The sequence below is a fragment of the Vibrio injensis genome, from assembly GCF_001895205.1.
GTDB lineage: Bacteria > Pseudomonadota > Gammaproteobacteria > Enterobacterales > Vibrionaceae > Vibrio > Vibrio injensis.
Window position 1 is genome coordinate 516232 of sequence record NZ_BDJF01000016.1, and the last position, 57671, is coordinate 573902.

The 57671-nt window shown below is 43.8% G+C and carries 50 protein-coding genes, 1 tRNA gene and 3 pseudogenes (2 of these 54 only partly in view); 22 read left to right on the forward strand and 32 right to left on the reverse strand.

Annotated features, from left to right (window positions below; translation table 11 throughout):
* The 4 genes from rlmA to BSR11_RS07620 all read left to right on the forward strand — a co-directional run.
* Positions 1-95, forward strand: the end of a protein-coding gene (rlmA, locus tag BSR11_RS07605) for a 23S rRNA (guanine(745)-N(1))-methyltransferase (RefSeq protein ID WP_072669819.1). It extends 724 nt beyond the left edge of the window; 95 of the gene's 819 nt are visible here — the last part of the coding sequence; its start codon lies off the left edge, out of view; its stop codon occupies positions 93-95.
* Positions 96-168: 73 nt separating this feature from the next.
* The gene (locus tag BSR11_RS07610; RefSeq protein WP_072669820.1) at positions 169-1092 is read left to right on the forward strand and encodes a ChaN family lipoprotein; all 924 of its coding nucleotides are present in this window, start codon (positions 169-171) and stop codon (positions 1090-1092) included.
* A gap of 262 nt (positions 1093-1354) precedes the next feature.
* A complete protein-coding gene (locus BSR11_RS07615; protein WP_072669821.1) occupies positions 1355-1723 on the forward strand; it encodes a hypothetical protein in 369 nt (122 codons plus the stop codon).
* A 193-nt stretch (positions 1724-1916) separates the two neighbouring features.
* Entirely contained in the window at positions 1917-2438 is a 522-nt protein-coding gene (locus BSR11_RS07620; RefSeq protein WP_072669822.1) for a DUF2058 domain-containing protein, read from the forward strand.
* Between the two features lie 610 nt (positions 2439-3048).
* On the opposite strand, the gene BSR11_RS07625 is transcribed toward BSR11_RS07620, so the two are convergent.
* Both BSR11_RS07625 and BSR11_RS07630 read right to left on the reverse strand, forming a co-directional pair.
* Positions 3049-3744 (reverse strand): response regulator, encoded by a 696-nt coding sequence (locus BSR11_RS07625; protein ID WP_072669823.1) that lies wholly within the window; start codon positions 3742-3744, stop codon positions 3049-3051.
* Positions 3734-5167: a sensor histidine kinase gene (locus BSR11_RS07630; protein WP_083544903.1), complete on the reverse strand. Its 1434-nt coding sequence runs from the start codon at positions 5165-5167 to the stop codon at positions 3734-3736. Before BSR11_RS07630 ends, BSR11_RS07625 begins: the two co-directional genes overlap by 11 nt.
* A 112-nt stretch (positions 5168-5279) precedes the next feature.
* Here BSR11_RS07630 and nifJ point away from each other — a divergent pair, with 112 nt between their 5' ends.
* Positions 5280-8561 carry a pyruvate:ferredoxin (flavodoxin) oxidoreductase gene (gene nifJ / locus BSR11_RS07635; protein ID WP_072669824.1) on the forward strand — a complete coding sequence of 1094 codons (3282 nt, stop codon included), beginning with the start codon at positions 5280-5282 and terminating at the stop codon, positions 8559-8561.
* 157 nt (positions 8562-8718) lie between these two features.
* Positions 8719-8809, forward strand: a tRNA-Ser gene (locus tag BSR11_RS07640).
* 286 nt (positions 8810-9095) lie between these two features.
* Here the strand turns inward: BSR11_RS07640 and BSR11_RS07645 are convergent.
* Complete coding sequence (locus BSR11_RS07645) at positions 9096-10055, reverse strand: transposase (RefSeq protein ID WP_240004053.1); 960 nt, start codon at positions 10053-10055, stop codon at positions 9096-9098.
* Positions 10056-10229: 174 nt separating this feature from the next.
* On the opposite strand from BSR11_RS07645, the gene BSR11_RS07650 reads away from it, so the two are divergent.
* The 6 genes from BSR11_RS07650 to BSR11_RS07675 all read left to right on the forward strand — a co-directional run bounded on the left by BSR11_RS07650 (position 10230) and on the right by BSR11_RS07675 (position 15756).
* Positions 10230-11198 (forward strand): endonuclease/exonuclease/phosphatase family protein, encoded by a 969-nt coding sequence (locus BSR11_RS07650; RefSeq protein WP_072669825.1) that lies wholly within the window; start codon positions 10230-10232, stop codon positions 11196-11198.
* Positions 11199-11334: 136 nt separating this feature from the next.
* Positions 11335-11679: a YajD family HNH nuclease gene (locus BSR11_RS07655; protein ID WP_072669826.1), complete on the forward strand. Its 345-nt coding sequence runs from the start codon at positions 11335-11337 to the stop codon at positions 11677-11679.
* A 36-nt stretch (positions 11680-11715) separates the two neighbouring features.
* The gene (locus BSR11_RS07660) at positions 11716-12312 is read left to right on the forward strand and encodes a TetR/AcrR family transcriptional regulator (RefSeq protein WP_072669827.1); all 597 of its coding nucleotides are present in this window, start codon (positions 11716-11718) and stop codon (positions 12310-12312) included.
* A gap of 102 nt (positions 12313-12414) precedes the next feature.
* A complete protein-coding gene (gene curA / locus BSR11_RS07665; protein ID WP_072669828.1) occupies positions 12415-13452 on the forward strand; it encodes an NADPH-dependent curcumin/dihydrocurcumin reductase in 1038 nt (345 codons plus the stop codon).
* Positions 13453-13464: 12 nt separating this feature from the next.
* Positions 13465-14079, forward strand: a complete 615-nt coding sequence (locus BSR11_RS07670; RefSeq protein WP_072669829.1) for a glutathione S-transferase family protein — start codon at positions 13465-13467, stop codon at positions 14077-14079.
* A 276-nt stretch (positions 14080-14355) separates the two neighbouring features.
* The gene (locus BSR11_RS07675) at positions 14356-15756 is read left to right on the forward strand and encodes an HD-GYP domain-containing protein (RefSeq protein WP_422636400.1); all 1401 of its coding nucleotides are present in this window, start codon (positions 14356-14358) and stop codon (positions 15754-15756) included.
* Between the two features lie 9 nt (positions 15757-15765).
* On the opposite strand, the gene BSR11_RS07680 is transcribed toward BSR11_RS07675, so the two are convergent.
* The 5 genes from BSR11_RS07680 to BSR11_RS07700 form a co-directional block, all read right to left on the reverse strand.
* Positions 15766-17370: an ABC-F family ATPase gene (locus tag BSR11_RS07680; protein ID WP_072669830.1), complete on the reverse strand. Its 1605-nt coding sequence runs from the start codon at positions 17368-17370 to the stop codon at positions 15766-15768.
* A gap of 219 nt (positions 17371-17589) precedes the next feature.
* Complete coding sequence (locus tag BSR11_RS07685) at positions 17590-19311, reverse strand: SulP family inorganic anion transporter (protein WP_072669831.1); 1722 nt, start codon at positions 19309-19311, stop codon at positions 17590-17592.
* 44 nt (positions 19312-19355) lie between these two features.
* Entirely contained in the window at positions 19356-19775 is a 420-nt protein-coding gene (locus tag BSR11_RS07690) for a protein tyrosine phosphatase family protein (RefSeq protein ID WP_072669832.1), read from the reverse strand.
* Positions 19776-19792: 17 nt separating this feature from the next.
* The gene (locus tag BSR11_RS07695; protein ID WP_072669833.1) at positions 19793-20656 is read right to left on the reverse strand and encodes an MBL fold metallo-hydrolase; all 864 of its coding nucleotides are present in this window, start codon (positions 20654-20656) and stop codon (positions 19793-19795) included.
* A 96-nt stretch (positions 20657-20752) separates the two neighbouring features.
* Positions 20753-21229 (reverse strand): YqhA family protein, encoded by a 477-nt coding sequence (locus BSR11_RS07700; protein ID WP_072669834.1) that lies wholly within the window; start codon positions 21227-21229, stop codon positions 20753-20755.
* Positions 21230-21535: 306 nt separating this feature from the next.
* Between BSR11_RS07700 and phnD the strand changes: the two genes are divergently transcribed.
* The 4 genes from phnD (at position 21536) to phnE (BSR11_RS07720) (ending at position 24972) form a co-directional block, all read left to right on the forward strand.
* Positions 21536-22483, forward strand: a complete 948-nt coding sequence (gene phnD / locus BSR11_RS07705) for a phosphate/phosphite/phosphonate ABC transporter substrate-binding protein (protein WP_072669835.1) — start codon at positions 21536-21538, stop codon at positions 22481-22483.
* Between the two features lie 61 nt (positions 22484-22544).
* Positions 22545-23363 (forward strand): phosphonate ABC transporter ATP-binding protein, encoded by an 819-nt coding sequence (gene phnC, locus BSR11_RS07710; protein WP_072669836.1) that lies wholly within the window; start codon positions 22545-22547, stop codon positions 23361-23363.
* The gene (phnE, locus tag BSR11_RS07715) at positions 23360-24166 is read left to right on the forward strand and encodes a phosphonate ABC transporter, permease protein PhnE (protein ID WP_072669837.1); all 807 of its coding nucleotides are present in this window, start codon (positions 23360-23362) and stop codon (positions 24164-24166) included. The genes phnC and phnE (BSR11_RS07715) overlap by 4 nt, the downstream gene beginning before the upstream one ends.
* Positions 24163-24972: a phosphonate ABC transporter, permease protein PhnE gene (gene phnE / locus BSR11_RS07720; protein ID WP_072669838.1), complete on the forward strand. Its 810-nt coding sequence runs from the start codon at positions 24163-24165 to the stop codon at positions 24970-24972. Before phnE (BSR11_RS07715) ends, phnE (BSR11_RS07720) begins: the two co-directional genes overlap by 4 nt.
* Positions 24973-25079: 107 nt before the next feature.
* Here the strand turns inward: phnE (BSR11_RS07720) and BSR11_RS07725 are convergent, their stop codons facing one another.
* The 3 genes from BSR11_RS07725 to BSR11_RS07735 form a co-directional block, all read right to left on the reverse strand.
* Complete coding sequence (locus BSR11_RS07725) at positions 25080-26702, reverse strand: methyl-accepting chemotaxis protein (RefSeq protein ID WP_072669839.1); 1623 nt, start codon at positions 26700-26702, stop codon at positions 25080-25082.
* Between the two features lie 237 nt (positions 26703-26939).
* A complete protein-coding gene (locus BSR11_RS07730; protein WP_072669840.1) occupies positions 26940-28886 on the reverse strand; it encodes a DNA topoisomerase III in 1947 nt (648 codons plus the stop codon).
* A gap of 83 nt (positions 28887-28969) precedes the next feature.
* Entirely contained in the window at positions 28970-29305 is a 336-nt protein-coding gene (locus tag BSR11_RS07735; RefSeq protein ID WP_072669841.1) for a Grx4 family monothiol glutaredoxin, read from the reverse strand.
* A gap of 321 nt (positions 29306-29626) precedes the next feature.
* Between BSR11_RS07735 and sodB the strand changes: the two genes are divergently transcribed.
* From sodB to BSR11_RS07750, 3 genes are all read left to right on the forward strand, one after another.
* The gene (gene sodB, locus BSR11_RS07740; RefSeq protein ID WP_072669842.1) at positions 29627-30211 is read left to right on the forward strand and encodes a superoxide dismutase [Fe]; all 585 of its coding nucleotides are present in this window, start codon (positions 29627-29629) and stop codon (positions 30209-30211) included.
* A gap of 127 nt (positions 30212-30338) precedes the next feature.
* Positions 30339-30842 carry a VC2046/SO_2500 family protein gene (locus BSR11_RS07745; RefSeq protein ID WP_072669843.1) on the forward strand — a complete coding sequence of 168 codons (504 nt, stop codon included), beginning with the start codon at positions 30339-30341 and terminating at the stop codon, positions 30840-30842.
* Positions 30843-31100: 258 nt separating this feature from the next.
* Complete coding sequence (locus BSR11_RS07750) at positions 31101-31766, forward strand: SDR family oxidoreductase (protein ID WP_072669844.1); 666 nt, start codon at positions 31101-31103, stop codon at positions 31764-31766.
* 98 nt (positions 31767-31864) lie between these two features.
* On the opposite strand, the gene BSR11_RS07755 is transcribed toward BSR11_RS07750, so the two are convergent.
* From BSR11_RS07755 to sixA, 16 genes and pseudogenes are all read right to left on the reverse strand, one after another.
* Entirely contained in the window at positions 31865-32617 is a 753-nt protein-coding gene (locus BSR11_RS07755; protein ID WP_072669845.1) for an MlaA family lipoprotein, read from the reverse strand.
* A gap of 409 nt (positions 32618-33026) precedes the next feature.
* Positions 33027-33536 (reverse strand): DUF2802 domain-containing protein, encoded by a 510-nt coding sequence (locus BSR11_RS07760; protein ID WP_072669846.1) that lies wholly within the window; start codon positions 33534-33536, stop codon positions 33027-33029.
* The gene (locus BSR11_RS07765; RefSeq protein WP_004394823.1) at positions 33536-34021 is read right to left on the reverse strand and encodes a chemotaxis protein CheW; all 486 of its coding nucleotides are present in this window, start codon (positions 34019-34021) and stop codon (positions 33536-33538) included. The genes BSR11_RS07760 and BSR11_RS07765 overlap by 1 nt, the downstream gene beginning before the upstream one ends.
* 38 nt (positions 34022-34059) lie before the next feature.
* Positions 34060-35016 (reverse strand): chemotaxis protein CheW, encoded by a 957-nt coding sequence (locus tag BSR11_RS07770; protein ID WP_072669847.1) that lies wholly within the window; start codon positions 35014-35016, stop codon positions 34060-34062.
* On the reverse strand, positions 35009-35785 hold the full coding sequence (locus BSR11_RS07775; protein WP_072669848.1) for a ParA family protein: 777 nt from the start codon (positions 35783-35785) through the stop codon (positions 35009-35011). The genes BSR11_RS07770 and BSR11_RS07775 overlap by 8 nt, the downstream gene beginning before the upstream one ends.
* A 10-nt stretch (positions 35786-35795) precedes the next feature.
* Complete coding sequence (locus BSR11_RS07780; RefSeq protein WP_072669849.1) at positions 35796-36917, reverse strand: protein-glutamate methylesterase/protein-glutamine glutaminase; 1122 nt, start codon at positions 36915-36917, stop codon at positions 35796-35798.
* Positions 36918-36951: 34 nt separating this feature from the next.
* Positions 36952-38421 (reverse strand): annotated as a pseudogene (locus BSR11_RS17625) (chemotaxis protein CheA); the annotation flags it as partial.
* An 89-nt stretch (positions 38422-38510) separates the two neighbouring features.
* A pseudogene (locus BSR11_RS17630) lies at positions 38511-39249 on the reverse strand (Hpt domain-containing protein); the annotation flags it as partial.
* A 9-nt stretch (positions 39250-39258) separates the two neighbouring features.
* Positions 39259-39975, reverse strand: a complete 717-nt coding sequence (locus BSR11_RS07790; RefSeq protein ID WP_072669851.1) for a protein phosphatase CheZ — start codon at positions 39973-39975, stop codon at positions 39259-39261.
* 120 nt (positions 39976-40095) lie between these two features.
* Positions 40096-40464, reverse strand: a complete 369-nt coding sequence (gene cheY, locus BSR11_RS07795; RefSeq protein ID WP_040904166.1) for a chemotaxis response regulator CheY — start codon at positions 40462-40464, stop codon at positions 40096-40098.
* 45 nt (positions 40465-40509) lie between these two features.
* Complete coding sequence (locus BSR11_RS07800; protein WP_072669852.1) at positions 40510-41244, reverse strand: RNA polymerase sigma factor FliA; 735 nt, start codon at positions 41242-41244, stop codon at positions 40510-40512.
* Positions 41237-42124, reverse strand: a complete 888-nt coding sequence (locus BSR11_RS07805) for a MinD/ParA family protein (RefSeq protein ID WP_072669853.1) — start codon at positions 42122-42124, stop codon at positions 41237-41239. The genes BSR11_RS07800 and BSR11_RS07805 overlap by 8 nt, the downstream gene beginning before the upstream one ends.
* Positions 42125-42137: 13 nt before the next feature.
* On the reverse strand, positions 42138-43217 hold the full coding sequence (gene flhF / locus BSR11_RS07810) for a flagellar biosynthesis GTPase FlhF (RefSeq protein ID WP_422636402.1): 1080 nt from the start codon (positions 43215-43217) through the stop codon (positions 42138-42140).
* A pseudogene (locus tag BSR11_RS17635) lies at positions 43215-43610 on the reverse strand (flagellar biosynthesis protein FlhF); the annotation flags it as partial. The pseudogene BSR11_RS17635 and the gene flhF, both read right to left, overlap by 3 nt.
* Positions 43611-43640: 30 nt before the next feature.
* The gene (gene flhA, locus BSR11_RS07815; RefSeq protein ID WP_072669855.1) at positions 43641-45734 is read right to left on the reverse strand and encodes a flagellar biosynthesis protein FlhA; all 2094 of its coding nucleotides are present in this window, start codon (positions 45732-45734) and stop codon (positions 43641-43643) included.
* Between the two features lie 261 nt (positions 45735-45995).
* Positions 45996-46463, reverse strand: coding sequence for a phosphohistidine phosphatase SixA (sixA, locus tag BSR11_RS07820; RefSeq protein WP_072669856.1), 468 nt, complete (start codon positions 46461-46463; stop codon positions 45996-45998).
* A gap of 229 nt (positions 46464-46692) precedes the next feature.
* Here sixA and BSR11_RS07825 point away from each other — a divergent pair, with 229 nt between their 5' ends.
* A complete protein-coding gene (locus tag BSR11_RS07825; protein ID WP_072669857.1) occupies positions 46693-49470 on the forward strand; it encodes an insulinase family protein in 2778 nt (925 codons plus the stop codon).
* Here the strand turns inward: BSR11_RS07825 and BSR11_RS07830 are convergent.
* Complete coding sequence (locus tag BSR11_RS07830) at positions 49462-50061, reverse strand: VOC family protein (protein WP_072669858.1); 600 nt, start codon at positions 50059-50061, stop codon at positions 49462-49464. The genes BSR11_RS07825 and BSR11_RS07830 overlap by 9 nt on opposite strands.
* 207 nt (positions 50062-50268) lie before the next feature.
* Between BSR11_RS07830 and argS the strand changes: the two genes are divergently transcribed.
* Entirely contained in the window at positions 50269-52002 is a 1734-nt protein-coding gene (gene argS / locus BSR11_RS07835; protein ID WP_072669859.1) for an arginine--tRNA ligase, read from the forward strand.
* 108 nt (positions 52003-52110) lie between these two features.
* A complete protein-coding gene (locus BSR11_RS07840) occupies positions 52111-52539 on the forward strand; it encodes an HIT family protein (protein ID WP_072669860.1) in 429 nt (142 codons plus the stop codon).
* Between the two features lie 76 nt (positions 52540-52615).
* Here BSR11_RS07840 and BSR11_RS07845 read toward each other — a convergent pair whose 3' ends face one another.
* From BSR11_RS07845 to BSR11_RS07860, 4 genes are all read right to left on the reverse strand, one after another.
* Entirely contained in the window at positions 52616-52846 is a 231-nt protein-coding gene (locus BSR11_RS07845; RefSeq protein ID WP_072669861.1) for a FeoC-like transcriptional regulator, read from the reverse strand.
* Complete coding sequence (gene feoB / locus BSR11_RS07850; RefSeq protein ID WP_072669862.1) at positions 52843-55113, reverse strand: Fe(2+) transporter permease subunit FeoB; 2271 nt, start codon at positions 55111-55113, stop codon at positions 52843-52845. The genes BSR11_RS07845 and feoB overlap by 4 nt, the downstream gene beginning before the upstream one ends.
* The gene (locus tag BSR11_RS07855) at positions 55113-55340 is read right to left on the reverse strand and encodes a FeoA family protein (RefSeq protein ID WP_072669863.1); all 228 of its coding nucleotides are present in this window, start codon (positions 55338-55340) and stop codon (positions 55113-55115) included. The genes feoB and BSR11_RS07855 overlap by 1 nt, the downstream gene beginning before the upstream one ends.
* Before the next feature lie 674 nt (positions 55341-56014).
* Positions 56015-57671: the 3' end of an AraC family transcriptional regulator gene (locus tag BSR11_RS07860; protein WP_240004054.1), read on the reverse strand. The gene runs 1664 nt beyond the window's last position; only the last 1657 of its 3321 coding nucleotides appear in the window; its start codon lies off the right edge, out of view; its stop codon occupies positions 56015-56017.

The following is a 57671-nucleotide window of genomic DNA, read 5'->3' on the forward strand; positions in this document are numbered from 1 at the left end:
GGCGCGCGAGTGATCAACTACGTCAAGATCTGCCATTAACACCCCAGTTTGAGTGTGAGGCTGATTTTATGATTCGAGTTTATCAAAAGTTTTAATTGATAATAATTATCACTACATTGATAATTAACTTGGCCTCCAGTAGACTGCTGGCTCATTATTGGAGGCTTTATGCGTATTTTTATCCCCCTTGCACTATCGATATGGCTCATCGGCTGTAGCGCTTCGAACTCTCGTCAAATCAGTGACTTTTACGACTATCAACTGGCTTCGCCTCAAGGAGAGTCGCTAGCATTATCCCAGCTTCCCAATGCGATTAAACGAGCAGATGTGATCTTAGTCGGAGAATGGCATACCCACAGTGCTATCCATAAGTTTCAAGCCGATTTACTGCGAACGTTGATTGAGCAACATCGCTCCATCGTTCTTTCTATGGAACAATTTTCTCGAGATAGCCAACCTTATCTGGATCAATATTTACAAGGCGAGATTGGTGAGCAATACCTTATCGAGCAAAGTAACACTTGGCCAAACTATGCCAGTGATTATCGTCCACTTGTTGAGTTAGCGAAACATCATCAAAGGCCAATTATTGCCGCCAATGCACCAAAAAATATGGTTCGTTGTATTGGCAAACAAGGTATTGAATATTTAGATAGGCTACCTAAAGAACAACGTCATTGGGTCGCAAAAGAGATTAACCTCAATGACTCCCCTTACAAAGCTCGTTTTATGGCCTCAATGCATCACGGTAAACCAGCTCAACATGAGCAACAATTTGCCGCCCAAATGACTTGGGATGAGACCATGGCGGAAAGTATTGTCGATTATCTTGCCGCTCATCCACATCAACAAGTAATGCATATTGCCGGCGCTTTCCACATTCAACAAGGATTAGGTACTGCAGCAGCAATTCATCAACGCAACCCGAATTTAAGCATCGCTATCATCACCCCAACCTGTCAAATCACTGAGCAATCAAGCGATTTTCAGCTACTCGTCTTGCCCATGCCGATTCGTTATCTACAGCCAGCTCACCAATGGCAAGCGATTGAGAGACTCAAAAATCGTAATCTAGATCTCAATTGTGATTAAAATATGCACCTATTAGTCTAACAGGCATACTGTTTGCTTATTAATCAACATTCGCCAAATGTGCAAAAAATGCACAAGTTTTTTTACGCTTGGCCGATATGGGTATTATCGACACGATTTCACGCTACTGATAGCGTGTCATGGTACATAAGTTGCACTTGCTTATGTACCATGACTAAAGGTTAACGTCGTAAGGATATAAGTTAACCGATATTCAATCCGTGATCGATGAACTGCGTTGCTATTGATTAAGGAGAATACAATGAATCCTGTTACCTCTGGTGCTCCACAGACCTATTCCGCCAAAGGGACGGCTTCCTCTGTCATGCCAATGACTAGCGATAATGCCAATGATCTCCAACAAGCCAAAGCAGAACCGAATAAAGTCACCCTATCCGAAGAAGGCAAAGCGCTGCTTGCTGCTTTGCAACAGCTCAATGACTCGGAACAAGATCAAGAGCAACAGCCTGAAGCACAACCCAAATCGGGTACAGCAAAAGCCTTTACCTATGGTGCACTAGGAATGGGGCATCCAGATCAAACTACAGAACCGACGAATAAAGCCTATACTGCGGGAAAATACCTTTCTGCAGCAGCAAAAATTGGTGGCCTTGTACTTCTACTCGCTTGAATAGATTTGTGGCTTTATTTGCTCAACACGAGTCGGTACACTTAGCCGTTGTTGATTAATAGTAACGACTTGAAAGTCTCTGCAGTCGCAAATAACCAGCGCTTGGTCAAGAAAAGCCTTATCGGCTTAACGTGGTACTGAACTGCCGCCTTCAATTCGTATCGAAACACTACCTGATTGTATTGGACTAACCATGACACGACTATCTCTACAAGAGCAAATGCTCAAAGCGGGCCTTGTGAATGAAAAAAAACTTAAAAAAGCCCAAAAAAGTTCGAAGAAATCACGCGTACAAGCGCGAGAGGTAAAAGCCGCCGTTGAGGCAAATAAACAAGAGCAAATAGAACGTGATAAGGCATTAAATAAACAGCAAAAAGAACAATTGCTGACCAAGGAAATTCGCGCTCAAGTGAAACAGTTAATTGAAATGAATAAACTGCCGCACAATAACGGAGATATTCAATATCACTTTACCGATGGAACGTTGGTCAAAAAACTCTACGTTGATAACCCTACTCGTGATCAACTCAGTAAAGGTCATCTCGCGATTGCTCGTTATGAAGAGAGTTACGCCATCATTCCTAATATTGTCGCTCAGAAAATTTGGCAACGTGATGAGAACAGTATTATTCCTCTACCAGAAGAAGATAAACAAGCCCATGATGAAGAAGACCCTTACGCTGATTTTGTCGTCCCTGATGATTTAATGTGGTAGAGCCGCAGAATAGACCCACTTATCGCCACCGCTCTTCGACTTTTAGCGATTACAATCACTCTCGATAATTAATCTATGAGGGTCAATCAAACCTATTGCAGAAAGGCTGCAATAGGCAGAATTTGGATAAAAAAAAGGGGCTCCGAGGAGCCCTGAATCGAAAAAAGTGATAGCAAAGGGGGAAAGGACTTTTGAGCTACAGGTGCGCTATAAGCTCTTTGGGTCTGAACCATTGCTGCCATTCAAACGCTGTAGTTCCCAACTCTACAGGTTTGAACTTTCACTTGACGCAGTACAACCCTTACAATACCGCGTATGACTTACATCCTGTATGTTATGTTGATCCGTCGACAAAAATGTACTGGTTATTACTCTGTGTTGTGTTTCGCAAACTATCCCACTATAGATTCACGCCCAACCTGTCTGAATACTTAACCCGAACCCACACCATCGAACCATAATGTGGGCATGTGATTACTATAAGTAATTCGATGTATCCATGTTGTATAGATAAAGCGTAGGCGTATATAATTTTTATAAAGAAAGAAGATCGCGCATGATATATTCAAGTCCATCTGATACGAAGATGATGCGAGTCAGTGCTTAACCATCAAACCCCATCCACTAAACGATAACCCACCCCTGTTTCAGTAATAATGTGCTTTGGTTGAGCAGGAATATCTTCGATTTTATGACGCAATTGAGCGACGTGAATACGTACATAATGGTGATGCTCTATATAGTTACTTCCCCATACTTCTTTTAAAATTTGCTTATGAGTCAAAACCTTACCCATATTCTTGGCCAGTAATTTGAGAATGTTGTATTCGGTTTTTGTTAACTTAACCACTTGTCCATCTTTGGTCACACGCTGTAAAGCTAAATCAATCACGACTTGGCCAAATTGATACTGTACTAACTCCTGCTGATCGGGTTGTTCAAATAAGCGCAAGGCAACTCGAATCCTCGCCAGTAACTCCTCACTCCCAAACGGCTTAGTCAAATAATCGTTGGCACCAGCATCAAGGGCGAGCACTTTATCGGTCTCTCGTTCTCGAGCTGAGATGATAATGATGGGGGTCTGTGTCCAGCTACGCAACTCTTTGGTCAGCTCAATCCCATCTTTATCCGGTAATCCTAAATCTAATAAAATAAGATGGGGATTCCAATTGGCGATCAACGCAACCCCCTGCTCTGCCGATGAAGCGGTTTTGACTTGATATTGATAACCTGTGATCAGGACATTTAAAAAACGCTGAATAGGTGCTTCATCTTCAATAATTAAGATTTTTATTTCACTGTTCATACAGTTCCTTTAAATCATACAATCGACAAGGAATACTCACATTAAAACAGATGCCACCGCTCGCAAGGTTATGCGCGCTGATCTCACCTCGGTGAGCTAAAACAATCACCTGACAAATTGCCAAGCCCAACCCAGTACCATCTTTTTGCTGATCATTGAGTCGATAAAATCGTTCAAAAATACGTGTTAATTCTGGCTCCGGCACGCCCGGCCCATTATCCGCTACCGTTAAAATGAACCGTCCGTTAGTATAATCGGTCGTGATCGTAATTTGGCTGTCTCGCGGAGTATACTTAATGGCATTTTCAAGTAAATTTAAAATAACTTGCTCAATCAACAAGCTGTCTAATTCAACCAGCATCGGCGTACTGGTAAACTGAATGTGATGATCGGTCAGTCGTGAATTCAGTATCGCTAATACGCTGCCAATCAGCTCTTCTGGCTCAACCCAATCAAGCTTAGGGACCAAAGCACCTGTGGTATAACGGGTAATATCGAGCAGCTTAGTTAAACTACGATTTAGCCTACGCCCTTGCTCGGCAATGGACTGTAATAGTTCATCTCGAATCGTCGAAGATAAAACAACACCGTTATCAGCTAAGGTCGTAGCCGCACCAATAATCGTCCCTAAGGGTGTTTTAAGATCATGAGAAACTGATGCTAATAAGGTACTGCGCATCGATTCTAATTGATTGGCGGCTTCCACTTGAGCTAACGCTTGATTGGCCTGAGATCGCGCTAACGACAAACTCAATAAAGATAAAACCCAAGGCTCAACACGTTGTGGCGGCTGATCGGTTTGTATCACTAATGCCCCCAACTCTCTCTCACGATCTTTTAGCCAATATACCGATGCCGCTGATAACGGCTGATTAGGCTGCCAACTGTCGATATCTGACAAAGTCCATTGTTCATGTTGGGCGACCAGTCGCCAGTCTGGGGAGGACAAAAACACAGCGCCACGTAATGCTGACTCTTTGCTCAAAAATTGCACCGTTGCTTGCGCGATTTGCTCACTAGTGCGTAGCGCCGAAAGATGGCAAGCTAACTGGTAATATTTTTTATGCTTGTATTGCAAGCGTTTATTTTTCTGTATTTCCTTCCGTTGTGACTGTGTTATATTAATCGCGAATATCCCACTAAAGACCATCACCGCATAAGTAATGATGTGCTGTGCATTCTGAAATCGGAACGAGTGATAATCCGGTAACAGAAAGTAATGAAAGATAATGACCCCAGCTAAAGTCATTATGTAAGCATGGCTAGGCCGAAGTACCGATGCGCTTAATATGTTTAGTAACAAGAACAACATCGCCATATCGGTCTCTATCATAGCTTGGCGGTAAATCACCCCGATGACGGTTATCAAACCGTACAGCAATATCAGTATGATGATTTTATATCCATCGTACTTTTTCAGCATGTTCTGCATCTTAACCATTTTATTTCTCGTGTTTTCGTCACGTTAAGTGAGGGAATCATACTTGTTTAGCCTTAAGTCACAACCATTGTGATTAACCAGAGGTTCCAGAGTGATGAATTGGATTACTGATGCGAATACCGCGGTAGCTCAAGTTGCTTACCAATTAAGTGAAGTGATCGCCGTTTACCCGATCACCCCTAGCACAACTATGGCAGAAAAATGTGAGTCATGGGCAGCACAAAAACGACCTAATCTTTTAGGGGAAGTACCTCAGCTGATTGAAATGCAATCGGAAGCAGGAACCATTGCTGTTGTACATGGCAGCGCAATGAGTGGGGCATTAGCAACAACCTTTACCTCATCACAAGGTTTATTACTGATGATACCAACCTTGTACAAACTGGTTGGTGAATTGACGCCATGCGTGATTCACGTTGCGGCGCGTGCTTTAGCTACCCATGCTTTATCGATTTTTTGTGACCATTCAGATGTGATGAGCATAAGACAAACCGGCGTTGCCATGTTATGTGCAACGGATGGCCAGCAAGCGCAAGATATGGCATTGATCGCAACGCTTTCTTCCTTGCGTTGCCGCTTGCCGTTTATTCATTTTTTTGATGGATTCATTACCTCTCATGCTCTGACCAATCTTATTGCTCTTGATGAGCAAACCATTAAGCAATTACTTTGCAGTGATGATCTACTTGCGTTTCGTCAGCGAGCGTTAACCCCTGATAGGCCAAGCCTACGCGGTGCAACCGCAGATAGTGATAGCTATTTCCAATGCCGAGAAGCGCAAAATAGCTATCATCAACAAACGCCATTTATCGTACAAAGCATCATGGATGACTTTGCCGCGCATACTGGACGACAATATCATTTAGTCAGTTATACTGGTCACCCACAAGCAACCCAGGTTATTGTGGCACTTGGTTCCGTCACCGAAACCCTGAAAAGCTATGTTGATCAACAGGTCAATCTCGGCCAGAAAGTTGGCGTGATCAGCATACATCTTTATCGCCCTTTCCCCAGTGAAGCGCTGTTAGAAGCCCTGCCAGATACTGTGCAACAAATCGCAGTGTTAGATAGAACCAAAGAGCCAGGATCGAGCGGAGAACCATTATATCTTGATGTATTACATGCATTACAAACCCTGCCTCGCTCGATTGCTTTATATCGTGGTCGATATGGGTTAGCTGGAAAACCCTTTTATCCTGAAGATGCTGAACAAATTTTTAATATGCTTTCAGCTCCTCAAGCGCAACAAAAAAGAGAATTTGTGATCGGTATTTCCGATGACAAAACAAATCTTAACTTACCCATCGCCCAATTCACTCATAATGACGATCATTTACAACAAGTGCTTATGTATGGTTATGGGGGAGATGGTAGCGTTTCCGCTGGGAAAAACGTGCTTAAGGTTTTAGGTCAACATTATCAATCGAACGTCAATGCGCAATTTGAGTACGATTCAAAAAAATCACGGAATATTACCACCACGCACTTACGTTTTTCATCACAGCCGATTCGAACGCCTTACCCAATCCGTCAAGCGCAGCTCATTTCACTGAGCCAAGAAGGGTTATTACGGGATGTAGACATCAGTACTCACCTCGCTCATCGCGCCATTTTACTGATCAATACTAATAAAACAGGCAGTGAGCTGTGGTATAAACTTCCGACGTCACTACAAGCCGTAATTCAAGCGAAACAAATTCGTGTGATCAGCCTTGATGCCGATCAACTAGTGGCACAACATCAGCTTAATAATAAAACCAGTGTGGTCATGCAGGTCGCGACTACCCTACTGTTAACCAATCAACAAGATAACCAAGCCCTGCTTACCCAACTGCGCAACCTATGTGAACAACAGTTACAAGGAAAGCCAGCCGAGCTGATTGCACAAAGTATTGCGTGTATCGAAGCCACACCAGAGAATATTAATTACAATCCTTTTGCTGCTCATGTCGCCTCTAGCTTTATCGCCCCAACGCCATGTGCTTCTGCAGAACCCTTATCGTTAGTTGAACAACTACTCGCTAGACAAGGAAATAGCTTACCAGTTTCTGCCTTTCCCGCCGATGGTTGCTGGTCAACCAACACATCACATCTCGAAAAAAGGGATATTTCCGAGCAGCTACCTGTCTGGTCGGAAGATTTATGCACTCAATGTGGTTACTGCGTCGCGATTTGTCCGCACTCAGCCATTCGAGCGAGAATTGTCGAGCCAACAGAAAGCGAAGATTTATCACCATTAAAAACCATGCCTTACCGCTCTCGTCATCAACCAGATGCTATCTATACTTTGCAAGTATCGCCGAACGATTGTACTGGCTGTCAGCTGTGCGCTAATGTTTGTCCTGGTAAAGATAAGAAAAATCCTGAACGTAAATCCTTGATGATGGTCGCCAAACCCGATTGTTATGATCAGGAGGTAGGCCGATTTGAACGCTTTGAAGCCTTACCAACACAAAATATTTATCAACAAGAACGTATTGATGTCAAAACGCTCCAACACGTTGAACCTTACTTTGAATACCCCAATGCCTGCGCAGGATGTGGTGAAACTGCCTATATCCGCACCCTAACTCAACTGTTTGGCGACAGACTGTATATTGCTAACGCAACCGGATGCTCTTCTATCTTTGGTGGTAACTTACCAACAACACCTTATAGTCAAAATGCGGATCGACGAGGGCCGGCATGGGCGAATAGCTTATTTGAAGATAATGCCGAGTTTGGTCTGGGTATGAAGCTGGCTGTCAAAGCTCTTCAATCACGAGCAGAGCATGTATTAGCCCAACAAGGGGGGACGGATAACATTCAAGCGTTGAATATTCCTGAACGTCGCCAGCAAATTCAAGCTTTGCAAAATCAGATTGAAGCACAACCTCAGCACGCTGAGTTGCATCTTCTTTTAGATTACTTAGTTGAAAAACAAGTATGGCTAATCGGCGGTGATGGCTGGGCCTACGATATTGGATTCGGTGGACTCGATCATGTACTGAGAAGTGGTGAAAATATCAACATATTAGTGCTTGATACTCAATGCTACGCCAATACTGGGGGACAAAAGTCTAAATCAACCCCACAAGGCCAAACGGCGAAATTATGCAGCGAGCCTAATCCAAATCCAGCGAAAGATTTAATTGAGCTTTACCGCCATGTCCCCGGTGTTTATGTGGCTAGAATTGCACTAGCGGCTAATATGAATCACACCATTAAGACCTTAAAAGCCGCGGGTGAACACCAAGGTCCATCTTTAGTGATCGCATACTCACCCTGTATTGAACACAATTATGACTTAGCACACAGCGCCGAGTTTACTCGCAACTTAGTTAAAAGTGGCGACTGGCCACTCTATGCCGAAGTTGGAGGAAAAGTTACTGAATAACAGCGATAAAACTCAAACCAGCTAGCATAAATATCACTTTACTGGTTGGTTTGAGCCACTTAAGGAAATAAAAACTCCTTTTTTGCTCGTATTTTATTCACTTGAAATCAAAGGGACTTTACAAGCACGAAGAAGCCTTATATCATTCCCGCCACACGGAGAGATGGCTGAGTGGTTGAAAGCACCGGTCTTGAAAACCGGCGATGGTTAATAGCTATCCTAGGGTTCAAATCCCTATCTCTCCGCCACATTCTAAGCCCCTGAGTAATCAGGGGCTTTTTCGTATCTATCTCCCAACGATTCCCTTATCAAGGACACACACCTTAATCTCAAGCTTAAAAGACATACACTTATAAATCATCCGATAACGCTGTGATCCATTTAAAAACTAACCTTGATGTGAAATTCAGAAACTGCCTTACTTAGATTTAAAAGTAAAACATCAAATAGTTGAGTGATTTTAATATGAGGAACTACCGCAAGCACAATGGCCGACCGGTATTTTATAATGAGAGTGGAAGGTGTCCGTGCTGCTTATTCCAACAGGTAAAGCTGTACTTTATGTTTATTAAACGCCACTTTCGCTATTGCCGCTTGCTGCCGAGTACCAATAGCTGTCGCACGCGACTTCTCTAGACCAGTGCAGATTTTTAGCCAATCCCTTGAATTAAAACTTAACCGTAACAGAATATTAGGCATTTTATCACTCAAAGACATTTTCCCATCTCGAAATTGGCGAGCGGTCCAGTCAACCAACTCTAAGTAATCCATTAGACGAAAAGGGATCTCCTCTTTAGGCTCATTAGCTGGATTACCAATAAACGGATGCAAACAAGGCGCTGTCACTACATTATTATTTAGCGCATCTATTCGGGCTTTTAGCGAAGTAAATTCACTGCGTTCTGGGATATTGGTAATCCCCGCTCGAATAGGGTTTAAATCGACATAAGCCATTGCCGCAACCAGTGCTTTTTCATCCAATAACGCTTGGCTTTTAAAGCGGCTCTCCCAGAAATGCCCGGTACAATTATCTTCTCGATTAGCTTGACAAGCGATATCGTAATTAAGCTCTTTCATAAACCAACTTAAGCTCGATAACCTTGCTCGCCAAACTTCAATTAATTCAATGCAGCGTCTTTCTTCTATCTGACCAGTCAGCTGCTTATTTTTCCAGCGTTGGATGAGTACTGGCAGTTTATGGATTTGACTCCAACGCTCAACAACTTGATGAAGTGTAAGCTTTAGCGCCTTTTCTTGATTAATGTTAACCACTAAGTGGTAGTGATTACTCATGATTGCGTACGCACAAATATCAATGCAATACACATGGGTTAATGCATAAATTTTTTGTTCTATCCATTCTCTACGATGTTCGTAACAGCGATTAGTGACAATATCTTTCCCACATAAAAAGCTGCGCCTAACACAGCGAGAAACACAGTGATAATAAGAGGTCACATCTGTAGAAACGAGTTGTTGCCTGGCCGTGGTCAAAGTCATGTCTCCTATCTTGCTTGGAGAAACCTTAACAACAAATGGTCAATAAATGTGCTAGCGTGCTACCAAAAAACTAGAAATCATACTTTTTCCATACTTTTGGTGTGTGTCCTTTTAAAAGGGGTATTGTGTCCTTTTAAAAGGAGTATAAGATCAGGTTAGATGCGATCGATGGGAAAACTTATGACGATAACCTTGGCTACGATTAACCTATTTAACTACTTAGAGCCACCGAACGCGTTTTATCAATTTGATAATATTTATTCTCATGATCAGTGGCAGAGAAAAAACGCTTGGTTTACCACTAAAATTCAGCAATTAAATGCCGATGTGATTGGTTTTCAAGAAGTATTCAGCTTTGTAGCGCTGCGCCAACAAATGAATGCGTTGGGTTACTCGCACGTAGTGTGTGTCGACAGCCCTATCATTGAGGATGGGTACATTTATCGTCATCCGGTGGTTGCGCTTGCTTCCCGCTATCCGTTAATTCAAGTAAGTCCATTACAAGCTTTTTTGCCTGAGCAGAAACAAGCGTTCAGTTTTCATCGTGTTCCTCTACACGCGACGATTGAAGTCCCAAAAATTGGGGCCATGGATGTCTATGTCGTGCACTTTAAATCTCAGCGCGCCACAGAAGCAGCCCAAACACCGAACAATCTCGTAGAAGAATGGCAACAAGAAACCCTTGGTCGTTGGTTATCTACCGTGCAACGTGGTTTTGAGGTGAATTTAACCCATCAATACATTGTGCACACTCGTCAGACCACTCAACGTCCATTTGTATTGATGGGAGATTTTAATAAACCTTTGCATCATGAAGAGTTTCAAGGGCTGATGTCTCAAGCCTTGTATCGTAAGCCTGAGACACAAGAACCGCTGAGTGATTATGTGTTTTATGATAGCTGGGATATTTATAGCAAGAGTAGCGAGCAAGTGCGCCAAGCCACGCACTACTCTGGCGCTAGCGGTTCTGTGATCGACTACATTCTGCTTTCTGCTGATTTTTCCCCTTTCGCTTCGAGCTATAAAGGCTATGTCAGTCACTACACGGTTTTCGATCAGCACCTGATTAATCCAAGCTTTGCCGATGACAGCTTCAGTACCGATCATGCTTTAGTCGCAGTCACCATCACGGTTTAATCGTTACTCAATAGCGTTCTATCAAACCGGTATGACTGACAACGCTACCTCCATAAAAATCTCACACAAGCTTTGCTCTGCGCCCGCTTTTGGTCTTTAATATCGCCAGACTCAAACTAAAAAATAGGAAAGCAATATGTCGTCAGATTTTTACGGCACCAGTGCCAATTACGCACGTAAAGAAAGTGGTTACCGAGAAAAAGCGCTCAAACTGTATCCTTGGGTGTGTGGTAAATGCGCTCGGGAATTTGTGTACTCCAATTTACGTGAGTTAACCGTGCACCATAAAGATCATGATCACACCAATAATCCCGAAGACGGCAGCAATTGGGAACTACTTTGTTTATATTGTCATGATCATGAGCATTCAAAGTATCTCGAACATGAACGTTACGGCGTTGAGTCAACGGCTAAGCTTGATGAGCACCAAAGCGCGACTTACAACCCGTTTGCCGATTTAGCTAAAATGATGAAGAAATAACTAGACGACTGGTCTAGTTATTTCTATAGTGTCGTCATGAACACGAAAACCAATGATACTCGCCAACATATTTTAGATGTCGGCTACCAACTGGTAGTGAGTAAAGGCTTTACCAATGTTGGCTTATCCGAATTGTTAAAAACCGCCGACGTACCAAAAGGCTCGTTCTATCATTACTTTAAATCGAAAGAGCAATTTGGCGAGGCATTAATCAATGATTACTTTGCTGATTACTCACAGCGAATTTATGCCCTATTTGCCGACCAACACGGCACCGCTTACCAGCGATTAATGCGTTATTGGCAATACTGGTATGAGCAAAGTGAAGGTCAGTGCCATGCGCAGCGCTGTTTAGTGGTCAAGTTAAGTGCTGAAGTCGCCGATCTTTCTGATGCGATGCGCATCGCACTATTGAATGGGGCGAATGCCATTATCCGTGCGATTGCTCAATGTATTGAGCAAGGGGTCAATGAAGGCTCAATTGACGTTCAGCACAGCCAGCTAACCGCTGAGCTACTGTATAACTTGTGGATTGGCGCTAGCCTACTGAGCAAACTACGCCAAGATAATCAAGGACTTGCCCAAGCGCTACTCACTACTCGGCAAATTTTACAAGGTAAACCCGCGAGCTAAATGATAACGCTCGCCTAATCATAAAGTACCGCTATTTCGATAGCGGTTTTTTACCCACCCACATTAGACGACTGGTCTAATTTAATAACTGGAATTTGATGTATGACGCAAACAATCAACCGCCAAATCGTACTCGCTTCTCGGCCACATGGTGCTCCAACAGACAGCAATTTTCGTTTACAACACGTAGCCAAACCAACACCAGCGCAAGGTGAAGTATTACTGCGCACCATTTACCTTTCGCTCGATCCTTATATGCGTGGACGCATGAGCGATGCTAAGTCTTATGCCCAACCTGTTGCGATTGATGATGTGATGGTCGGTGGCACCGTGTGCCAGATTGAAGCTTCTCATCACCCAGATTTTACTGTTGGTGAGTGGGTACTTGCTTATACTGGATGGCAAGACTATGCCATTTCAAATGGTGAAGGTTTATTGAAACTCGGCAATGCCCCGAAAACGCCTTCTTACGCATTAGGCGTGATGGGTATGCCTGGTTTTACCGCTTACATGGGACTGCTGGATATTGGTCAGCCTAAAGCAGGAGAAACCTTGGTTGTCGCCGCAGCAACGGGACCGGTTGGCGCAACCGTTGGCCAAATCGGCAAAATTAAAGGTTGCCGGGTAGTAGGCATTGCAGGAGGAGCAGAAAAATGCCGCTATGCCAAACAAGTTCTAGGATTTGATGAGTGCCTTGATCATAAAGCGGATGATTTTGCTCAACAACTCAGCCAAGTATGCCCACAAGGCATCGATGTTTACTATGAAAATGTCGGCGGTAAAGTCTTTGATGCAGTTCTGCCGCTGCTAAATACTTCAGCTCGTGTACCTGTCTGTGGCTTAGTTTCTCAATATAACGCGACCGCATTACCCGCTGGCCCTGATCGCCTCCCCTTACTGATGGCGACTTTACTGACTAAACGCATTCGCATGCAAGGCTTTATCATCTTTGATGATTATGGTGATCGTTATAGCGAATTTGCTTACCAAATGAACCAATGGCTCAAGGAAGGAAAAATCCAATACCGCGAGCAAATCATCGCTGGATTAGACAATGCGCCACAAACTTTTATCGGTTTATTGGAAGGTAAAAACTTTGGCAAAGTCGTCATTGAAGTCAATCAACCACTTTCAATCTAAAAGGAATTGCTCATGATCACCCTGCACCATCTTAATCAATCACGCTCAAAGCGTATTATTTGGTTACTGGAAGAATTGGGACTCGACTATCAAATTGTCGCTTATCAACGGGATAAATCTACTTTTCTCGCGCCACCGGAACTAAAAACCGTACATCCTCTCGGTAAATCTCCGGTGCTTGAAGATGATGGCTTGATCGTCACCGAATCGGCTGCCATTACCGATTATTTAATTGAAAAATACGGCCAACAATTTGCCCCACAACGTGGCAGTATTGATTACGTTAACTATCAACAATGGCTACATTTTGCTGAAAGTTCTGCAATTTTACCGTTATTACTACAAATGTTTGTCGCCAAAGATGGTTGCCAGACCAACTTTTTAAAAGGCTATGCTGATCACGAAGCGGCGCAAGTGATGGGCTATTTTGACCAATCTTTAGCAGGTAAAACCTATTTAGTTGCCGAGCGGCTTACCGGAGCCGATATTATGATGTCGTTTATCGCAGAATTATTAGTAAAAGATGGTGTGATCGACAACTATCCCAATATCGCGCGTTATTTACGCCAGCTAGCTACTCATCCAGCTTATCAAAAAGCCAATCAAATTGAAGCGCAACATGCTTAGTGCAACATTAAGGTTCCACATTGCACAATATATCGCCAAACCACTTGCCGTTGCAGGTAAGTGGTAAGTGGTAAGTGGTAAGTGAGATTACCCCCAATGGCATAGATAAACTATGCCATTGGGGTAAACGAACTCAGCCAACATAGCAGCATCTCAAAGTAAGAAGGAGATAGATTCATACTGTGTTATTGACTGATAGTCGCTAATTTAACGCCTATCCTGTCGCCAATAGACTAAACTAGAACTATCCATAGTGACCATTAAGAAGCGCCATTGATGCAGAACGAATCGATTTTAAAGCATCACACCACACCATTTTATCCCGAGACTCAGATGCCACTTTCGGAATTAATGTTGGCATTAACTACCGCGCTGGATATGACGGAAGGACAGCCACCAGAGCATTGTATTCGTTGCTGCTGGATTGGTATGCATATAGGTCAAGCCATTGGCCTAGATGAGAGGCAACGCCACGATCTGTTTTTTACCTTATTACTCAAAGATGCGGGCTGTAGTAGTAACGCGGCACGTATTTGTGAATTGTACATGACTGATGATCGTACATTTAAACGTAATTACAAAACCATCGGCACCAGTTTATCCAGCGCGATAAACTTTGTCATCAGGCATGCCGGCGCTGGGCAAAGTTGGGTCGAAAGGATAAGCACCACACTGGATATTTTGAAAAATGGCGGAGATTACGCCAAAGAATTAATTCAAACCCGCTGCACGCGAGGGGCGGATATTGCTCGTGAGCTACGCTTTTCTGAGCCCGTTGCACAAGGCATACACAGTTTAGATGAACATTGGGATGGCAAGGGAAAGCCCGAGCAGTTACAACAAGATCAAATCCCACTTTACTCCCGTATTGCCCTGCTCTCTCAAGTCGTGGACGTATTTCAATACCAACACAATCTCGCCGCAGCTTTACAAGAAGTGCAGTCACGCAGTGGTCAATGGTTTGATCCAGCGTTAGTGGATACCCTACTCTCGATTGCTCAAACCCAATCCTTTATTGATGGTCTAAAAGCACAAGATATACGTCAAAGAGTCATGGCAATGGCTCCAGCCCAAGCGAATATTTATCTCGATGATAACTATTTCGATGACATCGTCAGTGCCTTTGGCAAGATTGTGGATGCGAAAAGTCCCTATACCGCTGATCATAGCCAGCGCGTAGCGATATATACGGATTTGATCGCCGAGCAGCTAGGTATTGACCTTCTCCAACGCCGTTGGCTAAAACGCGCGGCTTTGCTGCATGACTTGGGAAAACTGGGAGTCAGCAATACTATTTTAGACAAGCCCGGCAAGCTCAACGAGCAGGAATGGGAAGCGGTTAAAGCTCATGCTTCACTTACCGAACAAATCTTACTTAATATCTCAGCGTTTCGCTCTCTGGCAACTATTTCAGCCGCTCATCATGAGAGACTGGATGGAACGGGCTATCCGCGACAATTAGCAGGTGAAGAGATTTCACTAATGACTCGGATCATCACTACCGCTGATATCTTCGATGCGATTACCGCAGAAAGACCATATCGCGGCGCGATTCCTATCCCTCAGGCGCTGCAAATAATGCAAGAGAACCTGCACACCGCTATTGATGTAAATTGCTTTAATGCATTAACGATTGCGATTCAAAAATTGCCTGAATGGCAATCAAGTGAGCATTAACAAGACAATCTAGGCGGCGCTGAGGAGTTTCTCTTGGTGAGCAAGATACTCATCATAAGTGCCTTGAAACACCTGTAGCCGTTTATCTTTGATTTCAATGATCGATGTCGCCAGCGAAGATACAAACTCTCGGTCATGGCTAACAAAAATCAAAGTGCCTTTATAGCCTTTTAATGCTGTGTTTAGCGCTTCAATCGCTTCCATATCCATGTGGTTAGTGGGTTCATCCATCACCAAAACGTTAACGTCTAACATCATCAATTTACCAAACATTAAGCGGTTTTTTTCTCCACCGGAGCAGCTTTTGGCTTTTTTGTTGGCATCATCAGCACTAAACAGCAAACGCCCCAAAATACCACGCACAATTAGATCATCATGCTTTGCGGTGCGCCATTGTGAAATCCACTCAAAGACGGTTAAATCGTTATCAAAATCAGCGGTATTGTCTTGAGGACAATAACCGATGGAGGCATTTTCTGACCATTTCACTACACCTTGCGTTTGAGCCAATTCACCGACTAAACAGCGTAATAAAGTACTTTTACCGACACCATTTTCACCGATCACCGCCAAACGAGTACCCGCTTCTAACAACAAATTACCTTGTTCAAATAAAGGCCCCTCATCAAAAGCATGGGCTAGCTCTTGTAGCTCCAGGGCTTGACGATGTAATTTTTTCCCCTCACCAAAGGTAATATGTGGACTCACTCGGCTACTTGATTTCACTTCATCAAGTTTGATTTTATCCATTTTCTTGGCGCGAGAACTGGCCTGCTTAGCTTTAGAAGCATTGGCACCAAAACGGTTAACGAAATCTTGTAACTCATTCAACTCAGCGGTTTTTTTGGCATTCCCCGCTAACAGTTGCTCACGAATCAAGCTTGATGCTTCTAAAAAGTAATCATAATTACCCGGATAAATGCGCAGCTCACCATAGTCAATATCAGCCATGTGGGTACAGACAGAATTTAAGAAATGACGATCGTGAGAAATGATGATCATGGTACATTTACGCTGCTGCAACTCTTCTGCTAACCAGTTAATGGTGTGAATGTCCAAGTTGTTGGTCGGCTCATCAAGCAATAAAATATCGGGGTTAGCAAACAGAGCTTGCGCTAATAAAACACGCAGTTTCCAACCTGGGGCGACTTGTTGCATCAAACCAAAATGCAGCGATTCTTCAATACCGGCTTGCAGTAAAATATCTCCCGCGCGACTTTCCGCGGTATAGCCATCCATCTCGGCAAATTCGCTTTCTAGCTCAGCCACCGCCATGCCATCGGCTTCACTCATTTCCGGTAATGCGTAAATACGCTCACGCTCTTGTTTTATTTCCCACAGCTTACGATCGCCCATGATCACGGTTTCAATCACGCTAAATTGCTCAAAAGCAAATTGGTCTTGACTCAGAACGCCGAGCTTTAGACCAGGTGTCATCGAAACGTTACCAGAGCTTGGTGTCAGCGCGCCACTGAGGATCTTCATGAAAGTCGACTTACCACATCCGTTCGCACCGATTAACCCATAACGGTTACCGTTGCCAAATTTAGCAGAAATATTTTCAAATAAGGGTTCGGCACCAAATTGCATGGTGATGTTGGCAGTAGAGATCAAAAAAGTATTCCTAGGTATGAATATGAATGAACCGTTGGGGTGACAACCGCTAAGGACCACACGCCAATCAATAGATATTGATACCCTAATCATGGCTCGATGCTGGGCTGGCTATCGGTGAACGTTATCAGGGTATAGATAGGCGGCGAATTATACAGGTTTATCACACAAATGATAGATATGAGAGATTAATTACAGAAGTCTTCCCATGGCGTAGCGTTAGATTCGCCAATCCTCATCCGGATGCTCTGCTTGAGTTAAGTGGCTAAAAGCTTGAAATTGGCTGATAAAGATTTGCCCAGTGAAATGTTCTAAAAACGTTGAACGTCGCATCTCATCCATCACTGGTCCTTTCACTTCAGACAAATGCATGGTAATACCCGATTGAGCAACACGCTCTGCGATCAAATGTAAACTTTCTAAGGCACTGCTATCGATACGATTAACGCCAGACAGCATCAACACCAAATACTGGGTTTCAGGGTAGCTGGCTAAATACTCCGGTATTTTATCTTCTAAATAACGGGCATTGGCAAAATATAAGCTTTCATCGATGCGTAAAGTTAACACCGTTTTGCTCTGTTTAACTTGAAAACGCTGCACATTACGAAAATGTTCACTCCCTTCGATTAATCCAACCACCGCGATGTGTGGCTGACTGGTTCGCCATAAAAAAATCACTAATGAGAGTAACACACCGATAATGATCCCCCATTCAATATTGATAAAGAGCACTCCAGCAATGGTACTTAGCATGACCACGCCATCGCTTTTTGCCGCGCGCCAAGTGGTAAAAATGGCTTTAATATCAATCAAAGCCGATACAGCAACAATAATAATCGCCGCCAAAACCGCGTGAGGGAGATAGCTAAACAGTGGGGTGAAATACAGTACAGTGATGCCGATCCCTATCGCGGTCAACATGCTCGCCAATGGTGTTTCCGCTCCCGCATCATAGTTAACCACTGAACGAGAAAGTCCCCCCGTAACCGGAAACCCGCCCTGTATCGCAGAGGCAATATTCGCCCCACCCAAAGCGATGAGCTCTTGATTTGGTTCAATTCGTTGACGTCTTTTCGCCGCTAACGTTTGCCCAACCGACGCTGACTCAACAAATCCCACCACGCTGATCAGCAGCGCTGCTGGCAACAGTTGAACCACTAAGTTGGCTTCAAACACCGGCATCACGAAACTTGGCAACCCCGTCGGGATAGCACCAACCACACTCACCCCTTGAGTATGGTGTGGAAAGTAATGAATGATCAATATGCTCGCGACCATGACCATCACCGGCAGTAATTTACTGATATGGCCCGCCCACGATGCAGAGCAACCAAGGTTTTGTAACACAGAGGCAAAATAACGTCGGCCAAGCAGCAATAGAACTAAGCTCCCCAGCCCCATCCATAAGGTAGGATAGTGCACCGCAGCCAGTACTTCAGCGAGCGAGTCAGACGCCGCTGATAAGCCCAGTAACTTAGGTAATTGCCCCCAAATAATCACAACGCCAGAGGCGGTCATAAAACCAGAGAGTACCGAGTGACTTAAAAACGTCGTTAAAAAGCCTAAGCGAAACACCGCCATGATTAAGAGCATCAGCCCAGATAAAAACGCCAGCGTCGCCGCAGCAGTTACATAAGCGTGTGTCCCAACATCATGTAAGGGTGCAATCGCTTCTGCGGTCATTAACGAAATCACCGCAACGGGGCCAACAGCCAACGTTTTACTGGTTCCTAATAGAGTGTAAGCCACCAGAGGTAAAATACTGGCATATAAGCCATAAACTGGAGGTAAACCAGCCACAATCGCATAAGCTAAACTTTGTGGCACCAGCATCAAGGTGACAATGATAGCCGCCACTCCGTCTTTGCTGGCAGCCTGGCGAGTGTATGCCGGCAACCAAGTCACTATGGGCAGATATTGACGCCAAGCAGGCTTCATTGGCTGATTCCTATTTACTTTAATTTCACTCACCGCACTTGAGCTTAACGCTGAGCAAATCGTTCGCCGAGACCATCAAGCTTAAAGCCTTGCTTGGTAGCAATCTTCAGACGCTCACTGAACATCGCGCTATCTTGACTTGCCAGTGACCACAACATACTAGAACGGGTTCCGGTACGACAAAAGGCCAAAATAGGTTGAGGAAGAGTCTGTAACAATTCGCCAAATTGATGGATCTGAGCTTCGCTAATTTGGCCACCCACCACGGGTAAATGAACATAAGCTAAACCAAGCTGCTCAGCATGTTGTTCAATCGCTTGATTTAATGGCTGGCCACTTTCCTCGCCATCAGGCCGATTATTGATCACCGATTTAAAACCTAAACCAGCGATCTGTTCGATATCACTAGGCTCAATTTGCGGCGCAACAGTCAGTTGTGGAGTTAATCTAATCAATGTCAACATCAGGCTATCCTTGTTAGTTAAACTTTATTAAGCGGAATTTTTAGATACTGAACACCATTGTCTTCAGCCGGCGGTAATACGCCAGCACGCATATTGACCTGAACTGAGGGTAAGATCAAAGTCGGCATCGATAAAGTCGCATCTCGAGCTTGACGCATGGCTACGAACGCCGCTTCTTCCACACCATGACCAACATGAATATTATGCATACGCTCTTCACCAATCGTGGTTTGAAAAAGATACTCTTCTCTTCCCGGCGCTTTATAGTCATGACACATAAATACGCGCGTTTCATCGGCTAAAGTGAACAGTTTTTGAATGGAGTGATAGAGCGTTTTCGCATCTCCGCCCGGAAAATCACAACGCGCGGTACCGTAATCAGGCATAAACAGCGTATCACCAACAAAAGCACTGTCACCAATCAGGTAAGTCATACACGCTGGTGTGTGTCCCGGAGTATGAATCGCTTTAGCCTGAAGGTTGCCTACCGTAAATGACTCTTGATCGGTAAATAAATGATCAAACTGGCTACCGTCCACCGCAAAATCGCTTTCTGCGTTAAACAGCTTTCCAAAGGTATCTTGCACCACAGTAATATGCTGACCTATCGCCAGTTTACCGCCCAGTCTTTGCTTGAGGTAGGGCGCAGCACTTAGGTGATCGGCATGGACATGGGTTTCTAAAATCCACTCCACCGATAAACCTTGTTGTTCAACAAAGGCGACCAGTTTATCAGCAGACTCATAAGATGTTCTGCCTGACGCTGGTTGATAATCAAGCACCGAGTCGATGATTGCACATTTTGATGTACTAGGGTCAACCACAACATAGCTATATGTGAACGTGTTAGCGTCAAAAAATTCATGTACATTTGGTTTCATTACTGCCACCTCGACAAAATTAGTGAAAGCTTATTTAGTTTATACTAATTCAATGATTGGTTTTTTGCCAGTAAAACGAGTGAAATTTAATCCACTTTATTTCATCGATTTCCATGCCCAAATGGCTGCAGCTATCACCATACTCATCCCGCCACCTAGATACAGCGTTTCAATACTGGCTCCCACTTCCACTAAATGCTCTAGGAAAAGAATGATCATGATCACAACCGCGACTTGCAATAAAGTGATTTTTAAATCGTGAAAATTTCTAATCGCGAGGGCAGAAAGAAATGGGCTTGCCTCTAAGGCTGATGGACGAATAAAAAGACGGTATAAACTGGCAGCAATAATTTGAAAGGTAATCGCAATCAGTGAGATGTCTAAGACTTTAAGTAACCTTACCGCCAACATTTTTCCTTGAGTAACGCCAGATGGAATCCCACCCCACAAGTTACTAACGATGCTGAACATGATGGAGAGGACAACGAGATATAAAATCACCGCAGCAACAAAGCTAGTCACGATAACCGCTAACACTAAAAATCGACTACTACCAAATAAACGATCCATCATAATGATTACTCTTTTTAACCGAAAAATAAGCAGCTCAGGTACATAAAACCGCTGTTTTTAAACTTACTTTGATAAGCAACTTATAATCTATCATAGCTGATCGCTCGATGGGCAAAGCCAATGACGACCTTTGTGAGCATCTCAGCATCCCCCATCAAAAGTAAGCGCAGATCCATTGTTTTATTGATTGTTCATCACCAAGAATAATGATTGTCATCAAGCCTTAACGATGTATTCACATAAAAGTCATCTTGACCTTCTACCGTGTACGGACTTGTTTAAGGATGACAACCTGAGGTTTTATCAATGAAACTGCTAGCTCAATGCGTTGCACTGGCGTTAATCGCCACACCACTTGCTCACGCACAATTCTCACTCGACTCACGTTATAAAGATAATGATGGCGATCTGGTTGCAGATATTCCCACTAACCCATCAGCATGGATAAACCCATCAACTCTGATTTTTGCTTATACGCCAGTCGAAGACCCTGCGGTTTACGCGGATGTCTGGAAACCGTTTTTAGACCATATGGCTAAAGTGACTGGCAAACGAGTCCAATTTTTTCCCGTAAATTCTAACGCCGCACAAATTGAAGCCATGCGTTCAGGACGTTTACACATCGCTGGATTTAACACAGGTTCAAACCCATTAGCCGTGGCGTGCGCGGGTTTTCGTCCTTTTGCGATGATGGCCAGAGAAGACGGCAGCTACGGTTATGAAATGGAAATTATTACCTACCCAACGTCTGGAATTGAAAAAATTGAAGATCTTCGCGGCCGCACACTCGCGTTTACCGCTGAAACCTCTAACTCAGGTTTTAAAGCGCCACAAGCGCTACTTGAAGCAAGCTACCAATTAACCGCAGGTAAAGATTATACCCCGGCTTTCTCAGGGGCTCACGATAACTCCATTTTAGGCGTGGTTAACCGCGACTACGATGCCGCTGCTATTGCTAATTCTGTTGCCAAACGCATGATCGCAAGAAACGTGATTAACCCAGACAGCTATAACACGATCTTTAAATCCGATAGCTTCCCTACTACAGGTTATGGCGTGGTGTACAACCTGCATCCCGATTTACAAGAAAAAATCCGCCAAGCCTTTTTCAGTTTTGATTGGAAAGGTACAGCGATGGAAAAAGAATTCTCTCAATCAGGTGAAGCACAATTTATTCCTATTACCTTTAAAGAACACTGGTCTGTGGTACGTGAAATCGATCAAGCCATGGGTGTTCAATACACCTGTCGTTAACCCTTAAACGCAAGATGATACTGATTCATCTTGCGTTTTTTTATTATCAAGGAGTGGATTCATGTTGACCATCAATGGATTAAGCAAAACTTATCAAACCGGTGATAAGGCCCTCAATAATGTTTCATTCAGTGTTCCCAAAGGACAAGTTGTTGGCTTAATTGGCCCTTCTGGGGCAGGAAAATCAACCTTAATTCGCTGTATCAACCGTTTAGTCGAACCCAGCGATGGGCAAATTACTCTAAATAATTTAACGGTCAATCAGCTTTCTCAAACTCAGTTACGACAAGCCCGACGAAAAATTGGCATGATATTTCAAGAATATGCCCTCGTGGATCGCTTAACGGTGATGGAGAACGTCCTTTCAGGGCGATTAGGTTATGTTTCGTTTTGGCGTAGTTTTTGGCGGCAATATCCGGGGAAAGATATTAGCAACGCTTATCGCCTCTTAGATCGCGTTGGTTTAATACAACATGCCGATAAAAGAGCTGACGCTCTCTCAGGTGGACAGCGCCAACGAGTAGGTATTGCTCGAGCCCTTGCCCAAGATCCAGAACTGCTCTTGATTGACGAGCCAACCGCTAGCTTAGATCCGAAAACCAGTCGTCAAGTCATGCGCTTATTAGTTGAAATGTGTAATGAGCGTGGCTTACCTGCGATTATTAATATTCACGATGTGGTCCTCGCCCAGCAATTTACCGACCGTATTATTGGTTTGAAAGCGGGTGAAGTCGTGTTTGATGGCTCTCCACAGCAACTGACCGAACAAGTATTAACCCAAATTTATGGTGAAGAAGACTGGACGAGTATGCGCCAACCTGAATCCAATCAAGACCCAGAGTTAATCGCCAGTACCGAGCCTCAATTGGTGAACGCATGAGTAAAACTGCTTATCCCGAACAGTGGCGAAAGCCACCACAAATCATTAAAAACAGCGTTTGGCGATGGACTTTAAGTATTCTTTGCTTGGCCTACTTATGGATAGCTATCGGCAGTGTGGATATAAACTGGCTTCGCATTTACGAAGGATTAGAGCGAGCACAACGCTTTATCGCTGGCTTTTTGCAGCCTGATTTCTCTACTCGCTGGCGAGATATTTCCGCTGGAATGGTCGAAAGTTTAACCATGACTTTAACTTCTACCGTGGTAGGTATTGCTTTAGCGATTCCGGTTGGACTTGGCGCAGCTCGCAACTTAAGTCCAACTTGGGTTTATATGATTTGCCGCGCTTTTATTGCCCTTAGCCGCTCTTTACAAGAAATTATCGTCGCAATCTTTTTCGTCGCTTTATTTGGCTTTGGTGCTTTTGCGGGCTTTTTGACCTTAACTTTCGCTACGATTGGTTTTATCGGTAAATTGCTGGCCGAAGAAATAGAAGGAATAGATCCGACACCGATCGAAGCAATCCAAGCTACTGGAGCCTCTTGGCTACAGCGAGTGAATTACGCTATTCAGCCGCAGGTGTTACCGCGTCTACTTGGGTTGTGCTTATACCGACTCGATATTAACTTTCGTGAGAGTGCCGTAATCGGAATTGTTGGGGCCGGTGGCATTGGCGCAACACTCAATACCTCTCTCTCGCGCTACGAATATGACAGTGCTGGCGCCATTCTCTTACTGATTATTACGATTGTGATACTCAGTGAATATGCTTCTGGCTATCTACGGAAATACGTGAAATGAACCCTCTCAACTCAAGCCTAACTTGGCAATATCGTACGCCAAAGACTCAATTATTACTTTGGGTGGGTTGGATGTTACTGCTGGCTTTGTTTATTTATTGCTGGAATATCATGACAGAACATACCATGTGGGTGTTTGTCTTCGATGCTCCTCAAGCCGCTGCTGATTTATTAGACAGAGCCTTTCCTCCCCGTTGGTCTTATATGGAGCGTTTGTGGTTGCCATTATGGGACACGCTCAATATGGCAACCTTAGGTACCTTATTGGGTGTCATTTTGGCTACACCACTGGCATTTTTGGCCGCCAGCAATACCACGCCCTCTAGAGTATTAGTGAGGCCGATTGCGTTGTTTATCATCGTCGCTTCCCGCTCAATTAACTCTTTGATCTGGGCATTGCTACTGGTTTCGATTCTTGGTCCTGGTTTACTGGCTGGTATTTTGGCCATAGCACTACGCTCAATCGGTTTTGTTGGTAAATTATTGTATGAAGCGATTGAAGAAACCGACCTCACTCAAGTTGAGGCCATTACGTCCACTGGAGCAAGTCGATCTCAAGTATTAAATTATGCGATTGTGCCGCAAGTTCTACCGACATTCTTTGGGATTAGTGTTTTTCGTTGGGATATTAATATCCGCGAAAGTGCGATCTTAGGTTTAGTTGGAGCGGGTGGCATCGGTATGCAATTGCAATCGAGTTTAAATGTCCTCGCTTGGCCTCAAGTCACCTTGATTATTTTAGTCGTCTTGGCAACGGTAGTCGTGAGTGAATGGATCTCTGCCAAGGTTCGTCAAGCAGTGATTTAACGTGGTTGGCTCTTAATATTCAACGTTAGGGCAATAAAAAAGTGGAGAGTTCTTCTCCACTTTGTTGTCTTTATCCGACTCAATAACAACCGATATGAACTCGGTTGTTATACTTTAAAACGCTGTAACTGCTCATCCAATTGGTTGGCACTATCAGCCAGATGCTGGCTTTGTTCAGCCAAATCTTGCGCCGATTGGCTAATATGATCAGCCGACAGATTGATATGGCTCACATTGCTATTCATCTCTTCTGCTACGGTGTCTTGCTGCTCCGCTGCAGTGGCAATTTGGGTCACCATATCATTCGCGCGAGTAAGCTCAGTCACCATCTGTTTTAACATTTGCTTAGTTTCGGTTGCGGTTTGTACGTTTTCCGTCACACGGCTATGACATTGCTTCATTGCCTGAGACGCACTGCCCGCTCTGGCAATCAAAGACTCGATCGTTTGCTGAATTTGATGCGTCGATTGCTGAGTACGGCCAGCCAAATGACGCACTTCATCCGCCACCACCGCAAAGCCACGACCTTGCTCCCCAGCACGCGCCGCTTCAATCGCCGCATTGAGCGCCAATAAGTTAGTTTGTTCAGAGATGGCTTGAATCACATCAACAATTTCATTGATACCTGCAACGTCATTACGTAGCGCTTCAACCAATTGATCGGTTTGTGAGACTTCTTGAGATAACTGCTCGATGTTTTGCTCGGTTCTCTCCATCATGCTATTGCAACTTAACGCTTGATTGGCGACATCATCCGTCGATGCAGCAGTTTGCTCGGCATTTTGCGCGACATCACGAATGGTTGCATTCATTTCATTCATGGCCGTTGCTAATTGCTCTAGTTGCATTCGCTGCGATTGAGTACTGGTTGCAGTCTCCTCACTGGCCGAAGCAATTGATGACGCCATCTCAGCGGCGTTCATTGCTGACTGCTTGGCGGTAATTAAAGCTTGATGGGTGCTTTCGATCATCGAATTTATCGAACGCCCTAAGCTAGCAATCTCATCACGTCCTTTAGGATTAAAACGCACCGTCATATCCCCTTGCGCTGCACGTTGAACCTTGGTGACGAACAAAGCCAGAGGATCGGTAATATTTTTACCAATAATGCTCGAAAATAGCAAAGTAATCACCACCCCTGCTAAAGCAAAACCGACATAGAATAAGGCATTTTGATAGATGGTTTGATTGATATCATTAACGATAACGCCGGTACCAATAACCCAATTCCAACCACTGGCTTGCGCAACATAGGAAATTTTGTCTTCAATCGGGCCACTGGGCGGTACAAAAGTGTATTCAACAAATCCGGCTCCTTGGCGTTGTACAACCTGAGCCATTTGTTGCCAATGAAAACGACCAGCACCATCACGAACTTGACTCATATCTTGATTGGCCATTTCGGGGCGCAAAGGATGCAGTACTAAACGAGCATTGGCGGTCATCACCCAAAAATAGTTATCATTGTCATATCGGAGTGCCTTGATCGCTTCGATCGCTCGTTGCTTAGCTTCTTCTTCACCAATTCTTGGTGCTAAACGAGCATAATAATCGACTAAACTGACCACTGATTGAACTTGATTTTCAACACTTTGTTGACGTTCTTGAAAGGCCATTTCTCGTAACTTACTTACCCCATAAAGGCTAATAAGAACAATAATGGTCAGAGAAATAAGTTCGATCACCAAGATTTTCTGACGAACGTTGAGGGCTCTAAGTATCTTTAACATGGTGTATTCCTAGCGCAAGCGTGATAACGGGCATTTTTGCCTCTGTATAATGATTCCATCCTGATTCTTTGTGATATTCATCCAAGAACCAATGCTTACTATGGAAAATATTAACCGCCTATGCAACTGGGCTATTATTTTTATGTGGATTTATTCTAACTTTCACGCAACAAATCCTAATTACTTCATCAATCAGTGGCAAATCGTCGCACAACAACACCTTTATGCTGCTGATGCTCAGCGTGCAAACGAACTTTTTCTTTTACTGCTTGTCGACCTTCTCTTGGTTTTAAAAGCCGGACGTTTAACTGGCGGTAAAGCTCGCAACGAAGCGGGAACAGGTTGTTGTTTGACTTGCTCTACCCATTGACTGATTTGCCGCTCCAGATCTTCAATAAAGGGTTGATAAGCTTGACCTCTTTCCGCCATTGCTTGTAACTGATGTTCCCAATGTGCCGTCATATCAGGGTAAGTCGCTTGCAGCGGTAACGCTTCTACTAACCCTTTACCGGCTGGGGTGCTTTTAATCTGTTTTCCTTCTCGTGTCAGCAATTGGCGTTTGAATAATGTATCTAAGATGCCCGCTCGGGTGGCTTCTGTACCAAGCCCATCGGTTTCACGAAGAATTTTCTTAAGCTCTTTATCTTCCACAAAACGGGCGATCCCCGTCATCGCTTGCAACAATGTAGCTTCGGTAAAATGGCGGGGGGGTTCGGTTTTACAGGCTTTTATTTCACCTTCACGACATATTAACTGTGTACCTACAGGCAAAGGTGGAACCGTATCAATTCCCTCTTCGGTTTGCTCTTGTTGCCCAATAACACCTTTCCAACCCGCGAATACCAATTGTCGGCCTTTAGCAATGAAAATTCCTCCCGCGATGGTAAAAACAAGTTTAGCTTCAGCGTACACCGCAGGAGGATAAAATTGCAGTACGTACTGGCGAGCAATCAGCTGATAAATATTCTGTTCTGCGGCAGAAAGTCCATGTACGGCACTTTGTTTGGGGGTCGGAATAATCGCGTGATGCGCATCAACCTTACTGTCATTCCACGCTTTAGAACGTAATGTACGGTCAGCACCCGCAACCGCAGTTTGTAATGGCTGTAGATTATGCGCAATCGCCGTCAATATCGTACCAGCCTGAGCGAAATGCTCTTTGGGTAAATAACGGCTGTCAGAACGTGGATAAGTGATTAACTTATATTTTTCATACAATGACTGACAAATATCCAGCACTTGTTGAGCACTCAAACCATAGCGCTTGGCAGCATCAATTTGTAACGCGGATAATGAATAAGGCAGTGGTGGTGCTTGCTTAGTTTGCGTTTGTTCTGACGCTGTAACCATTGCAGGCTGATTCTGAATACGACGGGCAACATTTTCAACCAAAGCGCGGTTTAACACTCGCCCTTCTTCATCTTGCCAAGGCTGGCAGGCTTCACTAGGCTGCCAGCGAGCTCGAATATCAAACTCATGCCCTTCTACTTGATAGGGGATCAAGGCGTGTAAGGTAAAGTAATCGTGAGCAACAAAATGGGCAATCTCTGCATCACGGCGCACCACCAATCCCAGTACAGGAGTTTGCACTCGACCAACAGACAATACCCCTTGATAACCCGCTTGTTGCCCGAGCAAAGTATAAGCGCGAGACATATTCATGCCGTACAACCAATCTGCCCGAGAGCGCGCTAATGCGGAGACTGAGAGTGGAATAAATTCACGATTACTGCGCATCGATGAAAGTGCGCGCTTCACCGCCGGCAAGTTAAGATCATTGATCAATAAACGTTGGATATTGTGCTGCTTTTGCTTAGCGACCTGACAATAATCAATCACCTCATCAACCAATAGCTGGCCTTCGCGGTCAGGATCACCAGCATGGATAATTTCTTGACTGCTTTTCAGTAACTTACGCACGATTGCTAGTTGTTGACTCGCGGTTTTTCTCGGTTGTAGCTGCCACTTTTCCGGAAGAATAGGTAAATCTGCTAAGTTCCACTTCTTGTATCGTGGATCATAGCTATCAGGTTCTACTTGCTCAAGTAAATGACCAATACACCAAGTCACTTTATCACCATTAGCACATTCAATAAAACCTTGCTGCTTCTTATGGGGCTTGGGCAATGCATCAGCAATGGCTCGGGCTAAACTGGGTTTTTCAGCAATGAATAAGCGGCTCATAACAGTCTAAAATTAAAAAAATTAGGGTCACATTAACCAATGTGGCCCTAAAAAATCAAGCTAAACTGTATTTTTATACAGTATTATGCTTCATCTGTCGCGTTACGTGCAGCCGCTTCTTTAATTAATGGCTGTAATTCACCTTTTTGGAACATTTCCAAAATAATGTCACAGCCACCAATCAATTCACCTTCAACCCATAGCTGCGGAAAAGTCGGCCATTGTGCATACACTGGCAGCTCTGCGCGAATATCTGGGTTTTGTAAGATATCCACATAGGCAAATTTTTCACCGCACGCCATTAATGCTTGAGCGGCTTGAGAAGAGAAACCACAGCTTGGCAGTTTAGGTGACCCTTTCATATAAAGAAGAATTGGGTTTTCAGCAAGTTGCTGTTTGATTTTATCGATGGTTTCCATTGCTTCCTCTTAATGGATGGCTAAGTTAATCCCCTCCATTCTAAATCATTAAGAGAGAATAAAAAGCACATTCTGTTTATGGGTTTAGCAAACTGAAATGCTAATGATCGCGATTTATTGAGTTAACTGAACTTTTTCTTTCACTTGGGGTGTTAATAAAGTAAAAACTTGCTAAAATAGGTCACAAGTCAGTTTTACCGACTCCATTACAATAACACTGGAAGCAATCAAAGAAGTGTCTACATCAGCCGTGGGCCGTAACCTATATTTGACCTCGTCTGCTTAGTCGTTTCTTTCCTCTCAACAACGGAGAATTGAACAATGGCATTTGAACTACCAGCACTACCTTACGCAAAAGATGCGCTACAACCACACATTTCAGCAGAGACTTTGGATTACCATCACGGTAAACACCACAATACTTATGTAGTAAAATTAAATGGCTTAATCCCTGGTACTGAGTTTGAAGGTAAATCTCTCGAAGAGATCATCAAAACGTCAACTGGCGGTATTTTTAATAATGCTGCACAAGTATGGAACCACACTTTCTACTGGCACTGCTTATCTCCAAACGGCGGTGGTGAGCCAACAGGAGCGGTGGCAGAAGCCATCAATGCGGCCTTTGGTTCATTTGCTGATTTTAAAGCAAAATTCACCGATTCTGCGATCAACAACTTCGGTTCTTCGTGGACTTGGCTAGTGAAAAAAGTAGATGGCTCGTTGGCAATTATCAATACTTCTAACGCAGCAACACCAATCACTGAAGAGGGAGTCACACCTCTATTGACGGTTGATCTGTGGGAACATGCTTACTACATCGATTATCGTAACCTTCGTCCAGACTACATGAATGGCTTCTGGGCTCTAGTGAACTGGGAATTTGTTGCACAAAATCTCGCGAAGTAATCTCGCTGACCAGCTGATGAGTGTCAAGTCATGCTCAACAGCCGATAGCCTACCTTAAATAAGGTAGGCTTTTTTATTAAAGTTTTTTCTTCATATGCCGTTATTAGTGATGCATTGAGGAGAAAGCATGCAAGTACATACATTAGATAAAGCCGGAATAATTAATGAGTTACAGCTCGGAACTGGGGTCAACCAAGCGGTACAGCAAGGTCGTCATGCCGATTTTGCTTTGTTTATGGCACTCTTCTCCAATGACGTTCGCGATACCGCGCCAGTCGAGCCGATCACCACTCAGCGCACAACTGAAGAACAGCTACGTCAACGCTTTGAACTGCCAGCATGCCAAGCACTACGCAATGATCAAAGCTCTTACGCTATTTCGGCTCAGCAAGCGAGGCTGTTTCATTCTGGTGGTATAGCTAGCGCTAAATTGTCGCACTATTTGCAACCAGAAGTGCTCACCTACCTACCAGAAGATACTGAAAATTTCCCAGAAGAGGTATATTTAAATCTCTCTGGACATGACCGCCGACATCTCGCACAGCAAGAGACCAAGACGTTAATGCTCATGGATCTATACCCTATTCTTAATCAATCACTCAGAAAAGATCAATTACGAGCCCAAGTGTAGGAAGCATCTCAACAACATCGAAAACAGCCTCTTATCAGCCAAAACGTTTGGATCTTTATTAGCCAAAAGCTAACCACACCTAGAGCAACAGTGTATATTTTTGCTTAAGACTTCTCACCGAATGTGAATAAGCGCAAAGAAAAAACGATTACTTTTTAACCTTCCTGGTTTATTTGAAGCAATTCACACCATCATTTCCCCCCTTCAACCATGCTTAATTCACCCAATGGTTATAGTCTCCTCCAAGGAAGGCACACTATGAAAATTAAAAGCGCATTAATTTTAATTACCTCAGCCAATTCGCTACTTGGCGGAACGCTGGCGATGCATTTTGCTCGTTTGGGTGCTAATGTCATAATATGCGATACTGATCATAGTGCTTTAGTCACTACTTGGCAGCATTGCTACGCGATCAGTCATCGTGTTCATTACTACACGTTACCCGACCGTTCTCCAGCAAGTATTCATCAGTTATTTGACTATATTGAAACCACCTACCATTCAGCGCCAGATGTGTTAATCAATCATTGGCCAAGTGTTCATTTTCCTTCTTTAGTCGATGAACAACCTACAGAGCGTTTTATTCAGCAATTAGCAAACATGGCCTCTTCTCTCTTTACCTTTGGTCAAACTTGCTCAGAAAGGATGCGTCAACATCAAGCAAAAGGGGTGATTGTTAACCTCGTCTGGCACAATACCACACAGCAACAAGCGGGAATGGAAAATACGAATTCTATGGTTGCAGGATTTACCCAAAGTTGGGCCAGAGAGTTAACACCCTATAATATTCGCGTCGGTGGCGTAATACCAATGGCGGGACATCATCAGGATTGGCACTGGGCGGAAGTGCAAGATGAGCTGATTCGTAATACGGAATACATTGTAACTAATGACTATTTTAGTGGGCGTGTTATGTCAGCATGATGAAAATGAACAACAGAAATGAAGAGTGAAGGCGCAGGTCACTTTATGCTCAATGACCTGCGCGCATTCAAAGTTATTAACAGATAGCATTGAGAAAACTAGAATCCGCCGTCGAGATAATCATCGAGAAAATCTTCTTGCTCAGAATCATAACTTTGCGTGTCTCGCTCGGCTTTGAAGTCACGGCGTTGTAAATAAACTTCTCGCGTTAACGCATAAGGATCAGGAGAACGCTGTAGCATGGCCTCTTGAGGCACTAAAGCGGCACGAGTTTCCATTCCTTGAACCGCCCATTTACCAATGCTGCCCCAAATATTCAAATACGCGAGCGGGACATACCACCCATCAACCGTATCAGCCACTTCTCGAACAGTATAAGGTCCATATCCCGGCACCATTAAATAAGGTCCATTGCCCACACCATAATAACCTATCGCATCACCAAATTGCTTATCGTCATGCTTACGAATTCCGGCTTCTGATGCAATATCAATCAATCCTAAAAGTCCAAAAGTACTGTTTAACCAAAAACGGTTAAAGTGATCGAGTGCTTTTTCACCGTTACCCATGATCAGGTTATTAACCATACTGGCCGGCTCATCTAAATTAGATAAAAAGTTCGCTAAACCACGTCTTAATGGTGATGGCACATAATCGACATAAGCCAGTGAAACAGGACGCGCTAGATAAGGGTCTAGGTAATCGTAATTAATTTTCCACATCGCGCGGTTAAACCCTTCTAATGGGTCACTAGGATGTGATTCGTTGCGTGCATCTTCCGGTACCGAGCTACATCCGGCCAGTACCAGCATCAATAAAAACATTGCTATCCGTGACAAACGGCTGGGCATGGTCATAATCCAATTGGTGAAAAGTCATGGCGCTGCTCGACTTTTACGATGTAAATATAGGGTGAATACAACAAAATGAGCCTTAAAATATCATATTATTACCGAATTTGTCTTACTCAATATCACCAAGATATTAACGCTCATTCATCAGCAAAAGAAACTTTCGATTGCTTTGAATCATTTTCGGTAGTCGCTGAAAAGTATCAACGCACTATTTAACGGCCTTTGATACTAACACAGCACGCTAAACACAAATAGAATAAGAGTGAAACTCGCTTTAAAGCTAATCATTATCGATGAAAAATCAGACAGCCATCGGCCATTATCAAATAACAGGTAATTATCTGTTATTTATTGTTTACAGAAATAAAAACCAAAAGGAAGCACAACGCTCCCATTTAGTTTTTATTTAAAGAGATGGTTTACGAGTCGGTTTCTTACCAGTACTAGTCGTAGACATACGCCCTTCTGGGTCACTACTTAAAGGCGGAATGGATTCTTTACCAGCCAATTTTTTTTGCAATGATAGCATTAATTCAGCTTCAGCTTTCGGTAACTCACACTCCTCGATGAGTTCATCAATGTCGGCACCTAGCTTAACCATTTTACTTGCCCGACTATATAGGCGGGCATCGGTATCAACATTTTCTAACTGCTTAAGACGATCACTTAAATGAGTAATAATCTCTTGTTGTCCGGTAACCTTTTGTCCCAGTCCTATCGCTGCAGAACGCACCTCAAATAACTGCTTGGTAGTTTTTTGCAACTCTTTATCAAGCTGGCGAACTTGCTGACGAAAATAATCGCCTTGACGAGTTAATGAGCGGCGCAAAAACCACAATCCAAGCGTAAAGAGTACGATAATCAACGCCGCTCCCCCCATAAGGATGGGAGGCGTAAAGTATAAAAAATCACTCATTAAAGATGAGCCATATCATCCCACTCTTCTTGCGATAGCAGTTTATTGAGATCGACTAAGATCAACAGTTTTCCATCGCGATTACTCACTCCTTGGATAAACTTAGAACTCTCTTCCGTACCCACACTTGGTGTCGTATCGATTTCTGATGAACGTAAGTAAACCACCTCAGCAACACTATCAACTAAGATACCAATGACTTGACGCTCAGACTCAATCACAATAATTCGTGTGTTGTCGGTGATTTCACCTTGCATTAAGCCAAACCGCGAACGCGTATCGATAACAGTCACAACGTTACCACGTAGGTTAATAATACCTAAGACATAGTCAGGCGACCCTGGGACGGGTGCGATTTCGGTGTAACGTAACACTTCACGGACTTGCATCACATTGACGCCATAAGTCTCTTCTTCTAGTTGAAATGTTACCCACTGAAGCACTTCATCATTTGAGTGTTCTTTTCTCACTTCTACTTCAGACATACCTTTTCCTCTTTAAGTCGTGACCGACAAAATATGTATTATTTATCGAGCGCTTGGACATCAAGGCCTGCATTAAGCATAGCGATTAATGCATTAACATGAATCAAAGCACACATTTTTTCTTTAACCATACCAGCAAGCCATGGCCGCTTGCCAACTTGCTCTCGCCAACGAACCTTGTCGCTACTTAACCACTCTGTACCTAATAGTTTAGTACAAGCTAAGCCCCACAGGCTGTTATCTAACATAACTATGTATTGATATTCTTTTTTGTACGTGTCATCAGCTAGCTTATCAGACATTACCCATTTGGCGGTATCAACGACATCCAGCTGTGAATCACGGTTAGTTTGCAGACCTAAATACCATGCGGGACGTCCAATCAAATGATTCAATGTGGTTTTACGATGGATACCACCTAACTCATCCAGTGGCACTGCGAAAGTAACGCCATTGACATCGAAGTACAAAACTTGAAAATTTTGTTCACGAACTGAGCATTGCCACTGGCCGATACCGAACGGATCAGGTTGTGGTTCTTCACTGACTAACGTGTCATTGGCTATCTCTGGCTCAACAATCACCTCAGGCTCTTTGACTGTGGTGACAGGATCAGCTTCAACGAGCGCCTCTTCAATTTCCCATTCTTGAATTTCTTCTACCGATGTCTCAATAACCGTTTGAGCTATCTGAGCGGTGTTTTCTGCCATGACAACTTCAAGATCAAGATCGGCAACAGGATTATTATTCTCTAGCTGACTGAGTAAACGCTGTACATCATCTAAATTAGGTAGCTCAAATTCAACCAATTCTTGTTCGATGTAACTGTCTGCGCTGCGCTGACGAGCAGGCAGCGGTTGAGGTTCATCTATTGGCTGACTAAGCGTGGTCGTAAAAGGACCATCTTGCCAATCTGGCTGTTCCAGCTCTTCCTCTAATAAAGCCGCGAAGTAATCATCTAACGCTTGTTCACTAGATAGTAAGGAGTTACTCATCGATAGCCAACCTCTCTAAGAAGAGTAACAACTGTTTATAAGCAAACACACCTCGGCTCCCTTCTGCAAAATGCGAAGCAGGTAGACGCTTTAAACTTGCATCACGAAATTTAGTATCAATAGGAACAGCTGAGGCCCATACCTGTTCAGGATAATCTTTTTTTAGTTGAGTCAACGTTTGCAATGACGCACGAGTTCGTTTGTCATACATCGTAGGCACAATGGTCACTTTAAACTCACGATTACGTGACTTTTGCATGATCGCTAATGTACGGACCATACGTTCTAAGCCTTTCATTGCTAGAAATTCAGTTTGCACTGGAATTAAAATACGATCACTCGCTGCTAACGCATTGACCATCATCACTCCGAGAATCGGTGGACAATCGATCAGTACGTAGTCATAACGATGGCGTAAAGCAAGTAATGAACGTTTAAGTATCAGCCCCATACCGCTGCGATTACCCATCACGCGATCTAAAGTCGCTAATGACATATGAGCAGGAATAAGATCCATATTTTTAATATCGGTGCGCAGAATTAATGGCTCAACATTTTGTTCATTAAACTCACGCAACTGAAACAGATCAAACAAACTCGTCGGTACGGCATCAGAATCATAGCCTAAATAAGTCGTTAATGATGCATGGGGATCGGTATCGACCAGCAAAACGCGCTTACCTTGTTGGCTTAATAAGCCAGCAAGGGTAATGGTCGTAGTCGTTTTACCTACGCCTCCTTTCTGGTTTGCCACACTCCAAACAATCATTAACGTTTCCTTAACTCAAGCCAACTTCAATTAACATGCGTTCCGCGATACGATCTAACGGCAAATCTTCAGATGAAATACCCGCCTTGGAAACCGCTTGAGGCATGCCATAAACAACACAACTCTCTTCATCTTGTGCCCATACAGTTGTTCCAGCAGATTTCAGCATTCGAGCCCCTTCACGGCCATCAGCCCCCATCCCTGTCAGAATCATTGATAAAACTTTCTCACCAAAAATTTTAGAGGCGGAACCAAATGTTACGTCAACACATGGCTTATAGTTCATCCGCTCACCACCATCAATAATACGCAATCTGGCTGCTCCTGGGCGTCCATCTAACATCATCTGCTTTCCACCAGGTGCAAGATAAGCGGTACCAGGCTTAAGAACATCACCATCTTCCGCCTCTTTCACTTGAATCTTACATAAAGAATTAAGGCGACTAGCAAAAGCACCTGTGAACGTGGCTGGCATGTGTTGGATCAAAATTATCGGATGAGGGTAATTAGCCGGTAATTTAGTTAAAATTTTCTGTAAGGCTACGGGGCCTCCCGTTGACGTACCAATCGCGGTTAATTGATATTTTTTACCACTTGCTTTGAAACGTGATAGCGCGGAAGGTGCTGTGGCCAAACGCCCCTGAGCTGGCGTTTGTGAATCAGCTACAGACCGTGGTGAGGCAGTATTGGCCGTGGTTATACTACTAGTTACAACCGGACGACGCATAAAATTGCGTTTTGCCGCAATTTGTAATACTCGTTGCTGCAATAAAGTCACCGCATCTTCTCGATTGCGGGCTATATCCTCAAATTTTTTCGGCAGAAAATCTAAAGCGCCAGCATCCAACGCATCCAGCGTTGCTTTTGCACCATCATGAGTCAATGACGAAAACATCAATATTGGCGTCGGATTATTGGCCATGATCTCACGTACAGCACTGATCCCATCCATCACCGGCATCTCGATATCCATAGTGATGACATCTGGTTTTAGACGCATGGCTTTATCGACAGCTTCTCGGCCATTAGTCGCGACATCAATCACTTCTAAGCGCGATTCAGCGTTGATGATCTCACTCACTCGGCGTCGAAAGAAACTTGAATCATCAACAACTAAGACTTTAATCGGCATAGTTACCCTTATCAATTGAGTGGTCTATCGACCACTAAATACGCGAAGCAGCTGCGTATTTCTTAAGTAAATCAGAGACATCAAGTATCAAGGCTATATGACCATCACTGGTTATAGTGGCACCTGACATACCAGGCGTACCTTGCAACAGCTTATCGAGTGGTTTAATAACCACTTCTTCCTGACCAATTAATGTATCCACAACAAGACCAACGCGTTGGTTACCAATTTGCACAATCACTACATGACCATGGCCTTTACGAGGCTCAACTTTACCCGCCTGAGGAGCTAACCAATTCTGTAGGTAGAACAGCGGGATAGATTTTTCACGCACAATGATCGTTAGCTGACCATCGACAATATTGGTCCGGCTTAAATCAAGGTGGAAAATTTCATTAACGCTCGCTAACGGTAAAGCAAATGGATGACCTGCAACACCGACCATTAACGTTGGCAAAATAGCCAATGTTAGCGGAACTTTAATGGTAATTTTCGTTCCTTTGGTCAGCTCAGAATCAATATCAATCGAGCCGTTAAGTGTATTAATGGCGGTTTTAACCACATCCATCCCTACACCACGCCCGGAAATATCAGAGATTTTCTCTTTACTGGAAAAGCCCGGCATAAAGATAAGATTAAAGCACTCTTTATTGGTCAGTCGAGAAGCGGCATCTTCATCCATCATGCCACGTTTCACCGCAATTGCTCGCAGTTTATCGGGGTCCATACCACCGCCGTCATCAACGATAGCCAGCTCAATATGGTCACCTTCTTGGGACGCAGAAAGTATGACTTTACCCGTACGTGGTTTTCCTGCAGCAACACGATCGTCTGGCATTTCAATACCATGGTCAACCGAGTTACGTACTAAGTGAATCAATGGGTCCGCAAGCGCTTCAACTAAATTTTTATCAAGATCCGTTTCTTCCCCTTTCAACTCCAAAACAATATCTTTGTTTAGAGTTCGAGCCAAATCGCGAACAACGCGAGGGAAACGGCCAAATACCTTCTTGATTGGTTGCATGCGCGTTTTCATTACCGCGCCTTGTAAGTCTGCGGTAACCACATCCAGATTAGAGACTGCTTTCGACATCTCTTCGTCGTTACTATTAAGACCAAGACTTAACAATCGGTTTCGTACTAAGACCAATTCACCCACCATATTCATGATGGTATCGAGTGTCGAGGTATCAACCCTGACTGACGCCTCAACTTGCGGTTTTTTAGCGCCACCGGAACCTGCGGCCACTAGCTCGTTCTTATCTGAGTTGCTTTCCGCCGGAACAGGCTTGGCTGACACCGCAGGAGCGGCAGCCTTAGGTTTTGGCGGTTCTACTGGTTTCTTTTCAGTAGGTGGGCTGACTGGTGCAGTGGGTTTCACTGCTTGAGTGGTATTGGTTGCCGCTGGACGCGTAGCCATTTCTAGCTCTTCAACCGATGGTCCTTTACCACTACCGTGTAAGTCATCTAATAAACGCTCAAACTCTTCATCAGTCATGATATCGCCATTAGCGTTCACATTTGATGGTGTGGATTTTGCAGCTGGCGGTGACGATACCGTTGGAGCGGGTGTTTCTACAGAACTATGTAATGAAGGGCTTTTACCTTTGCCATGCAGCTCATCAAGTAACTTTTCAAATTCATCATCGGTAATATCACCAGAAGCAGCAGGGGCAGAAGCGGCGGCTGGTGAGGGCTGAGATTTGACAGCATCATTGGCTGGTTTTTCCGCACCAGGGCTACGGCCTTTGCCATGCAGCTCATCAAGTAGGCTTTCAAACTCATCATCACTAATATCATCAATCGAGTTAGCATTGATATGAGTGTTACTCGAGGCTTGAGCGGTCACATCTTCAGCCGGCGCTTGTGCATGAGATTCTGGTTCAGGTTCAATTTCTTCAACAGCATCAATCGACACAGCACCTTCAGGTTCATCCTCAGATTCAGGCTTACACATATCATGCAATTCTTGAATTAATATCGGATCAGCTGGTTGTAATGGTTCTTGATTTTGTACCGCTTGAAACTGTTCATTAACCGTATCCAAAGCACGCAGCATCACATCCATCAAACGAGCGTTGACACTACGTTGACCATTACGTAAATAGTCAAACACGTTTTCTGCGCCGTGACAGGTTTCTACCAGTTCGGTGAGCGAGAGAAAGCCAGCGCCCCCTTTTACAGTGTGAAAACCGCGGAAAATGGCATTGAGAAGTTCACGGTCTTGTGGGTTATTTTCTAATTCTACTAGCTGTTCTGATAACAACTCGAGAATCTCGCCAGCTTCAACCAGAAAGTCTTGAAGAATGTCGTCGTCTAAATCGTAGCTCATACTTTACCCCTAAAATCCAAGACTCGATAATAAATCATCGACATCGTCTTGCGATGAAACTGCATCTATACGCTCATGAGGATTAATAATTGGTCCCTCAGGCTCACAAGGTGCTTTTTCAACTTTTCCTGATTGTTGTAATTGATTTTTACCAAATACGGTCAAGATCTCTACTAAGCGACCTTCCACCTCATTCACTAAGGTGATCACTCGGCGGATAATTTGTCCCGTTAAATCTTGAAAATCTTGCGCCATCAAAATTTCGGTTAATTGCCCTCGAAGCTCACTACTATTGCCTTCTATTTGTGAAAGAAGATCATCAATACGATGGCAAAGTGCTTTAAATTCATTCAAGTCAATTTTACCGCGCATGAGCGCATTCCACTGTGGTCGAATGAGCAGCAAACTTCCATGTAGGTTGTCGGCTATAGGCAAGCAGCGATCAACCGCATCCATTGTTTTATTCGCAGCGACTTCAGTTTTATCAATAACATAATGCAATCTATCTCTAGCATCAGGCATTTCGTCGTTAGCAATTTGACTCATTCGTTCATCAATTTGAAATTGGCGCAATGAATCATGCAGATCGCGAGTCAACACGCCGATCTCTTTTAGCATTGGATTGCCTTCAGATTCATACACTTGTTGAACCAGTGTATTGGCGCTATCTTGCTGCCCATTTTCTAATAGTTGAACGAGTTCTTTTGCTTGTTCTAATGAAATCATCCTGTCTTAGCCTTGCTCACATAATGGATAAATACCCGTTCGCTGACTATTTTTTGTACGCTTAACGTTACCGCTTACATGCAAAAAAATCGCAATGAACTTTTGACCAGTGCTTTAAAATTATAGGCGGTCAAAAATCTTATCTAACTTTTCTTTCAATGTTGCAGCCGTAAATGGTTTTACGATATAGCCATTAACCCCTGCTTGAGCAGCTTCTATGATTTGCTCACGCTTGGCTTCTGCAGTAATCATCAGTACTGGTAAGTGCTTAAGCTCTGCATCCGCGCGAATATTTTTCAGCAGATCAATACCTTGCATACCAGGCATGTTCCAGTCGGTCACCACAAAATCAAAACCACCTTTTTTTAGCATTGGCAACGCCGTCAAACCGTCGTCCGCTTCTTGGGTATTGTTAAAACCCAAATCACGAAGTAGGTTTTTTACTATACGGCGCATTGTTGAAAAATCGTCAACAATAAGGATTTTCATATTTTTATTCAAAATTGCCTCCACTGAGTTCAAAGTCAGTGATATTTAGTCGTTTTGTGTCCAAGAACTCAACTTAGTTCGCAGACGTTGCATAGATTGGCTTAGTATTTGACTCACGCGGGATTCACTTACGCCAATTACCTCACCGATTTCTTTTAAGTTTAGCTCTTCATCATAATAGAGCGAAAGTACCAAAGCTTCACGTTCTGGAAGTGATTTTATTGATTCAACCAATGCTTTACGAAACAATTCGTCGGCCACACCCTGAAAAGGGGCATTGTCCTCCTCATCATCCAATGGTGAAATAACATCATCCGATACACCTAAATCTTCGATACCCACTATCCTTGAGCAACTGATATCCGTTAATGCATTGTGATAGTGTTCAAGAGACATCCCTAGGTACTGCGCAATTTCTGCATCGCTAGGGTCGCGACATAATTCACCCTCTAATATCGCGATAGCTTGGCTGATCTCTCGATTATGCTTATGGACCGAGCGGGGAACCCAATCTCCACGACGAATGTCATCTAACATTGCACCACGGATTCGAATCCCTGCATAGGTTTCAAAACTTGCCCCTTTACTTCCATCGTAATTTTTTTGCGCTTCAAGCAAGCCAATCATGCCAGCTTGCATTAAGTCTTCAATGAGTACGCTGGGTGGTAAACGCCCGATTAAATGATGAGCGATACGCTTAACCAATACCGCATACTTTTCCAGAAATAGCTTCTGGCTAGTCATATTACCGTATTGATCGTAAGTCAGCGCTTTATTCACCAAAAGGTTCCTCTACTGGTTCAGTTCGATTAAGCAGTCGCTCTACAAAAAACTCTAAATGACCACTTGGCGTTCGTGGTATGGGCCAAGTGAGCGCTTTATTGGCTAACGAATTAATCGCCAATGAAGCAGGAGAGCGAGGATAAGCATCAACGACAATTTTTTGTCTTTTTACTGCCTGTCTCACATTATCGTCTAAAGGTATGCAGGCGACGAGTTCTAATCCAACATTTAAAAATCGCTCTGTGACTAAAGTCAATTTTGCGAATAACTCTCTTCCTTCACGATAGCTCCTCACCATGTTGGCGACAATTTTAAATCGCTCAACTTGATGTTCTCTGCTCAAAAGTTTGATCAAAGCATATGCATCGGTAATAGAAGTCGGTTCATCGCATACTACCACAACCACATCCTGCGCCGCACGAGAGAAACTCACTACCATGTCAGAAATCCCTGCAGCCGTGTCGACCAATAGAATATCCATCTCATCTTCAAGGGAACCAAATGCTCTGATTAACCCAACATGCTGAGCATGAGATAACTCGGTCATCGATTGAGTACCCGATGTCGCAGGAATGATTTTTATACCATGTGGCCCTTCAACAATGGAGTCTTTTAATTCACATTCGCCCGCTAATACGTGACCTAGGTTACGTTTAGGGCGAATTCCGAGCATTACGTCAACATTAGCCAATCCTAAGTCGGCGTCCAACACCATGACTTTTTTCCCTTGGCGAGCCATGCAGATAGCCATTCCAAGCGCTACGTTCGACTTGCCAACTCCGCCTTTTCCACCCGTCACTGCAATGACTTTGGTCACTGAAGGTTGAGTTAAACGGCGTAAGCCGCTTGCTTGATCATATATCATTTTATTCGTCATATTTGTCCGCCGCCTAGAATCTCTCTGAATCGCTATTCCAGTAATGAGGTTCATTCTCTGTCGACTTCTCTAGTAACTCATTTGCTTTTGCCACCATGTACTTTGGCTGAGCAATCACTATGTCTTCGGGTACACGCTGTCCGTTAGCAATGTAAGCTACGGGTAGCGCATTTTGAACGACAACACTGACAAACTCTCCTAAGCTCAAACACTCATCGAGCTTAGTCATAATGCACCCAGAAAGAGGAATTCTCCGAAAGTGCTCAATCGTCTCCTGTAGCACTTTACGCTGTGCTGTAGCGGGTAATACAAGGTAGCTATGGATCACTTCATCGCTCTCTTGCATTAAGGTATCCAATTGCTCAGATAGACGTACATCACGTTGCCCCATACCTGCAGTATCAACGAGGATCAAGCGTCGATTACGTAACTGATGAATTACATCGGCTAACTCTTTGGAATCTTTAGCAACTCTTACTGGACAACCCATAATTCGACCATAAATCGAGAGTTGTTCATGAGCACCAATTCGATAGGTATCAGTAGTAATTAATGCGACATTATCTGAGCCATACTCCATCGCTGCACGAGCCGCTAATTTAGCAACCGTCGTCGTTTTACCCACTCCAGTTGGACCCAGTAATGCAACGACCCCGCCGCGTTGTAAAATATCTTTTTTGACTACAGGGATTTGATCGGAGACTAAGCCGAGTAAAGCTTTCCACGCTTTCGGTGGCGGCGTTTCCTCGGGGATATAACAAGCGAGTTGATCAGCCAACTCCAAAGAAACACCCATGCGTTCCAAACGCTTAATCAGCATCGCTCGCAAAGGCTCGCGACGCTCCACTTCTTGCCACATTAATCCCGATACTTGGTGCTCAAGCAAACGTCGAATTGAGTTCATCTCTTCGCGCATACTCTCTAACTCTTGCTGAGTCAGTGTTGGTTCATTGTCTCGTTTCGGTTCGTAACGTGAAGAATCTAAACGGGGTCGTTGACGAGACGTTGGACTATCTTCGGCCATTAACTTTGCGAGCGCGCTTTCGTTCGCCAATTGTCGGTTAGGGGCCGTTTTAGCCTGGTTGCGCTGCAATAATGCTGTTAATGAGTCTTCATTTTCTGCACGATGCTCGGTATCTGGTGTTTGGCTATACTGTTTTAGCATGCTAGCAAAGCGCTGAGTCATGGAAGCACCATTGGCATTGCTGGCTTTTAAACTGACTCGATCGTCTTCCAGCTCTCTTGCGCTATGACGAGTGGATAGATTGAGCTTACGATTATCATGATGAGCTGGCGAGGCTCGATAAGATTTCGTCGCGACAGGAGCAGGGGAGGATGAAGCTGAATCCGCATCAACCGCGGCGACAATTTCGACACCTCCTGCGACTTTTTTGTTCGACATAATGACAGCTTCCGCTCCAAGCTCTTCTTTCACTTGCAGCAGCGCCATTCGCATGTCTTTCGCAAAAAATCGTTTAATTTTCAAGGCAGATATCCGTACTGTTGGTTAACGTGGTTAGTTACCCACTGCCTGTACAATTCGAATCTGTTTCTCATCCGGGATCTCTTGATAGGAGAGAACTCTGAGATTTGGAATTGTATTTTTGACAAACTTAGCTAACGTTGAACGCAAGACACCAGAAGTCAATAATACAGCGGGTTCCCCTTTAAGCTCTTGCTCTTGAGTCGCTTGGCTAAGCGCCATTTGTAAACGTTCCGCCAAACCAGGTTCAATGCCTGCGGACTCTCCGCCTGAAGCTTGCATGGTTTGATGCAATATCTGTTCCAGCTCAGGGATAAGAGTAATAACCGGCAACTCAGGTTCTATACCATTGATTTCCTGAACAATTAATCGTTTCAATGCGATACGTACTGCAGCGGTCAAAATGTCAGGTTCTTGACTCTTACCTGCATATTCAGACAAAGTTTGAACAATCGTGCGGATGTCTCGGATTGGGATCGCTTCATTGAGTAAGTTTTGCAGTACTTTAACCACTACCCCGAGTGATAATTGGTCAGGGACAAAACCATCAACCAATCTTGGTGCCGTGCGTCCAAGTAGTTCAAGTAAGTTTTGTACTTCTTCATGACCAATTAACTGTGCAGCGTTATTGGTCAGTAATTGACTCAAATGTGTCGCTAATACGGTCGAGGCATCCACTACCGTGTAACCCAGTGCTTGAGCATGCTCACGCTGCTCTTCACGTATCCACACAGCTTCTAAACCAAAGGCGGGATCGTAAGTATGTTCACCATCGATCATACCGTATACTTGGCCGGGGTTAATGGCGAGTTCTTGATCGGGTCTAATTTCGGCTTCACCAACAGCAACACCCATTAAAGTAATCCGGTAACTATTTGGTGTCAGCTCAAGGTTATCGCGAATATGTACTGGAGGAATTAAAAAACCAAAATCTTGTGACAGTTTTTTACGGACACCTTTGACACGATCCAACAACTCCCCACCTTGATCTCTATCGACCAAAGGTATCAAACGGTAACCTACTTCTAAACCAATCACATCAACAGGCTGTACATCATCCCAAGATAATTCACGTAATGTTGGGGCATCTCCGTCCGCTTTAACGGGCAACTTAGCCTCTTCTTTCTCTTTTGTTTGTTTACGTTGCAACCAGTACGCAGCGCCACCGGCTAAGGCTGCCAGTAATAAAAAAGAAAAGTGTGGCATTCCAGGCACCACGCCCATAACACCCAGTATCCCAGCGGTAATCGTTAAGGCTTTAGGATTATCAAATAACTGGAAAATGAGCTGTTCACCCATATCTTCATCGGTATTTTGTCGGGTAACCATAATGGCCGCACCGATAGAAAGCAGTAACGAGGGGATCTGCGCCACTAAACCGTCACCAATGGTCAACAGAATATAGATTTCCATCGCTTGGCTAAAACTCAAATCGTATTGGATCATGCCAATGATTAAGCCACCAACAATGTTAATAAACAGGATCAAAATACCGGCGATAGCATCACCTTTAACAAACTTTGATGCACCATCCATTGAACCATAGAAATCCGCTTCTTTCGTCACTTCAAAACGGCGAGTTCGTGCTTGCTCTTGATCAATCAGACCGGCGTTCAAATCAGCATCGATTGCCATCTGTTTACCGGGTAACGCATCAAGCGTAAAACGTGCACTTACTTCTGAAATCCGTCCAGCACCTTTGGTGACAACCATGAAGTTAATGATCATCAAAATAAGGAAGACAACCAAACCAACAGCGTAATTACCACCAATAACTACACTACCAAAGGCTTCAATCACGTTACCTGCAGCACCAGAACCTTCATGTCCATGCAATAACACCACACGAGTTGAAGCTACGTTTAAGGCTAAACGCAGTAACGTAGCGATCAATAATACGGTGGGAAACGCAGCAAAATCGAGCGGGCGACGGGTATAGACGGTTACCAGTAACACCACCATCGATAACGCAATATTAAAGGTAAAAAATAAATCGAGTAAAAACGCAGGAATGGGTAAGACCACCATGGCCAACGTGGCCAATACCATGATTGGCGCGCCAATTGCAGGGAGACTGCGTTGTGGAATCTTAGGTAATTTATGAGCAAATGGCAGCGTAAATTTCATAGGCCTGCAAATAATAAGTTAATGGAAAATTACGACAAAACGGTGTACGAGATCCTAACGAGTAGCTAAGGATGCAAGTTTTAGTCCAGCTGTGTACGTCAAGAATATGACGACCAGTAGTAAAAGCTTATCTCTCACTAACATCATATTCATTATGGACGATAAAAAAGCCGCCTAAAAACCAAGGCAGCTTTATCCCCCGATGGCTGAGAGTATCAACCTCAACTTATTGGGGTAATCGATAATGTTTATTCGCCCTAATTACGGATAGACATTCCATAATACACTGGCTTGCTTTGTCTCAGGATCAAACTCTAAACCGATAGCACCAGAAGTAGGAAACATAGGCGCAGGTACGCCTGCAACAAACTCTGCCACTAAATAACCGACCAAAGGCAAATGAGAAATAATCAATAATGTCTCGATTTGCTGCGTTTGAATCAGGGCCGTTAGATACTCAAAAACATCTTCCGCCTGACCATAAGGGGTAATATCGTCACAGGTCTCTACCTTCGACACAGAAAAACATCCCGAGATAACCTGCCAAGTTTGCTGAGCTCGTAAGTAAGGGCTGACCAATACTTTATCAAATTGATCTAACCCTGATTGTTTAGCAAACACACGCGCAACAGCCGAGGATGCAACTTTTCCTGTTTCGGTTAACGCCCGCTCTGCATCACTGTCCGCATAATGTTCAGCTTCTCCGTGACGCATAATCACAATTTTCATATCTTTACCTATTAACCTATTGTCGGCATGCTCTTTGCGCTAGGGCACATTGACCATAAGCATAATTATAACAGTCTACGGTTTAAAGACATCGATGAAGCTAACACTCTGCTAAAAAGTTGTTATCACGATGAAAATGACCGTTTGTTCAAAATTTTAATCACCGTCAATTGGCAGGCTGTTATTTCAGCGCCATACTTAATGCTCATCCCTCGTTTGGAGACCCTCTGTGCATATAAGCCCCAATGATAATCATCATTATCGTTATCTCACTTTAGATAATGGATTACGTCTGTTATTAATCCATGAACCTGATGCACAGAAATCTGCGGCAGCACTGGCGGTTCGAGTCGGTCATTTTGATGATCCTAGCGACCGACCTGGCATGGCACACTACCTAGAACACATGTTATTTCTGGGTACTGAAAAATACCCTAAAGTCGGCGAGTTTCAAAATTTTATTAGTCAGCATGGCGGCAGTAATAATGCGTGGACAGGGACTGAGCATAGCTGCTTCTTCTTCGATATCGATCCCAATGCGTTTGCTAAGGCGCTGGATCGTTTCAGTCAGTTTTTTTTAGCGCCATTATTTAATGCAGAAGCCCTAGATAAAGAACGTCAAGCGGTTGACTCTGAATTTAAGATGAAACTAAATGATGACTCCAGACGTTTATATCAAGTACACAAAGAAACCATCAATCCAGCTCATCCTTTTGCGAAATTTTCCGTCGGAAATCAACAGACATTGGCCGATAGAGACGGTGTATCAATCCGTGATGAAGTGATCGCTTTTTACCAAACGTATTACTCAGCCGATATCATGACATTAGCGATCATTGGCCCGCAATCACTTGATGAGTTGCAACGCTGGGGGACAGAAGGCTTTTCGACCATAGTCAATACTCAACAAGCCGCCAAAAACATTACTCCCCCTTTTGTTGAGCAACAACACACTGGATTATGGCTTTATGTTGAGCCATTAAAAGAAACTCGTAAGCTGATCTTAAGCTTCCCAATGCCGAGTACGGATGCCTATTATCGATATAAACCCCTCTCCTACTTTGCTCATTTACTCGGCTATGAAGGAGAAGGTAGCTTATTACTGGCACTAAGAGAGCGAAACTGGATAACCTCTCTCTCTGCTGGAGGTGGAGCCAGTGGCAGTAACTACCGAGAGTTTTCTATCAGTTGTACTTTAACCCAACAAGGTATTGAACACGTCGACGACATTGTTCAGATGCTATTCCAAACCTTGGCGCTTATTGGCCGTGAAGGACTTAATGAATGGCGCTATCTAGAAAAAAGAGCGGTACTTGAATCCGTTTTCCGCTATCAAGAAACCTCACGCCCTCTGGATATTGTCAGCCACTTAGTCATCAATATGCAGCACTATCAGCCGGAAGACATCATGTATGGTGATTACATGATGCAGGCCTATGATGAGCGCTTATTGAAAACTATTCTCAGCTATCTAGTACCAGAGAACTTGCGAGCAACCCTAATTGCCCAAGGTCTTAGCTATGATCGCAACGCACAATGGTATGGAACACCCTATGCTTGCCGTTCATTTACTCAGCAACAATTAAGTCAATACCATACTCAGACACCTCATTTCTCAGTCAAATTGCCTGAGAAAAATCCTTTTATTTGCCATCAATTAGAACCTAAACCCTTGGTTGATACTACTGATCAGCCACAGATCGTTGAAGAATTACCCGGTTTTAGATTATGGCATCAGCAAGAGGCTGAGTTTCACGTCCCTAAAGGCGTGACCTATATGGCTATTGATAGCCCTCATGCGGTGTCAAGCACCCGTAATATTGTTATGACTCGCTTATGCGTAGAGATGTTCCTAGATAGTTTAGCCACCCAAACCTATCAAGCGGAAATCGCTGGGATGAGTTATAACCTCTATGCTCATCAAGGTGGTGTTACCCTTTCCATCTCTGGTTTTAGTCAAAAACAACCGCAATTGATGAAAATGATTTTGGGTAAGTTTGCTCAACGTGATTTTCAACCAGCACGTTTTGCCACGATTAAACAACAATTAAATCGTAACTGGCGTAATGCAGCGCATGATCGTCCTATTTCACAGTTATTTAACGCGATGACAGGGTTACTTCAACCAAATAATCCCCCCTATATCGACTTACTTAATGCTCTTGACAGCATAAAACTCGAACATCTCGCCCCCTTTGTGGAATTGATTCTTTCTAAACTGCATGTTGAAATGTTCGTCTACGGGGACTGGCTCGCCCAAGAAGCGCTGGTATTGGGAGAAATGCTAAAAACAGCCTTACGAGTCAATGATCAAGCTTATCAGGAGTCATTGCGCCCACTGATAACTCTAGGCAACCATGGATCTTTTCAACACGAGGTTCATTGTAATCAGGATGATTCTGCGGTCGTGGTCTATTATCAATCGCCAGACAGTCAACCACGCAGTATTGCTTTGTATTCACTCGCTAATCATCTAATGTCAGCGACGTTTTTCCATGAAATACGTACTAAGCAACAGCTCGGTTATATGGTGGGTACTGGTAATATGCCCCTTAACCTTCATCCAGGCATTGTTCTTTACGTTCAATCCCCACACGCAGCGCCAATTGAGCTGATCAACTCAATCGATGAATTTTTAAACGCTTTTTATATGGTGTTGCTCGAATTAAACGAATATCAATGGCATAGCAGTAAAAGAGGGTTATGGAACCAAATTTCCGCGCCAGATCCGACGTTAAGAAGTCGAGCGCAACGATTATGGGTCGCCATTGGCAATAAAGACTGGACCTTTGATCAACGAGAAACCGTACTGGCAGAGCTCAAGCGACTTAGTCGCTCTGATATGATCCGCTTTGTCGTTAATCAATTAAAACCGAGAACCGCCAATCGGTTAATTATGCATACCCAAGGGCAAGGTCATCATCATGCTCCTCCTTTTACTCTTGGGCAACCGATTGATTCGATAGCAGAGTTTCAATTACGCCCTAAAGTTTATGATTTAGGCTAATCTTTCGGACTCAATCACTTGCCTTAAGCTGTAAGGATGCAGCTTAAGGCAAACTCCCTGCCATTTAAAAGCAACCGTTGGGTTTGCAAGCCGCTCCCCTTCACCTTGTGGACTGGAAAGTTTAACCTTAACTCCCAATGCCGCTAATGAATCCCAACGCTTCGCTAATTCAGGAAAGCGTTGCAAAATAGCCTGCAGATAGGCGTGTGCTGATGTGGTCTCCGCGTGAAAAACAAATTCAACGTGCTCCCATCCTTGCGTCGGGTAACACTTTCCTTCCACTGGATAAGGCAGTTCTAAACAGGCGATCGCCCTGTGCTCATAAACAATGGGCTGGCGTAAATCCAACACGATAATAGGCCGACCATTGATATTCGCCTCAGAGAGTAAAGCGCCATACTCCAACCAAGCCTGATGAGCAGCTTGAGCCAGTGGCCACTGGTTGATCCTAAGCGCGATATGATCAATCGCGAACGATGACAGGTCCATGTGTAAAATCTTGCATAATTGATGAATTTTATCCATAAAATCATCAACTTTACTTTTCATCTGCTCGGGGTGAAGTCCAGAATTGATAAGTAATTCAGACATAATAATCATCCAAAATCGGTATTTTCAGCTGATAGTATCAAGATTCCTCTTTAAAGTAGAAAAATACCTAATTTTCTCCCTATGTGCCTTCTCATAAAATTGTTATTATGAGCGGTAAATTACCAACAGAATCGAGATATGCACTCTACTACCCTGTAGTGAATAAAATGCATACCAAACCAGTTTCCAGAATCAAAGGACACGCGTGTGAATATTCAAGCACTGATTAATGATAAAGTCTCTCAGGCTCTTGAAGCCGCTGGTGCACCTGCAGGAAGTCCTGCAGCAGTACGTCAATCTGCAAAACCACAATTCGGTGATTATCAAGCGAACGGCGTAATGGGCGTCGCCAAACAGTTGGGGATGAATCCGCGAGAATTCGCACAGAAAGTGATTGATGTATTGGATCTCGATGGCATTGCCTGTAAAACCGAAATCGCAGGGCCGGGTTTTATTAATATTTTCTTAAGTGAAGATTTTCTTGCTCAGCAAGCCGAATTGGCCCTTGCTGATGCTCAGCTCGGAGTCAGTAAAGCTGAACCACAAACCATTGTCGTTGATTACTCCGCTCCTAACGTGGCAAAAGAGATGCACGTGGGCCATTTACGCTCGACAATCATCGGTGATGCCGTCGTTCGTACGCTGGAGTTTTTAGGTCATAACGTGATCCGAGCCAACCATATCGGTGACTGGGGAACTCAGTTCGGTATGTTGATTGCCAATCTTGAGCGTGTACAGCAACAGTCTGGCGAAGTCTCGATGGAGCTCTCTGATTTAGAAGCTTTCTATCGCGAATCCAAAAAACTTTATGACGAAGACGAAGAATTTGCTGCTAAGGCACGTAACTACGTGGTGAAACTGCAAAGTGGTGATGCTTTCTGCCTAGAGATGTGGAAGAAGCTGGTCGATGTGACCATGATTCAAAACCAACAAAACTATGACCGCCTCAATGTTTCATTATCGCGTGATAATGTCATGGGTGAAAGTATGTACAACGATATGCTACCGGGTATCGTCGCTGATCTAAAAGAAAAGGGCATTGCTCAAGAAGATGACGGCGCTCAAGTTGTCTTTTTAGATGAATACAAAAATAAAGATGGTGAGCCAATGGGCGTTATCATCCAGAAACGTGATGGTGGTTTCTTGTATACCACTACCGATATTGCTTGTGCGAAGTATCGTTATGAAACACTGGGCGCGGACCGTGTTCTGTACTTCATCGATTCCAGACAGCATCAGCACCTCATGCAAGCGTGGACCATCGTACGTAAAGCAGGCTATATCCCTGAGCATGTGTCACTTGAACACCACGCGTTTGGTATGATGCTAGGTAAAGATGGTCGTCCGTTTAAAACTCGTGCAGGTGGGACTGTGCGTCTTGCCGATCTACTCGATGAAGCACAAGTACGCGCTGCGGCACTGATTGAAGCGAAAAATCCAGATTTAAGCGTAGAAGAGAAAAGCAGTATTGCCACCACTGTCGCAATGGCTGCCGTAAAGTATGCCGATCTGTCAAAACATCGTACCACCGATTATATTTTCGATTGGGACAATATGTTGGCATTTGAAGGTAATACTGCGCCTTATATGCAGTACGCTTACACTCGTGTTGCCTCAATCTTTGCTAAAGCTGGTATTTCAATGGATGAACTTACTGGCCAAATCATTATTGGTGAAGAAAAAGAAAAAGCTTTGATCGCTAAACTGCTGCAGTTTGAAGAAGCGGTACAAGCCGTCGCCCGTGAAGGTCAGCCACACATCATGTGTAGTTACCTGTTTGAACTGGCTGGCCAATTCTCTAGTTTCTATGAAGCTTGTCCAATCTTGGTTGCGAGCAATGAAGAGAGCAAGCAGAGCCGCTTGAAACTTGCTGCGCTGACAGCAAAAACCATCAAACAAGGCTTGGATCTACTCGGCATTAACACTCTAGAACGAATGTAAGTAGCGAGCTTCTCGTCAACGACGAATCAATACAATATATTAAGAACAAAAGGCTGGCATTGTGCCAGCCTTTATTACATCGAACAATCGTCCAAAATGGAGGCAACGATGCCGTTTGAACTTCACCCACAACTGGCAAAAGACACCGATATCATTGGTCACTTCCCACTGTGTATTGCGTTATTACATAAAGAATCGGCGGTACCTTGGGTGATCCTAGTACCGAAGCGAGAGCATCTGAAAGAGCTTCATCATCTGCCCATGCCCGAACAACAGCAATTTTTATTGGAATCTCAAGCCGTCAGCCAAGCACTTGAGGCGTTGTTTCAGCCCGATAAAATTAATCTCGGAGCACTTGGTAATATCGTGCCCCAATTACACATCCATCATATTGCGCGCTTTACCAGTGATTGCGCTTGGCCGGGACCAGTATGGGGAAATACCCAAGGGCAGCAGCGCGACGCCGATGAGCAACAAGCAATGCTAACTCGTTTACAAGGTATCTTAGCGCTGAGCCACTTATTCTCAAAAGCTTAACGTTAAGCCTTCATTGACAAAAAAGCCGTACATGTACAGTACGGCTTTTTATTTCATTAATGGTAGGGTTAATCCGTCACATCGTAACCGTCATCGATAAGCCATTAACTCGGTTTAGGCAATAACGAACACGAGTCACATAATTAGCTGCATTAGTATCGATTAAGCGTGAAATTGTCCCTTTTTTTATCCACACGTCCAGCATGGCATCAACACCATCTTCACTTAAAGCAAAACGTTGCGCGAGCTCTTTACGAGTCACAAACTCTTGTTGTTCAATGCATTGCTTTAGTTCAGATAAAATCATGCTATTTGCACCTGTAGCGATCTCGATTCACGCCCCACTTTCTTAAGCCAATAATAAATCGCTAGTGATAAGCTAATGATACCGACAATCCATAATGAACTAGTTACAGGATGATCATTAAAATGGGTCGCCTGATAAAAGAGTGCAGCAGCACCGTATGCTAAGCCCATCGTCCAAACTGCAATAAACCTTGCGTATTTAGCGCCGAACTCTCGAACATAGGCACCCATTGCTGCCACGCAAGGCGTATATAGCAAAATGAAAATTAAGTAAGAAAAGGCCGCGTAACCACTTACAAAGTGATGTTGTAAATTACCAAAAATTGAAGCGTCGACTTCTTGCTCTTCCGCTAATGCACCTGTATCGGATAAATCACCCACTTCAATACCCAAAGGATCAGCAAAGTTAAGACCCATTAAGTTTTCAGGAATCGATAATACCGCTTCTTGTAAACTGGCCCATAAATCGTACTCTTCATCTTCACTATCAACCGAGGTGTAAAGGTTATTCAGCGTGCCGACAACCGCTTCTTTAGCAAAAATACCTGTAATGATCCCAACCGTTGCAGGCCAGTTATCTTGATTAATACCAATCGGAGAGAATAAAGGAGTGACTACCTGAGCGGCACTAGACAACACTGAGTTATCGCTGTCTTCATTACCAAATGAGCCATCCGTACCAAGTGAATTTAAAAAGCTCAGAATGGTCACAACGATAACAATCGTTTTCCCCGCGCCAAGCACAAAACGTTTCAATTTTTGCCAAGTTTTGATCAGTACGTTTTGTAACGTCGGCAATTCATAATCAGGCATCTCCATTAGCAAACTATCGCTAGACCCTGGGTACAAGGTTTTTTTCAATACCCAGCCAGTAAAAATGGCCGCAACAATACCGAGCAGATAGAGAGCAAAGACGATATTTTGGCCACTTTGTGGGAAAAATGCCGCAGCAAATAAAGCATAAACAGGTAAACGAGCACCACACGACATAAAAGGCGCCATCGCGGCGGCCAGCTTACGTTCACGCTCTTGATCTAAAGTACGCGTCGCCATTATCGCTGGTACGTTGCAACCAAAGCCAAGTACAAGTGGTACAAAAGCTTTACCTGGCAAGCCTATTTTTTGCATCACTTTATCCAATACAAAAGCGGCGCGAGACATATAGCCTGAACTCTCTAAAATGGCTAAAAATAGATATAAACAGGCGATCACAGGAATAAAGGTAGCGACGGTTTGAATACCACCACCAAGACCATCAGCAATTAAGGTTACTAACCAAATAGGCAGATGATCATCGAGCAAATAATGACCACCATCAACCAAGAGAGCCCCTACCCCAATATCAAAGAAGTCGATAAATGCACTGCCAATGTTAATGGAAAACATAAACATCAAGTACATGACGACAAAAAAGAAAGGCACGCCAATCCATTTGTTTAAGATAATTTGGTCAGCTTTTTCAGTAAAACTGTGGCTAAGTTTACCTTCACTGCGGCGGACCTGCTGGCAACAGTGATGTAAAAATGTGTATTTTACGTCGGCGACATGCAAATCAATATCAAACTCACACCCTCGCTGTACACTGATCACGTTTAAGCGTTCTGATTCTGGTAACCCATTGATCACCATAAGATCATTTTCTAACGCCCTTATCGCTAGAGAACGGGCCGAGACTTCTTGTTGAGCAAATAGTGGCAATAAGGTACTGATCGCTTGCTCAAACGGTAGACCATAGTCCAACTCCAACTGTTTCAGCGCAATGCCTTGTACCACTTTTTTATGCAACTGTTGCTTGAAGCTAGTAACTTGCTGTTTATTATTGGCAGAGAGTGCTAATACTGGACAGCCCAACACTTGTTCTAATTTTTTAACATCAATGGTTTGTCGCTCACGCTTAAGCGCATCCATTTTATTTAACACCACCACCATTGGGCGGCCCAACTCGCGTAGCTGCAGCGTCATATACAAGCTTCGCTCTAAGCTGGTAACATCGACAACATTGATAATTACGTCCGCAGGGTGAGTCAGGACGGCTCGAGAGGCGATCGATTCATCGATACTATTGCTATCATTGCCACTGTCTAGCGCATAAATACCTGGTAAGTCGGTAATATAAAATTCATCACCTGAGTGTGTGTAACGCCCCGTCTTTTTCTCAACCGTGACTCCCGCCCAGTTACCAACCTGCTGTCTTGCTCCAGTCAATCCGTTAAATAGGGTTGTTTTACCGCTATTAGGATTACCTACGGTTAAAATTTGATATTGCATTAGGCTTTCTCCACCTCAACCGCAGCAGCGATGCTCTCTCGAACGGCCATCGATACCCCTCGAACTTCAATTTGTAAAGGATCGCCCATCGGTGCACGACGGATTAATGTGACTAACGTATTAGGTAATACACCCATTACCATTAATTTTTTACGCACGTCGACCGACAGTTCATTCAATGCCGTGATGAGTCCGGACTCACCCGCTTTTAATTCAGACAATTTCATTAAGGGCCACACAAACAATATTGTTAATGAGAAGGATTGCTATTACTGGATAATACTCGGTAAATAAAGGGCAATCATTGTGTGAAATCAAAGATTGCATAAATTGACATCTTCTCATGACCACATCATCAACCGCCAAGATTGTTATTTCCGCTAAAAAATGACTCGTTAAAAACGTCAAAATCATTTTCTTGTTATAAGACAATTCCTACAATTCACACTATAAACAGTCAAAATAAAAAATATAATCGATAAAAAACAATGCGATAGAATGAAAAAATTAAAAATGGCGCTTTTGTTAGGTGAGTTTGGCGTTAATTTTATAAGCAAAAAAAGCGGAAGTTATTATAGTCAACTGGTCAGCGGGAATTGACCCGAAGATAGAACTCCAGAGGTGATATGGCACTGCCCATATCACTCCGGCAGCAAGCGAAGGTGTCATTGACACCCGTGGTATAGTCCCCCGGCTATACCACGATATTTTTTTCATCGACCGCTCAACTACTTTTCTCGATCAACTTCTGAGTAATATTCTCCTTAAAAAATCACTCCATACGACTCAACGTTGGCTTAAGTAATACACAAACGATAACGCAATCAACGAGAATGGTTCTGCTTAGCCCAAAAGCCAGTGCGGTCAATACGACGTAATACTCCGTCGCTATTGGTTTCGGTTATTGTGACTCTTCCGCAAACTGAGAGGGCGATAATCCATATTGATGTTTAAAACGTTGACTAAAATACGATGGGTCGTTAAACCCACACAAAAAAGCAACTTGAGAGACTTTTCCACCACTCATCAATAAACTACAGGCTTGCTCTAAACGATATTCCGTTAAATATTCTTTAAACGTTTTGCCCGTTAGGGACTTCATCCGCCGCTGTAGACTACGCTCCGATAGATACATTTTTTTAGCGATATCAGAGGTCGTAAATTCAGGATCAGCATAACACTCAGCAACAACATAATTGAGTTTTCGTAGCCATTCCAACTCATTATTACTCTGCAGTTTTGATGATAATTCCGACGTTTGTGCCGATTCTATAGGGATAACTTGTGGCCACATCAACTCGATTAAGTTTCGCTCACTGGAGGAGTGAATCGATAAATTTCCACCAGATAGCGCCACCAGTTCATTAAGGAGAAATTGAACATTACCATTAGAAATCACCATCAGTTTATCCAGCAAAACAGATGTAGAACCATAATCTTTGATGATCACGACAACATGCCCCTCACGTTCAATTGTCTCGATAATCAATGTCTGATGAGCATACAAACGCTTTAACGCATCCGATAATAAGGCGTTAAAAATCACATCTAATCCCGCTTGTTTAACCAGTACATCAGGCAATATATCACTCGGTTGATAATCAATCTTAACATTGGCTCGTTCAAATTCACCGTGCCAACTATGGAGTACAGTCTCAAGTACCAAAGATAATGAACAACTGATGGTCATCGACTCACCAGATGAATTAAAGGCGCTGATTTGTACTATCTGATCCGTGAGTTGTTCAATCAACAATGACATTTCAGATGAATGATGTGGGTGAGTCTGAACGGCTAACTGTTTAAGTAGTTGCTGGTTTTGACTTTGCCAACGCTCCAACCACAAGTGACGGATCTGTATCTGTTTACGTAATAACAAGTTATGGCTGAGTAACATCTTACTTTGCTGTTGCAACTGACGGGTTTTATCAGCAATCTGCTGCTTAAGCTCCTGATTCACTCGGTCCATTACTCGTGATCGCCACCCGGTCAGTAATCCGCCAGCCAACAATACACTCGCAACATAGCCAGCCATCGCCCAATAGGAAAAATACCACGGTTTTAATACTTGAAAATTTAATGTTTGATCAACTCTATCTTCTCCAATATGTCGCAGCGATAGGGTGTAGTGACCGGGTAAAAGATGATTCAGCGTGAGCTGTGGACCTTCAAACCTTTGCCATGGCTCATGATTGAGACTGAATTCTAATGCCTGCCCTCTTGCATCGGGTAATGCACCAAATTGAAAGCTGATGGCTTGTCCATAGGTCACTCGCAAAGGCGATAAATTAGCCCCACCAATCTGTATCGGTTGGTAGTTGACACTGACTTGGCTAAAAATGAGCGAAGAATGAGGCGGCTCGGCATTAGCCAGGGATGTCGTTTGAATCGCCAGAAGGCCAAACATTGACGAAAATAGTATCTGCTCTTGAGTATAAGACGCGGAGCAGACACCGCTTTCTAACTCATTATTGACTAAGCCATGAGGAGAGCCAAAATGTTTATTAATTGAGCCGTCATCATGATAGAGAGTCAGGCCTTTAGAAGAGGCTAACCAT

What these genes read in the sequence shown, in the direction of transcription:
- BSR11_RS07610 (WP_072669820.1), top strand. Translation starts at nt 169, where the DNA reads ATGCGTATTTTTATCCCCCTTGCACTATCGATATGGCTCATCGGCTGT.
- BSR11_RS07615 (WP_072669821.1), top strand. Translation starts at nt 1,355, where the DNA reads ATGAATCCTGTTACCTCTGGTGCTCCACAGACCTATTCCGCCAAAGGG.
- BSR11_RS07620 (WP_072669822.1), top strand. Translation starts at nt 1,917, where the DNA reads ATGACACGACTATCTCTACAAGAGCAAATGCTCAAAGCGGGCCTTGTG.
- BSR11_RS07625 (WP_072669823.1), bottom strand. Translation starts at nt 3,744, where the DNA reads ATGAACAGTGAAATAAAAATCTTAATTATTGAAGATGAAGCACCTATT.
- BSR11_RS07630 (WP_083544903.1), bottom strand. Translation starts at nt 5,167, where the DNA reads ATGCTGAAAAAGTACGATGGATATAAAATCATCATACTGATATTGCTG.
- nifJ (WP_072669824.1), top strand. Translation starts at nt 5,280, where the DNA reads ATGAATTGGATTACTGATGCGAATACCGCGGTAGCTCAAGTTGCTTAC.
- BSR11_RS07650 (WP_072669825.1), top strand. Translation starts at nt 10,230, where the DNA reads ATGGGAAAACTTATGACGATAACCTTGGCTACGATTAACCTATTTAAC.
- BSR11_RS07655 (WP_072669826.1), top strand. Translation starts at nt 11,335, where the DNA reads ATGTCGTCAGATTTTTACGGCACCAGTGCCAATTACGCACGTAAAGAA.
- BSR11_RS07660 (WP_072669827.1), top strand. Translation starts at nt 11,716, where the DNA reads ATGAACACGAAAACCAATGATACTCGCCAACATATTTTAGATGTCGGC.
- curA (WP_072669828.1), top strand. Translation starts at nt 12,415, where the DNA reads ATGACGCAAACAATCAACCGCCAAATCGTACTCGCTTCTCGGCCACAT.
- BSR11_RS07670 (WP_072669829.1), top strand. Translation starts at nt 13,465, where the DNA reads ATGATCACCCTGCACCATCTTAATCAATCACGCTCAAAGCGTATTATT.
- BSR11_RS07675 (WP_422636400.1), top strand. Translation starts at nt 14,356, where the DNA reads ATGCAGAACGAATCGATTTTAAAGCATCACACCACACCATTTTATCCC.
- BSR11_RS07685 (WP_072669831.1), bottom strand. Translation starts at nt 19,311, where the DNA reads ATGAAGCCTGCTTGGCGTCAATATCTGCCCATAGTGACTTGGTTGCCG.
- BSR11_RS07690 (WP_072669832.1), bottom strand. Translation starts at nt 19,775, where the DNA reads ATGTTGACATTGATTAGATTAACTCCACAACTGACTGTTGCGCCGCAA.
- BSR11_RS07695 (WP_072669833.1), bottom strand. Translation starts at nt 20,656, where the DNA reads ATGAAACCAAATGTACATGAATTTTTTGACGCTAACACGTTCACATAT.
- BSR11_RS07700 (WP_072669834.1), bottom strand. Translation starts at nt 21,229, where the DNA reads ATGATGGATCGTTTATTTGGTAGTAGTCGATTTTTAGTGTTAGCGGTT.
- phnD (WP_072669835.1), top strand. Translation starts at nt 21,536, where the DNA reads ATGAAACTGCTAGCTCAATGCGTTGCACTGGCGTTAATCGCCACACCA.
- phnC (WP_072669836.1), top strand. Translation starts at nt 22,545, where the DNA reads ATGTTGACCATCAATGGATTAAGCAAAACTTATCAAACCGGTGATAAG.
- phnE (WP_072669837.1), top strand. Translation starts at nt 23,360, where the DNA reads ATGAGTAAAACTGCTTATCCCGAACAGTGGCGAAAGCCACCACAAATC.
- phnE (WP_072669838.1), top strand. Translation starts at nt 24,163, where the DNA reads ATGAACCCTCTCAACTCAAGCCTAACTTGGCAATATCGTACGCCAAAG.
- BSR11_RS07725 (WP_072669839.1), bottom strand. Translation starts at nt 26,702, where the DNA reads ATGTTAAAGATACTTAGAGCCCTCAACGTTCGTCAGAAAATCTTGGTG.
- BSR11_RS07730 (WP_072669840.1), bottom strand. Translation starts at nt 28,886, where the DNA reads ATGAGCCGCTTATTCATTGCTGAAAAACCCAGTTTAGCCCGAGCCATT.
- BSR11_RS07735 (WP_072669841.1), bottom strand. Translation starts at nt 29,305, where the DNA reads ATGGAAACCATCGATAAAATCAAACAGCAACTTGCTGAAAACCCAATT.
- sodB (WP_072669842.1), top strand. Translation starts at nt 29,627, where the DNA reads ATGGCATTTGAACTACCAGCACTACCTTACGCAAAAGATGCGCTACAA.
- BSR11_RS07745 (WP_072669843.1), top strand. Translation starts at nt 30,339, where the DNA reads ATGCAAGTACATACATTAGATAAAGCCGGAATAATTAATGAGTTACAG.
- BSR11_RS07750 (WP_072669844.1), top strand. Translation starts at nt 31,101, where the DNA reads ATGAAAATTAAAAGCGCATTAATTTTAATTACCTCAGCCAATTCGCTA.
- BSR11_RS07755 (WP_072669845.1), bottom strand. Translation starts at nt 32,617, where the DNA reads ATGCCCAGCCGTTTGTCACGGATAGCAATGTTTTTATTGATGCTGGTA.
- BSR11_RS07760 (WP_072669846.1), bottom strand. Translation starts at nt 33,536, where the DNA reads ATGAGTGATTTTTTATACTTTACGCCTCCCATCCTTATGGGGGGAGCG.
- BSR11_RS07765 (WP_004394823.1), bottom strand. Translation starts at nt 34,021, where the DNA reads ATGTCTGAAGTAGAAGTGAGAAAAGAACACTCAAATGATGAAGTGCTT.
- BSR11_RS07770 (WP_072669847.1), bottom strand. Translation starts at nt 35,016, where the DNA reads ATGAGTAACTCCTTACTATCTAGTGAACAAGCGTTAGATGATTACTTC.
- BSR11_RS07775 (WP_072669848.1), bottom strand. Translation starts at nt 35,785, where the DNA reads ATGATTGTTTGGAGTGTGGCAAACCAGAAAGGAGGCGTAGGTAAAACG.
- BSR11_RS07780 (WP_072669849.1), bottom strand. Translation starts at nt 36,917, where the DNA reads ATGCCGATTAAAGTCTTAGTTGTTGATGATTCAAGTTTCTTTCGACGC.
- BSR11_RS07790 (WP_072669851.1), bottom strand. Translation starts at nt 39,975, where the DNA reads ATGATTTCATTAGAACAAGCAAAAGAACTCGTTCAACTATTAGAAAAT.
- cheY (WP_040904166.1), bottom strand. Translation starts at nt 40,464, where the DNA reads ATGAAAATCCTTATTGTTGACGATTTTTCAACAATGCGCCGTATAGTA.
- BSR11_RS07805 (WP_072669853.1), bottom strand. Translation starts at nt 42,124, where the DNA reads ATGACGAATAAAATGATATATGATCAAGCAAGCGGCTTACGCCGTTTA.
- flhA (WP_072669855.1), bottom strand. Translation starts at nt 45,734, where the DNA reads ATGAAATTTACGCTGCCATTTGCTCATAAATTACCTAAGATTCCACAA.
- sixA (WP_072669856.1), bottom strand. Translation starts at nt 46,463, where the DNA reads ATGAAAATTGTGATTATGCGTCACGGAGAAGCTGAACATTATGCGGAC.
- BSR11_RS07830 (WP_072669858.1), bottom strand. Translation starts at nt 50,061, where the DNA reads ATGTCTGAATTACTTATCAATTCTGGACTTCACCCCGAGCAGATGAAA.
- BSR11_RS07840 (WP_072669860.1), top strand. Translation starts at nt 52,111, where the DNA reads ATGCCGTTTGAACTTCACCCACAACTGGCAAAAGACACCGATATCATT.
- BSR11_RS07845 (WP_072669861.1), bottom strand. Translation starts at nt 52,846, where the DNA reads ATGATTTTATCTGAACTAAAGCAATGCATTGAACAACAAGAGTTTGTG.
- feoB (WP_072669862.1), bottom strand. Translation starts at nt 55,113, where the DNA reads ATGCAATATCAAATTTTAACCGTAGGTAATCCTAATAGCGGTAAAACA.
- BSR11_RS07855 (WP_072669863.1), bottom strand. Translation starts at nt 55,340, where the DNA reads ATGAAATTGTCTGAATTAAAAGCGGGTGAGTCCGGACTCATCACGGCA.